Origin of the sequence: Bryocella elongata (assembly GCF_900108185.1) — a bacterium.
In the GTDB taxonomy this organism is placed as follows: Bacteria; Acidobacteriota; Terriglobia; order Terriglobales; family Acidobacteriaceae; genus Granulicella; species Granulicella elongata.
In genome coordinates, this window is sequence record NZ_FNVA01000004.1 from 230433 (window position 1) to 287721 (window position 57289).

Consider the following 57289-nt stretch of genomic DNA (forward strand, 5'->3'; position numbering starts at 1 on the left):
GTATCGGTTCGGCGAGGCGCACATTTGCGTGTGCCTCGCTGCGATTTGGCGATGAAGCTGTTTCAACGTAAAATGAAGAGCGAGCGGAGAGTTGGCAGAGCCCGGTTGAATGCACCTGACTCGAAATCAGACATAGTCGCAAGGCTATCGGGGGTTCGAATCCCTCACTCTCCGCCAGATATTGTCCGGATCCTGTCCGGAAGGCGAAACGACGAAGATCCCCACCATCGAGGTGGGGATTTTTCTTTTGCGTGATGGTGCTTTCAGCTGGGCTTGGGGGACGGGGATGGCCACGGTGCGCCGGTGACTACCTGGTGGAAGGCCTGGCCGGCACGGGTCAACTTGCGGTCTTTGAGGGAGATCAGTGCTAGGTCTCGAGGCAGAGAGACGCCGGTGATGGGCAGGGCGACGAGGAGCCCGGTGCGGACTTCGTCTGCAACGTTGATGCGAGGGAGAAAGCCCACCCCCAGCTCGGCGATGATGAGCTTCTTGAGTAGCTCGGTTGAGTCCAACTCCATGACAGAGCGAACGGGCAGTGAGTGTTCGGCGAAGATCTTGTCGAGCGTGTCGCGGCGGCGGCCCTGCTTGGGCAGCAGTAGCGGCTGCTGAGTGATCTCCTCCAGGGATACGGAGGCGTTTGTTGCGAGCGGGTTTCTGGGCGAGACGACGAGCTGCAGCTCGTCCTTGTGGATGACCTCGATGCGCAGGCGCGGGTCTTTGACGGGGAGGGAAACGACGCCGAAGTCGGCCTCGCGCCGGAGGACAGACTCAATGGATTGCGTGCGCTCGGCGCGCACGATGCCCAGCGAGACGCGCGGAAAGAGTTTGCGAAAGCGGCTGAAGAAGCTGGGGAGCACGTGCAGGGCGGTGGACTCGTTTGCGCTGACGGTGAGCGTGCCGCGCGGGGAGAGCTGCAGATCGGTGATGGCGAGGCGGATGTGCTGCAGCTTGCCGAGGCAGTCCTGTGCAAAGGGCTCGAAGACCTTGCCGGCGGCGGTGAGTGTCACCTTACCGCCGCCGCGATCGAAGAGGCGCTCGCCGAGCTCGGTCTCGAGGGAACGGATCTGCGCGGAGATGGCGGGCTGCGTCATCTGCAGCTTCTCGGCGGCGCGGGAGAAGCTCCTGCGCTCGGCAACTTCGAGGAACGTGCGTAGGTAGTTGAAGTCCATCGGGAGCGGGGTGTTGGTCCCGGGGGGGTGGCGAACCAAACCAGTTCAACGTACCACGCGGGGGCAGGCCGCCGACAATTCAGAAGTGGGCGACAGGCCCCGGCCATTGCTCGGCGAGAGCGCGATAGCGGGCCCAGGCGGCGTCAAGCTGTTGAAGCTCAGCGGGCGTGGAGCGTGGGGCCGGAGCGGCGAGGTACTGCTCGACGCGGTGTGCGCCCTGGGTGTAGGCGAGGCCGTAGCTGCGGTATTCGTTGAGGTAGAGGAGCGTCTGTTCGGCGTGGGCCATGAGCATCTCGTCGGCGAAGGCATCTTCGGCGCGGACGAACTCGAGTTCGCCGTCGAGGTAGGCTTTGGCGATGGCTGGCTGCGCCGTGTCGAGACGGCGGACGAGGTTGTTGATGTGCACGTGGGCCGCAGCGTTGGCGGAGGGAAGGCCGGCGGCAGGAAAGAGGACGTCGCGTTCGACGGCGATGCGCTGGTCTTCGCTCATCGCGAGCCGAGGCGCGGCTGCGGCTGCGGCTTCGGACCAGAAGCCCTGCGGAGAGAAGGTGAGCTGGAGCTCGGCTTCGGCGCGATGGTCGTGCTGCACGAGCGCCTGGTCGCGCAGGAGATTGAAGACATGATGGCCGGGGTAGCCTTCGTGGCAGCCGAGCTCAAGGGCGTCATCGACGGTGAGCGCGAGGTCCATGTTGAGGAAGAGCGTGCTGTGCCCGTTGCCCAGGTACTGGCTGAAGGCTGCCCAGGGCTTGTCGCGCACGGGCGTGATGGTGATAGTCTCGCCTGCTGGCAGAGAGATGTGCTGCAACGTTGCGGTGCGGCAGACGTCGAGTGCCTTTTGCAGCACGGCGATGGTGCGGTCGCGTGGGATGAGGAAGCGCTCGTTCCATGCGTCGTAACGCTGGGCGAGAGTGCCTTTGCGTGGTGCTTCCGGGAGACGTGCGAGCTGGTCTGCGATCTCGTGCCGAAGTGCGACGCGTTCTTCTGCGGAGGTATCTGACTGGCGGGTCACACCAAAGAGCGCGACGGCCTCCTGGTCGAAGGGAAGGACGTGGCCGCGAAGCATGGCGGTGCGGGCGCGGATGGAGTTAATTTGCTGGCGAAGGGCTGTTGCGCTATCGGGGTTGAGGTTCTTCGCTCGCGCGAGCCTTTCGAGTGCTGCGGTGGTGCCTTGATCGATGGCGTCGTAGGAGATGTAGTCGCGATGGCCCCGTTCGATCCATGCGATGGGCGCGGCTGAGAAGTCCAGTGAGTCGGGGTCGCGTTCGCCGAGTGCCAGGGCGAGGTGGACGTAGTTGTCCGGTACTGATTCATGAGAGAGCTTGCCGCAGCCCAGAAGGCCGAAGGCGATGAGGACTAGCGAGAGACTGCGCGGCATACGGCGAGGTGCGGCTTTGTATCGAGGGGCTGCGCGCATGGGTCCATTGTTCACTACGTGGGGTTCGCGGCTGAAATGGTCCAGCTCATTGCCGGGACTGGTAGGGTGCCAGGTCCTTCGACTTCGCAGATCACAGCCTTGCTGTAATCTGCTTCGCTCAGGATGACGGATTGTGGGAATGGCTCCTGCTTCGCGTGCTTACTCGTAGCGCAGCGAGGTCATGGGGCTTACGCGGGAGGCCTGTTGTGCGGGGTAGTAGCCGAAGGCGATGCCGATGGCTGCGGAGACCGTGAAGGCGAGGATCACGGAGAGCAGCGAGACGTTGACGGACCAGCCGCTGTAGCGCGCGGTGGCGAAGGATGCGACGACTCCGACGGCGACACCGAGGATGCCACCGCTGAGGCTGAGGTAGAGGGCTTCGAAGAGGAACTGGCGCATGACGTCGGAGCTTTCAGCACCCACCGCGCGGCGGATGCCGATTTCTCTTGTGCGCTCGGTGACGGCGAGCAGCATGACGTTCATAATGCCGATGCCACCGACGATCAGTGAGACGGTGGCGATGGAGGCGAGCAGCACCGCCATGGTGCGGCTGGCGTGTTCGAGGGTCTTGCTGAGCTGCTCCAGCGTGACGTGATCGAGGTTGGCGGCGTTGCCCATCATGGCGCGGGAGATGTCCGTGCGCATGCCGCCGTGCGCGATGGCGTGGCGCGCCTGGCTGACGACGGTGAAGTCGTCGGGCACGCTGGCGGCGAGATGGTGTCGCGTGCGCAGCAACGCGGTGACGTCTTTGGTGACGCGGACGACGTCGCCCGCGGACTCGGTGGAGAGCGTGATGCTGTCGAGGTTGCTGCGGCCCATGAGCTGCTGCATGGTCTTGACGGGGATGTAGGCTGCGTCGAACTGGCCGTCACCGGACGCTGAAGGAACCATCCAGCTACCGCTGGCGACGACGCCGATGACCTTGAAGGAAACATCGTGCAGCGTGACCATCTGGCCGACGGGATCCTTCGTGCCGAAGATGTGTTCCGCTGCCACGCTGCCGAGGACGATGACGCGATCGGCGCGCGAGTTCTCCGCGTCGGTGAAGAAGCGGCCGTGGGTCAGGATCCAGGCACGGCGGATCCTGATCAGCGAGACCTCTTCGCCACGCAGCAGGGTGAGCCAGCTGCTGTCGCCGAATGCGATGTTGGCGTTGTCATGCATGCCGCCGGAGACGGTCTGCACGCCGTGCACGGCGGCGACGGCGGCTGCATCGTCGAGGGTCAGCGTGGTGGCGCCACCGAGGCCGCCCCGGCTGTCAGGACCGGTCTCTAGGGACTGGATGGGATTGTCCTGCGGCTTGGACTGAATGCGGCGGGACGTGATCGGCGTGCCGGGGTGGAAGACACCGTCGTGGAGTTGTGGATGTTGTGTCTGCGGTGACCAGGCGGCGGGCTCTTCGGCCTCGCCCTGGCTGGTCCACTGCTGCGGCATCTTGTAGTTGCCACTGTTGACCTGGATGACGTTCATGCCCGCAGCACGGACCTGCGCGCGGATGGAGCTCTGTGCGCCGCTGCCGACTGCGATCATCACCACGACCGTGCCGACGCCGATCATCATGCCGACGGTGGTGAGGATGGTCTGCAGGCGATTGCGCCGCAGCGAGCGGATGGCGATGGCAGAGCTCTTGCGCAGCGACACGATCGGCTCTCTACTCGAAGCGCAGGGCGTCGATGGGGTTGAGCTTCGAGGCGCGGCGGGCGGGATAGAAGCCGAAGAAGACTCCGGTGGCCGCAGCTACACCGAACGACAGCGCGACCGCGTTCAGCGAGACATCCGCGGGCCACTGCATCACCTTGGTGACGAGGAGCGAGACGAGGAAGCCGAGCAGAATCCCGCAGGCTCCGCCCACGATGCCGAGTGTGACGGCTTCGACGAGGAACTGCATGAGGACGTCGCGCGACCTCGCTCCCACGGCGCGGCGGATGCCGATCTCGCGGGTGCGCTCGGTGACGCTCATCAGCATGATGTTCATAATGCCGATGCCGCCGACGATGAGCGAGATGGTGGCGATGGCCGCGAGGAGTGCGGTCATGGTCTGGCCGGCGCGGCTGAGGGTGCCGGACATCTCCTGCAGGTTGACCTGGTCCATCTGGGGCATGTTGGCGAGGATGAAGGCGGCGACGGAGGTATTGAGGCCCTTGGTGAGGGCTTCGGATGCCTGGGTCTTGACGGTGAAGTCGTCGGGGACGCCGCCGCCTGCTCCGGAGCCTTGCAGACCGCCGAGGCCGAGGCTTCCGGCGGCGGAGGTCTGTTGGTGGGTATGGCTATGGCGCTCGCGCAGCAACGGCACGATGTCGAGGGCGATCTGCGAGGCGTCGCCGGCCTGGGCGGCAGCGACGGTGACCTGGTTGAGCGATTCGACGTTGAGAAGCTTCTGCAGCGCGGTGTAAGGGACGACGACCATGGCGGCCTGGTCTTCATCGTTGGAGGAGAAGAAGCCCTTCACGGTGAAGGTGGTTCCGTGGATCTCGATCTGCTTGCCGACGGGATTCTCGTCGGGGAAGAGCTGATCGCGGAGCGCGGAGCCGATGACCGCTACGTTCTCCGCATTGTCGACGGCGGAGCTCTTGAAGAAGCGGCCCTTCTCCATGTCCCAGTCGTACATCTTGTAGTAGTCGGCGTCGACGCCGTAGACCTGGGTGAACTGCTTGTCGGAGCTGGTGTTGACCCAGGTGCGGGCGCGAACCAGCGGCGAAGCGTAGGCGACGCCAGGCATGGCGCGGATGGCGTCGGCGTCGCCGGGTGTGAGTGTGTTGGCCGAGCCAAGGCCACTGGCGATCTTCAGCTCTTCGCCGCCACGGGTGTAATTGCCGGCGCGCACGAAGAGCAGCGTGGTGCCGGCGGAGCGAACCTCATTGGAGACGTTGCCCTGGGCCCCGGTGCCCAGCGCGAACATGGTGAGCACGGCGGCGACGCCGATCATCATGCCGAGCATGGCGAGGCCGGTGCGCAGCTTGTTCTTTCGGAGGGAAGCGATTGCGATCTTGAGACTCTTGCGCAGCATCTACTCGTACCTCAGCGAAGCCAGGGGCGGCACGCGGGAAGCCTCGCGTGCGGGGTAGTAGCCAAAGAAGATGCCGACAGCGGTCGAGATGCCGAAGGCGATGGCGATGGCGGCGAAGGGAACGTCCGCGGACCAGTGTGCGAGATGCGAGATGACGAGCGCGGCCGCGACGCCGATGAAGACGCCGAGGAGGCCACCGGCGATGGAAAGCACGACCGACTCCATGAGGAACTGGGCCATGACCTCGCGCTCTTCGGCGCCCACGGCGCGGCGGATGCCGATCTCGCGGGTGCGCTCGGTGACAGAGAGCAGCATGATGTTCATGATGCCGATGCCGCCGACGATGAGCGAGACGGTGGCGATGCAGACGAGGAGCATGGTCATGGTGCGGCTGGAGCGATCGAGCGACTTGCCGAGTTGATCAAGCGTGACCTTCTCGAGGCCGGCGATGTTGCCGGTGACGGCGTGTGCGACCTCAGGCCGCATGCTGCCCTTGGTGAGCGCCTTGCTGGCCTGCGTGGAGACAGTGAAGTCGTCCGGTGAGTTGCCGCCGATGTTGTGCCGCTGGCGCAGCAGTGTGGTGACGATCTTCGAGACGCGCGTCACGTCGCCGGTGGAGACGGTGGTGACGGTGATGTCGTTCAGCTTGGAGAGGTTGAGCATCGACTGCATCGTCGTAACGGGGATGTAGACGGCGTCGAACTGATCGTCGCCGGCGTCGGGCGTCTGCAGCCAGCTGGAGCTGCCGATGACGCCGACGACCTTAAAGGGCTGCTTCCAGATGGTGATGGTCTTCCCGACGGGGTTTGCGTCACCGAAGAGTTGCTGAGCGACGATGACGCCGAGGACGACGACCTGCTCATGCTTGCGCTCTTCGCTGGCAGAGAAGTAGCGGCCGTGCGGGAAGGTCCAGGCGCGGCGGATCTCGGGGGTGACGGTGTCATCGCCATGAACGCGGGTGAACCAGCGCTTGTTGTCGGAGTTCATGACATGCACGTTCTCGTGGATGCCTTCGGAGACGTACTGCACGCCGGATATCTTGCGGATCTCGTTTGCGTCAGCGATGGTGAGCGTGGCTGCGGCGCCGAGGCCGGCTTCGGAGTCACCCAGCCGCTGGCGCGCGGTGGGATGATCGTGCACGGCGAAGGGATCGTCTTCGGGATGGAAGAGGACGGTGTGCAGGCGCGATGCCGTTGGCATCGCATAGTGGATGCGCGGCAGGCTGAAGTCGTCGCCGAGTGTCGGCTGCGGCGATTGCAATTTGCCCATCTCGATGGCGTCCGGTGGTGGGGCTTCGCGCTGGGCCTGGTAGTTGCCGGCGGTGATGATGAGCATGTTCATGCCGGCGGCGCGGACCTGGTCCTGGATGGCGCGTTGCGCGCCGGTGCCGAGGGCCATCATGGCGAGCACCGTCGCCACGCCGATGGCCATGCCGGTCATGGTCAGCGCAGACTGCAGCTTGTTGCGTCGGAGCGAGCGGCTGGCGATGTGCCAGGTCTTGTTTATTTGGCTCACGCGGGCGAGGCGGCTCACGAGAGTTCCTCGACCACGACCGTGACCTCGGTCTCGACCGTGTAGGTGGCTTTCTGGGTGTTCTGCACATCGGAGACGATGAGGCCGTCCTTGAAGCTGACGATGCGCGAGCCGTACTCGGCGACGTCCATCTCATGCGTGATGAGGACGATGGTGATGCCGCGCTCGCGCTGGAGCTTCTGGAAGATGTCCATGACCTCGAGGCTGGTCTTGCTGTCGAGGTTGCCGGTGGGTTCGTCGGCGAGGAGGATGGAGGGGTTATTGAGCAGGGCGCGGGCGATGGCGACGCGCTGCTGCTGGCCACCGGAGAGTTGGTTGGTGTGGTGCTCCCAGCGGCTCTCGAGTCCGACGGCGGCGAGGGCATCCATGGCGCGCTTGCGGCGCTCGGAGGCGGAGAGATTTTCCTTGCCGTAGAGCAGAGGCAGTTCGACGTTCTCGAGCGCCGAGGTGCGGGTGAGGAGGTTGAAGCCCTGGAAGACGAAGCCGATCTGCTTGTTGCGCACGGCGGAGAGTTCGTCGTCGCTGAGCTTGGAGACTTCCTTGCCGTCGAGGAGATACTGGCCGCTGGTGGGTGCGTCGAGGCAGCCGAGGATGTGCATCAGCGTGCTCTTGCCGGAGCCTGAAGGACCGATGACCGAGACGAACTCACCCTTGTGCACATCCAGCGAGACGGAACGAAGGGCCTGCACCTGGTGCTCGCCGAGCTGATAGGTCTTGACGAGATTGCGAACTGAGATGACCGGTTCCATCCAACGTTTCTCCAGAGAACGACGACTAGTGGGTACGACTGCTAGAGGGTTTTGGGGAGACTCGCAGCGGAGCCTTGTAGTGTTCTGACGAGGCAGCCGCGGCGCGAGGTTTCACGCCGCGGCAGCTTCGGTTTACTTCGCGTGCGTCTTGGGCTTGGGAGCCGTGGTGGTGGTCTGCGAGTACTCGTAGATGGCTGCAGCGACGAGCTTCTCCGCACCGGCCATGCCGTTATCCCAGCGTGAGCCTTCAACGGCGAAGTACTCGTTGGCTGCGTGAGCGCGACCGCCCTGTCCGCCACGAGCGCCCATGCCCATGGGGATGGACACCGAGCCGACCTTCTGGCCCACTTCGCCATCGGAGAAGAGGTAGCTCGGCCAGTAGCCGCCGGTGGCTTCCGCCTGTGCGACGCCCAGGGGAGCGAGCTCGCCGCCGAGCTTCTCGAAGTACTCGGAGGAGTTGTCAGCCGCCATGAAGGGGTTGTCGCCGCTGGCCTTGAGGCCAAGCAGTTCGGCCGCCTTGCGATGAGCGACGGAGATATCCGCTGTGGGCGAGGATCCGCGCGACCAGGGCACGTCGCCGATCAGCTTGATGTCGACGTCCTTGTAGCCGTTCTTGTCGAGCTGCGCGCGCAGCTTGCGGATGAGGTCCGGGCCGTCCATCTTGGGCACGTAGCGGAAGTTGTGCTTCGAGGTGATCTTGTTGGGGAGGATCGCGCCTGCTCCACCGGCGTACATGTTGCCGCCCCAGATGCCGTCGAGGTTGAAGCTGGTGCCGAAGCGGCCATCCTTGAGGACCTCGACCGGGTCGTCGGACATGTAGCGTGCGACGCCCTGGTTCTTCGCCATCTTGACGAGGTCGGTCTTGGCGGCGCGATCCTTGAGCTGCTGCATCTGCTCGGGGGTGGGGTACTCGCGGTTGTCGTTGAAGCCATCGATGAGGGGCGTATTGCCGTCGGGCGAGGTCAACGAGGCGAGCATGTGGATGTGACGCCATGCCGGGCTGTCGGTGGTGCGCTTCATCACGCCATGGACGTCGGAGACGGTCGGGCCGCGTCCCCACTTGAGGCCGCTGGTGGTGAGCTCGACGTAGACGCAACCTTCAGACGGGCCACCGGCGTAGAGCGCGTCGGCTTCGGAAAGGAGGTCGGAGTGGTCCTTGATGAACTTGCGCAGGCCAATGTCCATGCGCTCTTCGTCGCCTTCGGCGACGAAGATGAGGTTTACGGGGAGCTTGCCGTTGACGGCCTTGTAGGCCATGAGGGCGTTGAGCTGCGCCATCTCCGGTCCCTTGGAGTTGACGGCGCCGCGACCCACGAGAACGCGTGGGATGTCGGGTACGCCGGCAGCTGCGCCGGGAATGATGTTGCCCTCGAACGGAGGCTGGACCCAGGCGTCGGGCTGCGTGACGGGCATCGTGTCGTACTGCCAGTAGATGGCGACGGTCTTGGGCGCGCCTTCATCGCACTTGGCGTAGACGACGGGATTGCCGGGGGAACCATACTCGGTGATGCCGACGTCGTAGACGCGGGTGGTCTGGCAGCCGAGCTTGTCGAAGAAGCCCTTGACCATCTCGGCGGACTCGGGAATGCCTTCGCCGCTGTTGGAGATGCTGGGCTGCTGGATCCACTTCTGGAGGTTCTCGACGTGATCGTCGATATGGGCGTCGATGTAGTCGAAGACCTTCTTGAGTTCGGGAGGAGCGGAGCTCTCGACCGGTGCGACGCCATTGGTGCCGTTCGGATTGATGTGAAGCGCCGGCTTGGTCTTCTTAGCCTGGCTGCTGGCTGCCTTGTCACCGCTCTTGCAACCCAGCGGAAGCAGGATAAGCCCTGTCATGAAACATGCTGCCCAACGTGCGTGCATCGTAACCTTCCGTCGCTTGATGTTGTGGCAAGACAGCACGCCCCGACGGCGGGGACCCTGCGGTGGAGGGCTTCCTCTGGCGTTGGCGTCGCTGCGATTGCGCAGCACGCGACGGCGTCAGGACCGCATGGAAGGTCAGGGGCGTTGTCTTACGGTGTGAGAAAACGTATATCACTCCTGATACATCAGGTGCCGAAAAATCAATTCTCTTTATGGGCCGGATCACCAGTTTCTATCGGCTGGACCTCATAAATAATTTTTATGGGCTCGATTCGCCGCTGCGTCCCAAGCTGGCGAATAGGCGACGTGGACTCTATGCTGGTGATATCCCAAAGCTGTGGAGTGCTATGCGTCTGGCTGGACTTGTCGTGCTGCTGTTGCTTGCCGTCCCCGCAATTCTTGCTCAGGGTCAGGAGATTCACGGTGTCTTTGCCCTGCAGGGGCAGAAGCCGATGACGGACGCTCACCTGCGGGCGACGCCCGTCGCCGGGCAGCCGTTGGGGCGCAGGCTGGATTTCTGGATGACGGAGCCGGGTAAGAGCGACGCGATCCGGACGTATCAGACCGAGATGACGAAGAAGCTGCACGTCGTCATGGTGAGCTCGGACTTCAAGACCTTTCTGCATGAGCATCCGACGCTTGGGCCGGACGGGCATCTTCGGATGACCGAGGCGTTTCCCCATCCCGGCACCTGGTATGTGTATGCGGATGGCCTGCCGAAGGACCTCAATCACCAGGTGTTTCGCTTCGATCTTGAGGTAGGCAGCCCGGGATCGATGCAGCGGGTGCTGCCGAAGACCGGCATGGGCGTTCAGGTGGGGCCGTACGAGGTCGACCTGAGTTCGGTGCGATTGCACTCCGGCATGATGAGCATGCTGGACGTCTCAATCCTGAAGGACGGCAAGCCGGCGACGGATCTGCATCCGTACCTGGGATCGCCGGCGCATGCGGTGTTTCTCAACGCGAGCGATCTTTCCTACGTGCACGTTCATCCGATGTCGATGGATCAGATGTCGATGGACATGAGCAAGGACCCGCCACCGATGCCGGAGAACGGGCCATCGCCTTCGGACATGATGCTGCACATCGCTCTTCGCGAGGCGGGTACCTACAAGCTCTGGTTGCAGTTCCGCGGGGGCACGCAGCTGTACGTTGCGGAGTTCACCATCACCGCGATCTAGTCCTGGATGTTCACGTCTGACCTACGAATTTCACGAAGGAAATCGCATGCAACTGAAAGCTCTTCGATTCTCCGCGATACGTTTTTCTGCCGCGCTGCTGCTCGCGCTTAGCTCGACCGCTGCGCTTGCACACTCCAAGCCCAAGATCATGCTGCCTGCACCGGACTCCACCGGGCCTGCGCCTGCGGAGCTGTCGGTGATCTTCTCCGAGCCTCTGATGGCGAAGTTCAGCAAGCTGGAGCTGACGGACGAAAAGGGCAAGGTCCTCAGCAAGGAGTCCTCGGTGCTCGATCCGAAGGACAGCAAGCACCTGACGCTGAAGCTGCCGAAGCTAGCGCCGGGGACGTACTACGTGCATTGGGTTTCGGCGGCGGCGGACGGCCACCACATGGATGGCGACTACTCGTTCAACGTGAAGTAGTTCTTCGAGCAGCGTGGACAACGTTCTTCTCCTCCGGGTGACAACCGTCGCCGCGACCGACGTCGCGATGGCGGTCGGAGTGGGTTGCGTGCTGACGGGCCGTTGGGTCGAGCTCTCGTCCTCGAGCCATTCCGAGCGGCTGCGGCAGCGGCTTGCCGTGCTCCGCATCTTTGCCGCGGTGCTGCTGGTGGTTGGAACGGCTGGGGCCCTGCTGGCGTTGGTGGCGGCATTCAGCGGGGCTGCGTCACTACGCGAGTTGCGGGTAGCGCTCCCGGACGTGCTGGCTACGGCTCCGGGCAGGGATGCTGCGGCGGTTCTGGCGGTGTCTTGCTTGGTGATGCTTTGTGCCGTAGCGGTCCGTGGCGGCGCGGGTTCGCGGTGGCTCTTGGCGGCGCTGTGGCTCGGGGTGATCGGGCTGCGCGCGGCGTCGGGACACGCGGTCGAGGAAGGCCCGATGACCGCGGCCGTGGCCTGGCAGGGAATCCACCTGTTGGGGATCACCGCGTGGAGCGGTGCGGTGCTGGTGTCAGGGTGTGTCCTATCGCTCGTGACGGCCCCTCAGGAGGCACGTGGGCTCGTGGCACGCCTCTCACGGGACGCCACGGCTGGGTTGCTGCTGGTGGTCGTCTCCGGGACGGTAAAGACGTACACCACCCTCGCCCCGACCCACCATGTTTTGCCGCTGGATCCGTGGACGCGCGTGCTTGCCTTCAAGCTGGTGGCCGTCGCGGTTGCACTCGTTTGCGGGGCCAGCAGCAGAGCGCAGCTGCGGGCGCCGGTATGGGGGGACGCCGAGAGTGGACGGATCAGGATCTATCTCGTGCTGGAAAGCTTTGCGATGCTGCTGATCCTGGTGCTGTCGGCGTGGCTCGGGAGTACGGAGCTGCCGGGCGGTTGAGCTGGATTTGAAAGCTGACCGGCTTGCCTAACGTGCTGCATGGAGGGCGGTTCTATCGTGCGGCGCTCGGACCATCGCTTGATACGCGAGCATTATCTTTCGGTTGAGGGGTATCGTCAGGCCACGGGATGTGGCAGCCTGTCATCCAAGTAAGAGATGCCGGTTCGGTGACGGCGCGGAAGGTGGTGGATTGGATGGCCGAGCGTACCCGGAGCGAAGTGAAGCGGACCCAGGTATTGCGCCCAATGGTGGACCCCGGTCCTGCCCGTCCGATCACGTACGTGTTTGTGGCTCTGTTGACGGCGAGTTTCCTCGCGGTCGGACTGAGCATGGTGCGTCATCACTTTCTTACGTGCGAGGGGACCAACTATTACAGCGAGTATGTGTCGACGCCATGGCACTTTGAAGCGTCCATCTCGCCATTCCACTAGGACGAAGCGAAGGTTGAGGAGCCTACCGGTTTGCAGGCTGGCGGCCGGTCTGCAAGGATGGTGCGCATGATCGATTCGCATCGCGCCTTGCAGCACCTTGATGAGCTGAGAGCTCTGACCGCAGACGACATGGGAGCCCAGCGCGTGGCGTGGACGCCGACGTGGCTGAAGGCCCGCGACTGGTTTCAGACAAAGATTGACGGTCTGCGGGCCGATTGGGCCCCCGCTCTCGAAGACCATTACGACGCTGCCGGGAATCACTGGGTCACGTTGCCGGGTGAGTCGTCCAGAGCGCTTGTCCTGGGATCACACCTGGACTCCGTGCCCAATGGTGGCTGGCTGGATGGCTGCCTGGGCGTGATTGCTGGCTTCGAGGCGCTGACGGCCATCGCAAAGCAGTACAACGGTAGACCGCCCGTTACGGTGAAGCTGGTGGACTGGGCTGATGAAGAGGGGGCGCGCTTCGGGCGTAGTCTCTTTGGTTCGTCGGCGTTTGCCGGGACTCATAGCATTGCAGCCGACCGTGTGCGAACGGATCGCGATGGCGTGACCTACGAGGCGGCGCTGAAATCGTGCGGCGTAGACGTTGAGAAGATCGGCGACGCGGCGAGCGAGCAGAAGGAGCTCGCGGCGTATTTTGAACTGCACATCGAGCAGGGGCCGATCCTGGAGCGTTTGGGAAAGCCGCTGGGCGTGGTACAGGGCACCAAGGGCGTGGAGCGCTGGGCGATTACGTTCCACGGGCAGGAGGCGCACTCGGGCTCGACGCCGATGGAGGCGCGGCGAGATGCGCTGGCCGCCGCTGCGAAGCTCGCGCTGGAGATCCGGCCCATCGCGCGCAAACATCCCCAGAGCGTAGCGACGATGGGCAGCGTGAAGACCTTTCCCGGCATCGTGACGGCGGTGGTTGGCCGATGCGAGTGCACGCTGGACATGCGTGACCTTGATGCGACGGTGCTGGCATCGATGCTGGGCGATGCGCGGGAGGCCAGCGAGCGCTTCGCGGTGGAAGAGGGGTGCACGGTGGAGTGGGCGAAGATATGGTCGATCGAGCCGATTCCGTTCGATCCGCACCTGATCGCGCTGTGCGATGAGGCGATCGTCGAGGTTGCCGGCACGAGTGAGCATCTGCCTTCCGGTCCTCTGCACGATGCAGCGGAGGTGGCGCGCGTGGGTATACCGACGGTGATGATGTTCGTTCAATCGCTGAATGGGCTGAGCCACAATCGAGCGGAGGACACGAAGCGGGAGCATCTCGAGCAGGCGATCGAGGCCTTCCATGGCCTCGCTGAGAAGGTGATTGCCTGGATGGCGGCGAGTTGATATCGCAGCGGGTGGAGGGTGACGTTGCAGGTTCGTCACACCGCTCGCTGCAAAAATGTTGCATAATCGATCCTTCCGCAAACGACGGCGGAGCTCCACGGCAACGCGGCGCATAGAGCGCACGCGGGGCCTTCTGTTTTTGGACACCCGAATTTGTCCTTGAACGCTTGAGTTACGGTGCGGCGGTTCTCAGTTGGAGAGCCCATCGCACGACGGCAGGAGACGTGAGAACACGATGAGTGGAATGACGAACAGTCACGGGCGCTTTCAAGCGCAGTCGCCGGGATCGCCTGAGATCGCGGCACGGTTTCCGGATCTGCATCCGGCCTTCGATCCAACCGCCGCCGTGGTGGAAGCGAACCGTTGCCTCTACTGCTTCGACGCCCCTTGCGCGCAGGCCTGTCCGACGCACATCGATGTGCCGAAGTTCATCAAGAAGATTGCCAGCGACAATCTCGAGGGCTCGGCGCGGACGATTCTGGAGGCCAACATCCTCGGCGCGAGTTGCTCGCGTGCGTGCCCGGTGGAGGTGCTTTGCGAAGGCGCCTGCGTGCTGCACCGGTACAACAAGCAGCCGATTGAGATCGCAAAGCTGCAGCGCTTCGCGATGGACACTCTTTATGCGAGCGGCACGCCGCATCCATTTACGCCGGGCGCTGATGCGGGCAAGAGTGTTGCGCTCATTGGCGGTGGTCCTGCATCGCTGGCTTGCGCTGCGGAGCTTCGTCGCCACGGTATTCGCGCGCAGATTTACGATGCGCGACCGCTGCCGGGTGGCCTGAATACCTATGGCATTGCGGAGTACAAGCTGCCGCTGGCGGAGAGCCTGCGGGAGATCGATATGCTGACGCAGCTGGGCGTGGAGTTCCACTTCAACTCGTGGATCGATGCTGAGGGGCTGGCGAAGCTTGAAGCTGAGAACGATGCTGTCTTCCTCGGTATGGGGCTCGGCGCGATCCACAAGCTGGGCATCGCGGGGGAGGAGAAGAGCGGCGTAACGAACGCGCTCGACTTCATCGCCGGCTATAAGAGCGGGAGCATCGACAGTGTGCCTCCGAAGGTTGCCGTGATTGGTGCGGGCAACACAGCGATCGATGCGGCTAACGCCGCTGTGCGGCTCGGCGCGACCGAGGTGCACATGATCTATCGCCGCGGGCCGGAGCAGATGTCGGCGTTCGCATTTGAGTATGAACATGCGAAACAGGAGGGCGTTCGCTTCCTGTGGCACGTTGCACCGAAGGGGCTTGTTGGAGAGGACCTCGTTGAAGCGATGGAGTTGATGCGGTTGGTCCCCAGCGAGGATGGTTCGCTGGTGCCGAGGCCGGAGGAAGACTTCACCCTGGATCTCGACCTGGTGATCCTTGCAATCGGTCAATCGACACACACGGAGTTTCTCAAGGGTGGAAGCGTGAAGCTGGAACGCGGGCGCGTGGTGATCGATCGCGCAACGGGACAGACGACGAACGCGAAATACTTTGCCGGCGGCGACTGTGCGAATGGTGGCCGCGAGGTGGTGGACGCGGTTGCGGATGGCAAACGCGCGGGCGTGGGAATCGCAGCATGGCTCGCAGAAAAGAAGGAGGCTTAATGCCGACACTTGAGACGACATTCGCGGGCATCAAGTGCCTGAACCCCTTCTGGCTGGCGAGTGCGCCGCCTACGAACTGCGGTGAGCAGATTATGCGGGCGTTCGATGCGGGCTGGGGTGGCGCGGTGTGGAAGACGATCGGTGCACCGGTACGCAACGTGAGCTCGCGCTACAGCGCGATGGATCTGAACGGGCAGAAGATGGTGGGCTTTAACAACATCGAGCTCATCAGCGACCGGCCGACGGAGTTGAACCTGCGTGAGATCGCGGAGGTGAAGCGGCGTTATCCGAAGCACGTGGTGATCGCGTCGCTCATGGTGGAGTCGAACCGCGAGGCGTGGCATGACATCGTGAAGCGCGCCGAAGATGCAGGAGCGGATGGGCTGGAGCTGAACTTCGGTTGTCCGCATGGCATGAGCGAGCGCGGTATGGGCTCGGCTGTGGGGCAGGTGCCGGAGTATTGTGCGCAGATCACGAGTTGGGTAAAGGAAGCCGCGCGCACGCCGGTGATTGTGAAGCTGACGCCCAACATCTCGGATATCCGCATGCCTGCTCGCGCGGCGAAAAAGGGCGGCGCGGATGCGGTGAGTGCGATCAACACGATCAACTCGATTACGGGTATTGATCTCGACACGCTGGAGCCGAGGCCCAAGGTCGATGGCAAGAGCTCGCATGGTGGCTACTGTGGGCCTGCGGTGAAGCCCATCGCGCTGAACATGGTGCAGCAGGTGATGAGCGATCCTGAAGTCGGGTTACCGCTCTCGGGTATCGGTGGCATCGGTACATGGCAGGACGCGGCAGAGTTCATCCTGCTGGGTGCGGGTAATGTGCAGGTGTGCACTGCGGCGATGCATTACGGCTATCGCATCGTGGAAGACATGAAGGATGGGCTGCTCTCGTGGATGAAGCGCAAGGGCTACGAGACCATTGATGACTTCCGCGGACTCAGCCTGCCGCGTGTGACGGAGTGGAAGCACCTGAACCTGAACTACAACGTCGTCGCGCGCATCCATGAGAGCAAGTGCATTGGGTGCCAGCTCTGTTACACCGCGTGTTGGGACGGAGCGCACCAGTGCATCCATCTTGATCGCGCGGAGGCGACGCAGGATGTAAACACCTCGCCTCAGCAGATTGCAGCGGCGGCACCGAAGAGCATTACTGTCACTCCGATTCCGAAGCTCGACATGAGCGGCCTGGGAGAGACAGGACCGTACGCTACCCCGCTGGCGCGTATCCCTCGCGTGGATGAACATCATTGCGTGGGCTGCAACCTGTGCTCGCTGGTGTGCCCGGTGCCGGGATGCATCACGATGGAGCAGGTGCCGAACGATCTGCCTATGGAGACGTGGGCGGGGAAGACTGCGGCAGGGTATGTGCCGGAGGGCATTACGGGGCCGAAGGATTTGTTTTGAGCGAATTCGCAGAGGTCAATTTGAGCTCAGGATCAGTTTGGACGAGAATTGGGCGTTGGGTTCCGCGTCCGGTGTGGGCTGCTGTTCTGGCCATATCCTTCACGGCCTTGTGCGGATGGGGCTATCTTCACTTTAGCCCTGCGTTCACAATTCTGGGAGCTCCTGGAGTTCTGGCGTATCTCGCGATCAGTCAGACGGATTCAGAGGACGGAGTAGCTAAGCTGATGCTGGAGGCGCTGTATGTCCTCGTGAATAGCCTCTTCTACTATTTTGTCATCCGCTTTATTCAAAGGCGGCTACTTCGAAAAGCGCTGCGATAGGACGGACATGGGAACTCTGATCAAGAACGGAACGGTTGTTAATGCAGATGGCTCGGCGAAGCTGGATGTGCTCATCGACGGCGAGAAGATCGCTGCAGTCGGCCTGGGGCTGAGCGAAGACGGGCATGAGGTCGTTGATGCGACCGGACTGCTGGTGATGCCGGGTGGCATCGATGTGCATACGCATCTCGATATGCCGTTTGGTGGTACGACCTCGGCCGATGACTACACGAGCGGCACGCAGGCTGCGGCCATTGGCGGGACGACGACCGTCATTGATTTTGCACTGCAGAACCAAGCGAGCACGCTGAAGGATGCGCTTGCGACGTGGCTGAAGAAGTCCGATGGCAAGGCGTGCGTGGACTTCTCGCTGCACATGGCGGTGACGAATCTGCATGGCAAAGATGGTGAAGAGACGTTGGCAGAGATGGAGGAGATGGTGCGGTTCGGCATCACCAGCTTCAAGCTCTTCATGGCGTATCCGAACGTGCTGATGATCAATGACGAGCTGATGTTTCGCGTGATGCAGAAGGCCGCGGCGCTGAACTCGCTGTGCCTGATTCACGCCGAGAATGGGAGTGCGATCGATGTGGTGGTCTCCCAGATGATCGCGGAGGGCAAGACGGAGCCGCACTATCACGCGCTCTCGCGCTCACCGAAGGCGGAGGCCGAGGCGACGCACCGCTCGATTGCACTGGCTGATATGGCCGGTGCTGCGGTGTATATCGTGCATCTCTCGAACGAAGATGCGTTGGCCGCCTTCAAGTTCATGCAGGGCCGTGGCGCAAAGTGTCTGGCAGAGACGTGCATTCAGTACCTCGTGCTTTCGATCGAGGACCAGATGCCGGGTAGGAGCTGGGACGAAGCGAAGTTTGTCTTCACTCCGCCACTGCGGGAGAAGCGCAACCAGGCTCCGCTGTGGGAAGCACTTGCCGATAACACGCTTGCGGTCGTCTCCACCGATCATTGCCCGTTCACGATGGAGCAGAAGGCGCTGGGCAAGGGGGACTTTCGCAAGATACCGAATGGTGGCCCAGGGATCGAGAACCGCTTGCAGATCCTGTGGCACTTCGGCGTGAACACCGGTCGCATCACTCCGGAGAAGTTTGTCGAGTTGGCTGCGACGGCTCCTGCGAAGATCTTTGGCATGGAGGCGCACAAGGGAGTGATTCGTGTTGGTGTGGACGGCGACATTCTGTTGTGGGACCCGAAGGCGGAGTACACGATCAGTGCGAAGACGCAGCGCATGGCGACCGATTACTCGATGTTTGAAGGCTGGACGGTGAAGGGGAATGCGGCGAAGGTCTTCTCGCGCGGGGAGCTTGTGGTGGATAACACGACGCGGCCCGGTGAGTTTCTTGGAGCAACAGGCCGAGGCCGGTTTGTGAGGCGCGAAGCGAATGCCGGAGGATTTGCTTGATCTCTTACGACTCGGTACTTACTTCCGATCCCGGCGCACCGCACCGAAGTGAAGGCGCGGCGGTGGCGCCGGACGCGCGCTTGTACAACGCGGACCTTGCGCCGACCGAGAAGTCGCAGCGAACGTGGACGACGTATAACTACATCGCGCTGTGGTTTTCGATGTCGATGGAGGTGACGACGTACATGCTGGCGGCGAGTTTGATCGCTGGCGGCATGAACTGGAAGCAGGCAGTGTTTACGATCCTGCTTGGCAACCTGATCGTGCTGGTCCCGATGTTGCTGAACGCGCATGCGGGCGCGAAGTACGGCATACCGTTTCCCGTGTTTGTGCGCGCGAGCTTTGGTCCACTGGGCGCGAATGTGCCGGCGCTGCTGCGTGCGGTTGTGGCGTGCGGTTGGTTCGGGATTCAGTCGTGGATCGGCGGCACCGCGATCGCGCAGATGGTGAATGTGCTTGCACCGTCTACCGTTGGGCAGCCTTGGGTGGTGTGGCTGTGCTTCCTGGGCTTCTGGCTGTTGAACATGCTGGTGGTGTGGAACGGCGTCGAGTCGATCCGATTCCTACAGAGTTACTCCGTGCCAGTGATGTTTGTGCTCTCGGCGTTGCTGCTGTTCTTCATGCTGCGGAAGGCTGGAGGGTTCGGACCGATGCTGGCGGCACCGGATCACTTTGCCACGAGCGGCGCGTTCTGGAAGTTCTTCTTTCCTTCGCTGACGGCGATGGTGGGGTACTGGGCGACGTTGTCGCTGAATATCCCTGACTTCACGCGCTACGCGAAGAACCAGGAGGCGCAGATCGTCGGACAGGCATTCGGGCTGCCTGTTGCGATGGTGACGTACTCATTTCTTGGCATCGCTGTGACGTCCGCTTCGACGGTCGTGTTTGGACGCCCGATCTGGAGTCCCGTTGAGCTGTTGGGCATGTTCCATCAGCCGCTGCTTGCGTTTGTCGGGCTGATCGCTTTGCTCATTGCGACGCTGAACGTGAACATCGGGGCCAACGTGGTGGGGCCGTCGAATGACTTCTCCAACCTCGCGCCGAAGTACATCAGCTTCCGCACGGGAGGCCTGATTACGGGCTTTCTCGGGCTGCTGATGTGTCCCTGGTACTGGCTATCCACGTTCGGGAACTACATCTTTGGCTGGCTGGTGGGTTACTCGGGATTACTTGGGCCAGTGGCCGGTATCATGGTCGCAGATTACTTCCTGATTCGTCGTACGAAGCTGGATACGTACTCGTTGTATCGACGCGGTGGGCCCTACGAATACAGCCAAGGGATCAATCCACGCGCGATGATCGCGCTGGTGATCGGAGTCCTGGTGATCTTCGGGGGCCTGCTTCTGAAACATCTGGGAATGGACCCAACGGTTGGCGGGCAGCGCCTGCTTCCAACGCTGCTAGCTTTCTACGACTACGCCTGGTTTATCGGCTTCTTTCTCTCCGGAGCCATCTATCTTTTGCTTATGTGGGGACGACGCGAGACGATCGCCCCTGCTCCCGTCACCGAATAACGAAAGGCATGCAGTTATGAGTTCCACCGACACGACGACCCCATCTGAGACCAAGCTGACCTCTGCCGAGGTGGTGCAGATCACGAAGGATACGAACTATGGTACCTGGCGGTACCAGAAGGGCTGGAACCCGCTCCACATCGTTGATGCGGAGGGTTGCTACATCACGGATGGCAACGGGAAGAAGTACCTCGACTTCTCGTCGCAGCTGATGTGCATGAACCTCGGCCACAAGAATCCTGCGGTGATCGCGTCGATTGCGAAGCAGGCCGAGGAGCTTGCGTATGCGATGCCGGGGTATGCGACGACGACGCGTGCGGAGCTTTCGAAGCTGCTGCTCGAGGTGCTGCCGAAGGGGCTGAACAAGTTCTTCTTCACCACCAGCGGTACGGATGCGAACGAGGCGGCCTTCAAGATCGCGCGCATGTACACGGGCAAGACGAAGATCATCGCGCGCTATCGCTCGTACCATGGCTCGACTTCGGGATCGATTGCGGCGACGGGCGATCCGCGCCGGTGGGCGATGGAGCCTCGCGGCAAGGGGCCGGGCATCATCTTCGCGCCGGAGGTGAACTGCTACAAGTGCCCGATCAAGCACACGTATCCGACGTGCGGTATCGCCTGCGTGGACTACCTCGAGCACATGATCCGCAACGAGAGCGATGTGGCTGCGGTGATCGTGGAGCCTATCGTCGGCACGAATGGCATCCTTGTGCCTCCGTCCGAGTACATGCCGCGGCTGCGCAAGATCTGCGATGAGTATGGCGTGCTGATGATTGCCGACGAGGTGATGGCCGGTTGGGGACGTTGCGGCACCTGGTTCGCGATGGACCTGTGGGGCGTGACGCCGGACATCCTGACGACCGCGAAGGGCATTACCTCGGCCTATGTGCCGCTGGGCCTTTGCGCCACGACGGAGAAGATCGGCGACTTCTTCCAGGATCACTACTTCTCGCATGGGCACACGTATGAAGCGCATCCGATGACGCTGGCGCCTGCGGTGGCGACGATCAAGGAGATGCAGCGGCTAGGGCTGGTGGAGCGTGCAAAGGAGCTGGAGCCGTTCGTCGAGGAAAAGCTGCAGGCGCTGAAGGCGAAGCACAGGTCGATTGGCGATGTGCGCGGCAAGGGCCTGTTCTGGGCGGTGGATCTGGTGAAGAACCGCGAGACCAAGGAGCCGTTCAACACGTATGTCGACAAGGTCAGCGGCAAGCCGCTGGTCGTCGACCAGATCGCGGGCAAGTTGGCGGCGGATGGGGTGATGATCCAGGCGTGGGTGTCGCACATTGTGATCGCGCCACCGTTGATTGTGACGAAGGAAGAGCTCGAGAAGGGGATTGATGCGCTTGACCGGCATTTGAGCATCGCGGATGAGCTGTGTGTGTGAGGCAGCGGGGGTTGCCCGTTAGCGGCGCTTCGCGCGGGTAGCGGCTTCGCCGTTGGCGCTTCGCGTTAGCCGGTGACCCGGCTTGGTGATGCATAAACAAAAAGTGCAGCGAATGGGCGCGGCCGCACAGGCTGCGCCCATTCGCTTAACATGGGAAGAGTGACCTCGATCACGCGAGCCGTTCCACGCACAGACGGAAGCTAGAGGCAGGCACTTCAAAGACAGGGAAGACAAACGAATGGCGAAGAACGGTCCGGTGATTCTGACCATCCTTGACGGATGGGGCTATCGTGCGGAGACGCGCGGCAATGCAATCGCGCTGGCGCGCAAGCCTACGTATGACCGGTTGCTGGCCGAGTATCCGAATACGCTGATTCGCGCCAGCGAGCACTTCGTCGGTCTCCCGGACGGACAGATGGGCAACTCCGAGGTGGGGCATCTGAACCTGGGCGCGGGGCGCATTGTGCGGATGGATATGACGCGCATCGACAGCGCGATCATGACGGGCGAGTTCTTTGAAGATGCGACGCTGCTGAAGGCGATCCATCGGGCGGGTGAGGATAACCATTCACTGCACCTGGTGGGGCTGGTCAGCGATGGTGGTGTGCACTCGCATCAGCGGCATCTGTATGCGTTGTTGAAGCTGGCCGCGATGCACAAGATCGAGCGTGTGTATGTGCATGCGTTCATGGATGGCCGGGATACGATGCCGACCTCCGGACTGGGGTACCTGGAGGAGTTGCAGCAGAAGTTTGCGGAGATTGGCGTAGGCAAGCTCGCGAGTGTGAGCGGTCGCTACTACGCGATGGATCGCGATCTGAAGTGGGACCGCGAGAAGAAGGCCTTCCGCGCAATGGTGACGGGTGATCCGGAAGGTGGTCGCTATGTGGATGCGCTGGCGCGGGTGCGTGAGTCGTATCACAATGGCGTCAACGATGAGTTCATCGAGCCGTTTGTCTGTGTGGATGAGGCTGGCCAGCCGGTGGGGTTGATTCAGGACAATGATGCGGTGATCTGCTTCAACTATCGCGCGGATCGTGTGCGGCAGATTTCGCGAGTGCTGGCGCGGCGTTCGGGGATTACGCCCTCTGGTGGCATGGAACTGCCAAAGGCGGAGGAGTTGAACGCCGAGATTCCAATGCATACCGTGCCTGAGAATCTTGCGTACATCACGATGACGCAGTATGACCCCAAGTACAAGCTGCCGATGGTGATTCCGCCAGAGAGCATGGACAACCTGCTGGCGAACGTGATGGCGAAGTATGAGCTTCGCAATCTGCGCGTAGCCGAGACGGAGAAGTACGCGCATGTGACGTATTTCTTCAACGGCGGCATTGAGAAGCCGTTTCCGGGCGAGGACCGCGAGCTGGTGCAGTCGAAGAAAGTGGCCACTTATGATCTTGCGCCGGAGATGTCGGCGGAGGGCATTGGCGATATCGTGGTGCGGTCGATTACGGACACCGCGTTCGACATCATCATCGTGAACTTTGCGAATGCGGACATGGTCGGCCACTCGGGCATGATTGAGCCGACGGTGAAGGCGGTGGAGGCTGTGGATGCGCAGCTTGGTCGCATCTACCAGGCGGTGAAGCAGCATGGCGCCAACTGGATCATCACGGCCGACCATGGCAATGCGGAGCTGCTGATCGATCCGGTAACTGGTGGACCGCACACGGCGCATACGACGAACCCTGTACCGTTCATCCTAGTGACGGACCAAGGTAAGAAGATTGGCGTGCGCAATGATGGATCACTGCGGGATATCTCGCCGACGATTCTTGGGCTGTGCGATCTGGAGCTTCCGAAGGAGATGACCGGGGGCGATATGCGCGTGGTGCCGGGCGCGGCTGTCTGACTAATAAGAAACTCGAAGCTGACGCGGCCACCACTCTCCAAGTAGAGTGGTGGCCGTGGCTTTTTTCAGGGGAGAGATCGATGAAGCAGAGCGGGATTTCACGGCGTGAGTTTGCGGGGATGTTAGGTGGAGCAGCGGCTGCTGTGGCGACGCGCAGCGCGTGGGCCGAAGGAGCGCGGCTTACCTATGGCGTGCAGATGTTTGAGCTGCGGGAGATGGCGAAGACGGATCTTCCGAAGGTCTTTCGCACCATTCGTGATGCGGGCTTCGAGCAGGTGGAGCTGTATCCGATTGCGTATCGCGTGCCGGCGAAGGAGCTGCGGGCGATGGTGAAGGACGCCGGGCTGGAGTGCGTCTCCGGGCACTTTGACTACGATGGCCTGGAGGGCAAGGTTGCGTATGCGAAGGAACTCGGGCTGGGCTACATGGTGTGCCCGATGTTGCCCAAGGCGCAGCAGACGAACCTTACGGGATTTCGGGCAGCGGCGGAACTCTTCAACAAGGTGGGCAAGTTGGCGCAGCAGCAGGAGATGCAGTTCGCTTTCCATAACCATTGTTACGAGTTCGCTCCGATGGATGGCACCACAGGCTTTGCGACGCTGATGAAGGACACGGATCCGGGGCTGGTGAAGCTGGAGGTGGATTGCTACTGGCTGACGCAGGCGGGGCAGGATCCGGTCACTTTCCTTAAAGCCCATGCCGACCGGGCTGTGCTGCTGCACATGAAGGATCGGGTTGCGGGAGCGCCGACGGGGTATGACATGGACTCCGGCGGCGAGCACATGGCGGAGTTGGGGAAGGGGGCGATCGCGTGGCCGGCGATTCTGGCTGAGGGGCGAAGCCTGGGGATCCAATATGCGTTTGTGGACCAGGACTTTACGAGGATGCCGATTCCGGAGAGCCTGAAGGGCGCGCGGGCTTACCTGCGTGGCATTCGGTACTAGAGCGCGGCGAGCTACAGAAGGGGCTTTTCACACGGCGCGGACGGTGCTACGCTCTCGATCCAAAGTCGGAGGGCTGACGCGATGGATCGTGAAATCCCTATTTGTCCTGCATGTAATCATGCGATGTGCCAGGACGCTAACTGCACGCGGGCGCAGTTGGTGTTGCCTGATGGCCGGTGCTTCAACTGCGGCAACATCGAGTGCGTGATGTTTGTGCTGCCGCCTTGCGCGGATCATCGCAAGGCCGTGCCGTGGGTGTTGTGATCTGTCCCCTCAGGGGCTAAAGCCCCTTTATAGGCGAGGCGGGAAGGCGGGGCTGAAGCCCCGCCCTGACAAAGCTGTGTGTGGCTGCTTCGGCCTTTACCATTAGAGGATTGTGATCTTGCCGCCAGCGGACTTCGAGAAGGCGTGGACGACGGCGCCGGTTTCATCGATGTGGCGGAAGGTGAGGGCGTCGGGCGTGGCTTCGAGATGGGTGAAGCCGTGGACCTTCATGGCGTAGGGGCCCCGCTGGTGCTCATCGATCTTGATGTCGTAGAGGTCCGCGCCGCCGGCACCGGAGCAGACGAAGCTGGTCGGGTGGTCGGCGAATTCGAGGTGCTGCAGGTCGTGGTCGTGGCCGGCGAGGTAGGCGGAGACCTTGTGCTGGCGGATCATCGGCTCCCAGTCGGCGATGAGGCGGGCGTGGTCGCCGTGCGGGCCGTTGGAGTAGATGGGGTGGTGCCCGAGGACGATGGTGAAGGGCGCGGTGGTGGGCCTGGCCAGCTCGGCCGCGAGCCACTGGGTCTGCTCGTGCCAGTCGTCTTCGCTGAGCGTGAAGTTGACCTTGTCGGTGGGCTTAATGGCGTGCGGCGCGTTCGTGTCGGTAGCGATGACGTGCAGCAGGGGCTTGTGATCCGGCGTAGCGACGTCGAAGGTGTACCAGCGTGCGGGCATGGTCCAGCGGGACTTGCCGGTTTTCGCATACTCGAGCTCGGCGTGCAGCTTGTTCACCGTCGCCGGCATGTGCTGATAGTCGTGGTTGCCAGCGATGGTGTAGGCCGGGCCAGGGAAGGCCGAGGCGGGATAGAGCTTCTCAAACTGGGTGTTCCAGCGCTGCGAGGCCGCGCCGCCGTCGAGGTCGCCGTACCAGGTGTCGCCGAGCATGAAGAGACTCTGCGGCTTGAGCGCGTTCCTCTGCGCGTAGCTGACCATGGAGGCCGCAACCTGCTGCTGGCCGCGTGTCATGTCCTCCGCGCCCCAATCGCCGATCATGAGGATGTGCTGCGCCCTGGGATCGACGGGCTGGGCCAGTGCGCGCGAAAGAGAACCGGTGGCGGCAGCGGCGCTGAAGGCGAAGGTCTGGCGGAGGAATTGGCGGCGGGTGGTCTGCGACGACATGCCGACAGGGTATCGCGTCGGTATGAAGATTGTGAAAAACCGAGAGAAGCGGCAGCCTCAGCGCATGCTGTTGAGAATCGCTCGGACCTCTCTCACCTGTTGCGGTCCCGCCATGGTGCTGACGATCAAGCTGGAGTCGGGGATCTGGCATGTTAGAGATTCGCCCAATCCTCCAATGTCATCCCGCAGGCAGAGATAGGTCAGATGCTGCCCGTGAATGTCCTCGCGCACTTGGCTCCATGGATGGCGAGCTCGAAGGCGGATGCCATCTAGAACGGCCGTCTGGCGTTGCGCGATCTCCTGCGCACTCTTGACTTGTCCCTTCGTGTCGAGACCAATATGCAGAATCATTCCATCGTGGAAGAGAGGTCTTGGCCCCACGATCTCGAGTTCCGTGCTCCGGTCGTCCTGCTCAGGACTCATCATGAGTGGAAGGTCGAGTTGGTGCCCCGCGAAGCTGACAGTCTTGCCGTGACGCGCATGCCACCAGAGCGGGCGGACGTAATCGGGCCCGATTAGCCAAGTTATCCCGACGATCATTAGCGTGGCGCAGACGATAACGAAGAGCGCTAGAAGGCGAAGAAGCCTCTTGATGAGGGGGCGCGGTGTGCTCGGCATGGTGGGATGCAGCGAGTGTACCGCAGCGCTAGAGGACGCGGCGATTTTCGAGGGCGCGGGTCATGGTGACCTCGTCGGCGTACTCGATGTCCGAGCCTGCAGGCACTCCGGTGGCGATGCGCGTGATGCGGACGGTGGGGACGCGTTTGTGGGCCTCATCGGCGATGTAGCGGGCGGTGGCTTCGCCTTCGACGGTGGGGGACGTGGCAAGGATCAGTTCCGCTGCGGGCTGGGAGTCGTCGCTCGCGCTCGCGACAAGTGCGGTGAGCCGTGGCCACAGGTTCCCGAGCCTGAGCTGGTCCGGGCCGATGCCGTTGACCGGTGAGAGGGTGCCGTGGAGCACGTGGTAGACGCCGTTGTAGCTGCGGGTCTTCTCGATGGCCGCGATGTTGGTGGGCTCTTCGAGCACGCAGATGAGGCGCTGGTCGCGGGTGGGTGAGGTGCAGTAGCTGCAGGGATCGACGTCGGTGATGTTGTTGCAGACGGAGCAGAGGTGCAGTGCGGCCTTGAGGGCACGGATGGCGTCGGACAGCGCCTCGGCATCGGTATCCGCCGAGCGCAGGATGTGAAACGCGTAGCGCTGCGCAGTCTTGGTGCCCACGCCGGGAAGCTTGCGAAGCTCTTCGATGAGGCGCGTGAGCGGAGGAGCGAAGCGTGTGGTCATCTTTGCGGGGCAGCTCTCTACAGGCCGGGAAGGCCCAGGTCGGTGAGCATGTTGTGGCTCGCAGCTTCGGTGGCTTCGCCGACCTTGCGGCCTGCCGCGTTGATTGCAGCGACGATGAGGTCTTCGAGCATGGTGATGTCGCTGCCGGCGGCCGCCAGCGCCGAGGGCGCGAGTGTGAGCTTGAGAACCTGCTTGTGACCGTTCATGCGAACCTGCGCCAGGCCGCCGCCGGACTCGGCTTCGACGACGATCTTGTCCAGCGACGCGAGCATCTCATCGCGCTTCGACATCGCAGAGCTGAAGAGACTGCCAAGCTGACTCATGTCCATGGGATTAGTCCTTGCGGAGATCGTCGACGCGGATGATCTCCGCCGAGAAGAGCTCTCGCGCCTTCTGCACAATGGGATGCTTTGCGGCGAGATCTTCGACGCTGCCTGCCGCTGCGGCGCGGGCCTTCTTGGGCTTCCCGGCAGCGGCGGGGGTTCCGGGCAGCAGCTTGAACTTCAGCGCAGCGTGCCCCTGCTCGCGCATGGCCGACTTCAACAGCTTGTCGGCTTCGGCATTGAACAGCAGCGGAAGCATGGCCTTGGAGACGCCTGTCTGGATCTCGACGGTATCGCCGTTGAGGGTGAAGGTGGCGTCCTCGATCTGATGCGAGGCGGACTCCTGCCCCTTGCCCGCCGCGAGCGCGGCACCCATGGCATGTTGTAGCGCCTCGAGGTCGATGCCCCCTGTCGAGGCTGCGGGAGCGGCGGTGATGGGTTCCGCTTCGATTGCCGTTGCGACGATGGGCTCGGCCACGATTGCGGTTGCAGAGAACGGCGATGCCGCTACGGGGCTTGCAGCGAAGGAGGGTGCGGCTATCGGAGCTGCAACGATTGGCGTGGCCGCCATGGTCTCAACCGGGGCTGACGCGGAAGGGATGGGCGGCGCGAATGTTGGCGAGGGTGTTTCAAGAGGCGTGACTGCGGCTGGCGCGACAACGGCCGCACGTGCGGGCTCCGGCGGTGCGGGAGGCGTGGCGACAAGATGAGGGCGCGAGGACGGAGAGTCGTTTGCGACGGGATCCTGTTTCCCGGCCAGCGCGAGCGAGCCTGCGGTCGAGGTTCCGGCGATGGGCGAGCTGGATGCAGCGGCGGATGCCGATGGCACCTTGCGCGAGCGGTCGCTATCGAAGGGTGAAGGAGCAGCGGAGCGTGCGGGTGTCGAAGAGGCTGACGCTGTAGGCGCAGACGGTCGTGGAGCTGCGCTCACGGCGGCTGTGACTGCGGAGCTCGCGGCACGGCCTGTGGACGGCGTTGGTGTGACGCCCGACGGGGCAGGCGCGCCGAGTTGAGCGAGCAGGTCTTCGACCGGGATGAGGCGCTGGACGTGGACCATCTTCAGCAGGCCGAGCTCGAGGTGGAAGCGTTGTTCCTGGCGGAAGCCCAGCTCGTCAAAGGTGCGGAGCATGATGCCGAGGAAGCGCGAGAGGTCTTCTTCGCTGAACAGGGAGGCGGAGCGGGCGCAGCGGGAGCGCTCTTCGCTGGATATCTGCAGCAGGTCGGCGGCGGCGCCGGTGACTTCGGCTCCGGGCGTGAGGCCGGTGATCTTGGCGACGACGCAGTTGCGCAGGAAGCGCACGAACTGGCGGGCGATCTGCGAGGCGCCGTTGCCGGCGTCGAGCAGGCGGGCGACGATGGCGATGACGTCGGCAGAGCTGTTGTCGCGGATGGCCTCGAGGACCTGCTCGTAGACGACGTTGGAGACCGAGCCCATGAGCTCGCGGACCTGCTCGACCTCTAGGACGGGGCGGCCGTCGTGCATGGGGGCCGAGGCGATGGCCTGGTCCATGATGGAGAGCGCGTCACGCATAGACCCGTCGCCGGCTTCGGCGAGGAGGGCGAGCGTGGCGTCGGAGGCGTCGATGTTCTCGGCGGTGGAGATGCCGCGGAGCTGGCCGACGATGTCGTCGAGCTTGACGGCGTGAAAGCTGAAGTGCTGGCAGCGCGAGCGGATGGTCTGCGGGATGTTCTCCGGCTCGGTGGTGGCCATCATGAAGACGATGTGGTCGGGTGGTTCCTCGAGGGTCTTGAGGAGCGCGTTGAAGGCGGCATCGGTGATCTGGTGCGCCTCGTCGAGGATGATGATCTTGAAGCGGTCGCGCGAGGGCTGGTAGCGGGCGGCGTCGCGCAGCTCGCGGATCTCGTCGATGCCACGGTTTGTGGCGGCGTCGATCTCGATGACGTCGACGGCGTTGCCCTGGCGGATCTCGAGGCAGCTCTCGCAGGCGAGGCAGGGCTCGGGCGTGGGGCGGATGGTGCTGCCGATTTCGTTGCGGCAGTTAAGCGCGGAGGCGAGGATGCGCGCGATGGTCGTCTTGCCGATGCCGCGATGGCCGGAGAAGATGTAGCCGTGCGCGATGCGGTTCTGCGAGAGCGCATTGAGGAGCGTGCGCGTGACGTGGTCCTGACCGACGACGTCGGAGAAGCGCAGCGGGCGATATTTGCGAGCGAGAACCTGATATCCAGCCATCGACAAGGTTCATTCTAGCGCCCGGACGCGTGGAGAAGAGGCGTGGGGTACCCCCCTCCCCCCATTTGGGTCAAAGTCTTCGAAGTAGGGACTTTAACGGGGGACATCCTCAGGCGGGGATCGGATTTCGACTCGCGGGACGGCATTCTTAAAATCAAAAGCCCGGCGTGGGCCGGGCTGGTCTTCATCTGTCTTTATCGTATACGCGGTGTCAAGAGCCATGGAGTCCATGGAGGCGTGGAGCACTGCGCTCTGTTGGCGGAACGGCGCTCTTTGGAGAGCAAAGGCGGCGGAAATTGTATGGAGACGCGGAGGCGGAAGGTAGGCGCGTGGTTATACTGGCGGCATGAACCTCCGCGCGATGGGTGTTTGTTGTCAGAGCTGGCAAGCGTGCCACAGCTCTCGACGACCTGCGCGATGTTAGCGATGTAAGACCAGGTTTTGAGGAGAACGGCCCGCTTCAGGGAGAACTTGAAGCGGGCCGTTTTGTCGTTGGGATGATCTTTCAAGAGGCGCAGGCAGGGAGATGACGATGATTTCAGGGAACAGGGTGCGACGAGGGCTCGGGATGCGGGTGGCGGCGCTGGCCGCAGTGCTCGCGGTGGCGGGGAGTTCGGCCAGTGCTGCCGGACCGGATGACAAGGCGAGCTACAACGCCTCGCAGGAGCAGTGGCGCGCCAATCGCGCGAAGTCGCTGCAGGCGCCGGAGGGTTGGTTATCGCTGGTGGGGTTGGAATGGCTGAAGGCGGGGAGCAACGCGGTGGGCTCGGCACCGGAGAGCACGGCACATCTGCCCGCCGGCGCCCCTGCTCACCTGGCCGTGATTGAGCAGACCGAGAAGGTCCCGGGCGCTTCGCTGAAGATCGATGCGCCGAAGGGCGGCTTCCCAGCGGGGTTCACGATCGACGGCAAGCCGGCCGTTGCGGGGCCGCTATCGCTGGACTCGAAGCTGCAGTTCGGCAGCTTTGTGGTGACGATCATTCCGCGCGGCGAGCTGCTGGGGCTGCGCATCAAGGATGCGAATGCGCCCGAGCGGGTGAACTTCCGCGGACTGAACTGGTACGCTCCCAACGTGGCGTATCGCGTGCAGGCGAAGTGGATTCCGTATCAGCGTGCGCACGAGGTGGCGATTGCCACGGTGATTGGGACGACGCTGCATGAGAAGGTCCCCGGGGCAGCGGAGTTTCAGCTGAATGGCAAGACGCTGCGGCTGGAACCGGTCGTGGAAGGGAAGAAGCTGTTCTTCATCCTGCGCGACCTGACCAGCCGCACGACGACGTATGGAGCCTCGCGGTTCCTCTACACCGACTTCCCAACGCAGGGCCTGGACAAGGCGGGAGCGGTGACGCTGGACTTCAACCAGTTGCAGAATCCGCCGTGCGCGTACACGAACTTTGCGACTTGCCCACTGCCTCCGCAGCAGAACAAGCTGCAGGTGGCGATTCCGGTGGGAGAGAAGCGTTTCCACGACGAGTAAGAGATTGTCTTTGCAGCATCAGCGGGATGGCGGCGCGGTTGCGATCCGAGTCTGGCAGAGATTCCGAAGGAGGTGAAGCTGCTCCTCGGTTAGGACACGTTTGGGCAGGAAGCAGTATTTTCCATGTCTACCAAGGATGATGGTGCGCGGCCCTTCTTTCCAGCCGGAGAATGATGCCCAAGTCATGCGGCACTCGGTGAGGCCTTCTCGCTGGCTATAGTAACCAGACTCATCGATGCGTACGAATACGTCCTGCTGGCGATCGGGATCGCGATCGAAGAGCCAACGCATGATCCTGGGCCTCCGCCACTTCGACACGATTAGATCGATGACGAGAATGGCCATGACGAGAAACCCTGGCCAGTGAGGCGGAATCACCATCATGATGCCTGCGCCCCATGGAAGCGATAGCTTCACCACGTGGTGAAGCCTGGCCTGTGGGGATTTGCTCAGTGCGTTCCTGCACCACAGCGTTTGCCCCTCTGACCACTCTTCGAAGGTGGAGCGAAACGTTGTCTCGATCATGCTTTGGCTTTCTTGCTGGTCCTCTTCTTCCGAGCAGCCGCGCGAGCCCGGCGAGCGAGTTCCCAGTCCGAGAACATTGTTCCCCGGCACTGGGGTGCGCCGCAGTAGCAGTCTGCGTCGTCGTCTTCGGAGTCGTAGAGGTTGTACTCGTAGAGCAGCTCTTCTCCGGCAGCGATGTCGCGGACGGCCTTGATGAAGATGCGGCCCTTGACCTCGTCGGTCTCGCAGTTGGGGTCGCAGGAGTGGTTGACGAACATGGCCGTGCCGAAGCCATCGATGACTTCGTTGGTGCCCGCGACACCGAAGAGGTACGTCACGACGCGGTCGGCGTAGCGCTCGTCGGCGAGGCGTTTGGAGATGCGCGGGCCGGTGTACTCCAGGACGAGGCTGCCCTTGCTGATGGGGTCGAGCGTGTAGCAACCAGCGGCGTGGATCTTCGAAGAGCGCACGATCAGCCTAGGAGCGGCGAGTCTTGGAGCGGCGAGGCGTGGGGCAGTGGCAGTCTGGCGCGGCATGGGGGACAGTATAGCGGGGAGCAGCGCTTCGCGTTAGCACTTCGTGGGAGCGCTTCGCGTCAGCACTTCATGTGAGCTCGCCTGCGGCGGGTAGCGCTGCGCGTTAGCGGGTGAGTGCGGGGGAGAGGCTGCGCTGGCGACGTACGGCTGCGGCGATGATCGTGAGGGCGCGGTCGATGTCTTCGCTGGTGGTGTAGCGCGAGAGCGAGAAGCGCAGGCTGCTGCGGGCTTCGGCGTCGGTGAGGCCCATGGCGAGCAGCACGTGCGAGGGCTCGGTCGCGCCGGACTGGCAGGCCGCACCGAAGCTGGCGTTGATGCCGGCGAGGTCGAGCGCGATGAGTAGTGATTCTGCGTCGACGCCCGGGAACTGCAGATTTGTGGTGTTGGCTACACGCGGAGCGCTGGCCGCGTTGACAATGGTTCCCGGCAGCGCGGCGAGCACGCCTTGTTCGAGGCGATTGCGGAGAGATTCGAGATGCGAGATGCGAGATACGTCTGAGAGCCATTCTGCTGCGAGCTCCGCGGCCTTGCCGAGGCCAACGATGCCTGCGACGTTCTCGGTGCCAGCACGGCGCTGGCGCTCGTGCGGTCCACCGTGGAAGAGCGGGGCGAGGTGCAGGCCTTCGCGCGCGAAGAGCACGCCTGTGCCCTGGGGACCGTAGAGTTTATGGCCGGAGAGAGAGAGCAGGTCGACGTTCTTGAACTCGCCGGACATGTCGAGCGGGAGCTTACCCGCGGCCTGCACGGCGTCGGTGTGAACGAGGATGGCGGGGTTGTACTGCTTGGCGATGCGGGCCAGCTTGCCGACGGGTTGGATGGCTCCCGTCTCGTTGTTGGCGAGCATGATGGAGACGAGCACGGTCTTCGGCGTGAGCGCGGCCTCGAAGGCTGTGGGGTCGATGACGCCATCGCGCGTGGGGGCGACGCAGGTGAGGCCAATGCGGCGGCGATGCAGGGCCTCGGCTGCGTAGAGCACGGCGTGATGCTCGATCTGGGTGGTGACGAGATGCGCGTCGAGGCGGCGATCGAGGAACGGCTCCAACACTCCACGCAGGGCGAGATTGTCGGACTCGGTGCCGCCGGAGGTGAAGATGATCTCCTTGGTCACGCAGTGCAGGAGCTTCGCGACTTGCTGACGGGCACGATCCACGGCAGCGCGCGTGCGCTGTCCTGCCGCATGCGCGCTGCTGGGGTTGCCGTGTGCCTGGAGAAAGTAGGGGCGCATCGCCTCGAAGACCTCGGGGGCAACCGGGGTCGTCGCGTTGGCGTCGAGGTCGATGCGATCCATGGGTGTCTCGTTCTTGCTGTCGTCAGGATGGGTGGGATCCCATGTCTCAGAAGCGAGACATGGGGCACCCGGGGTCGATGCGGTCCTTCATGTTGGCTAGTCGAGTGTGTACATGGCGAGGCCGGAGAGCAGCTTGGGGTAGAAGTCGGTGGACTTCTGCGGCATGACCTCGAGGTTGAGGGAGATGTCGCGCATCTGCGAGAGGCTGACGGGCTTGATGAGGAACGCGACGTTGGCCTTGCCGGTGCGCACCTGCTCGATGGCTTCGCTGGCTTCGCGGAGGTAACGCACGTTGTCTCCGGCGCGGACGGCGGTTTCATCGAGGCCAAGGAGCTTCTCGAGCACGACCTTGTGCAGCTGCGTGACGTCGAGTTGCTGCTGGCGCTTTGACAGGCCCTCAAGCAGCGGCGCTACCGTCTCTGTCTTGGGCTTGAGCAGCGCGGAGCCGTCCTTCGTCACCGCAACGAAGGCAACGCCATCGCAGGTGCGCAGCTTTTCGAGCAGCACAGCCTCTTCGCTGGGCCCTTTTGACGAGGGGTTCTGGATGGGCGTGACGGTGAAGTACTCGTGGGCCTGTGCGAAGAAATGTTCGGCGTCGAATCCCTTGAGGCCGAAGACGACGCGATGCGTGGGCAGGATCGTGATGCCGGGCGCGGCCATGTTGACGAAGGTCATCATCATCGCCTGCTCGGGGAAGGCGGGTGCAGGCAGGCCGCTGTCGGTCTTCGGGGCGGCCTTCTCGTCGATGCCGAGTTCCTTGGCGCGCTCGTGCATGTAGCCGACGGAGGTCTCGTAGCGATGGTGGCCGTCGGCGATGATGAGCTGTTTGTCTTCCATCGCGGCGAGCACCTTGGCGATGAGTGCCGGATCGGTGAGCTTCCACACGCGGTGGTGCACGCCGTACTCATCCTTGATCTCGAGGTCGGCCTTGCGGACGTGCCCGTCCTTGTCGTCGAAGATGGCTTTTTCCGCAGTGAAGGTGGGGTCGGAGTAGAGCATGTAGATCTGCTCGCAATAGGCGCGGGTGGCCTTGAAGAGTGCGAGGCGATCGGACTTGTGCTTGGGGAAGGTCTGCTCGTGGCGATAGACGACCTTCTCCTCGTAGTCATGGAGTTGCGCGAGGGCGATAAAGCCGCGACGCTCGCGTGTCTCACCGGGGCGGCCGGGGACGTCGTAGGTCTGGGCGTAGCCGTAGAGCGCAGGCTCGCTCTCCTGTTTCAGGACGCCCTCGTTGCGCCACTGCTTGAGTGTGGCTGCAGCGCGGGTGTAGACGTTCTCTCCCTCCTCGGTGTCGGTCTCGAACTTGCGGCCGAGGATAACGCGGATGAGGTTGTAGGGGCTGGCCGCGTAGTAGCGGTCCTGCATCTCGGGCGAGATCTTGTCATAGGGCTGGGTGACGACGTCAGCCATATGGGGAATGCGATTGGAGTCGTACCGGAGTGCGCGAAACGGGAAGAGCCTTGCCATGCTTCGATTGTAGAAGACCGTAGGTGCATTGACCCTGACTTTGGCGGCATCGTTCGATGCTTTCGGCAATGGATTGGGGCATGTTGGATATACTTCGCGGATGGAACTGGTTGCCGCTGAGGAAAAGGATTTTGCCGAGGTCGTTGACCTGGCCAATATCGCTTTTCGCAAGACTGGAGATGGGGCGAGCTGGAACGTCGAGAGCGCCATCGCGGGCGACCGGCTCAGCGCTTCGATGTTGCGTGAGGACCTGTCGAGCAAGCCGGGAAGCGTATTGCTGCTGCTCAGGGATGAACCTGAGGGGCCTCTCCTCGGAACGGTGTGGCTGGAGCCGAAGAGCGAGGATACCTGGTACCTCGGGCTGCTGACGGTGCGGCCGGATCAGCAGACGCGCCAGCTGGGGCGAAGCATCCTGGCGGCGGGTGAAGCGTATGCTCGCGAGCGTGGCGCGAAGGTGATGCGCATGACGGTACTAAATGTGCGCGAGGCACTGCTTGCGTGGTATCTCCGCCGGGGCTATTCGCTCACCGGCGAGACGCAGCCGTTTCCCTACGGTGACGATCGATTCGGTACGCCGCTGCGCGATGACCTGGAGTTCGTGGTGCTTTCGCGGACGTTGTAGATCGCGATACCTCGGCCCTGCGAGTGACACAACCTTTGCTCATCGTGAGTGTCTAATCGGGCACAGGGGGAGCTATGTTTCGTATCCGGGTTCGCGATCTTGTTGCTGTTGTGTCCTTTGCGTTGGCGGCCCATGCCGCAGGCGCGCAGACCGACCTCGCAGGCAGCCTCTATGGAGCTTTCAGCGGGACCACCAACGGGAATGGCGTGCAGCAAAGTCCGGCGAACGCGGCCGGTGTGCTGGTCGAGCTGCGCCACATCCGCAACCCGTTGATTGGCTACGAAGTGACGTATGCCTTCAATCACAACAACCAGACGTATACGCAGGCGGCGGCGGTGTGCGGCCTTACCTGCAGCACCGTGGTGTCTTCAAAGTACGTACCGGCGAATGCACACCAGATCACGGCGGACTACATCGTCTCGGTGCCGATCCTGGGCTTCAGACCGTTTGTGCTGGCAGGCGGTGGGCTGGAGTTGAATGTTCCGTCGGGTTCGACGGGGCAGACCTCGACGTCGACGCAGGCGGTGTTTGTGTACGGCGCGGGACTGGACTACACGATCCTCCCGCACATCGGGATTCGCGGGCAATATCGCGGCAGCGTGTACAAGGCACCGCAACTGGCGACGGCATTCAGTTCCACCGGAGCGTTTACCAAGACGGCTGAGCCGATGGTGGGAGCGTATCTGCGGTTCTAGCAGGCTTTCCGTGCAATAGAAATCGCCGCCACGCAGCTTCGTGGCGGCGATTTCTATTGCGTTGGCTGAGATCTACGCGCTGGGCTTGGTCTCGAGGGCGTGGGCGCTGGAGGTGCGCTGCTCGATGGGTGTGTACGGCGCAGGCCACTTGGGGCCGGTGTAGTCGGCGCGCGGGCGGATGAGGCGGTTGTCGTCGTGCTGCTCGATGACGTGGGCGCACCAGCCCGCGATGCGGCTGATGGCGAAGATCGGCGTGAAGAGGTCGATGTCGATGCCGAGGGTTGTGTAGGTCGAGGCGGAGTAGAAGTCAACGTTGGCGTTGAGCTTCTTCTCTTCCTTGACGAAGAGCTCGATGGCCCGGGACATCTCGTACCACTTGGGATTGGCGTCCTTGCCCAGGTCCTCGGACATCCTGCGGAGATGGGTCGCGCGCGGGTCTTCGGTGGTGTAGACACGGTGGCCGAAGCCGGAGATCTTCTGCTTCTCGGCGAGCATCTTGCGGACGTGCTCGACGGGATCTTCGCCGGCCTTGTCGATCTCATAGAGGAGATGCATCACGGCTTCATTGGCACCGCCGTGGAGCGGTCCCTTGAGTGCGCCGATGGCTCCGGTGATGGCCGAGTGCATATCGCTCAGCGTTGCAGCGATGACGCGTGCGGCAAAGGTCGAAGCGTTCAGCTCATGGTCGGCGTGGAGGACGAGTGCGACGTCGAGTGCCTTGGTCGCGGTCTCGGAGGGTTTCTCGCCGTTGAGCATCCACAGGAAGTTTCCGGCGTGCGAGAGCGAGGTGTCAGGCTTGATGAGCGGCTTGCCCTTACGGATGCGGTCGAACATCGCAACGATCATCGCGATCTTCGCGGTGAGGCGGAAGCTCTTGCGGATGTTGGCGGTGTGTGCGTTGGACTTCTCGTCGGGATCGTAGATGCCGAGAAGCGAGACGGTGGTGCGAAGCACCTCCATGGGCGAAGCGGTCTTGGGAACGCTCTGCAGGAAGGTGATCACGTCGTCGGGGATGTGACGAGCCGCGGCCAGCTGGTGCGAGAAGTCGTTCAGCTCGGCCGCGGTGGGAAGAGCACCGTTCCAGAGCAGGTAGGTGATCTCTTCGAAGGATGATTTCTGCGCGAGTTCGTGAATGTCGATGCCGCGATAAGAGAGGACGCCTGCCGCTCCATCGATGAAGCAGATCGACGACTCGTTCGCGACCACGTCCTGAAGGCCTTTGGGAGCCCCTGTCGTACCAGCCATATGCGCACTCCGTGCGGTGAACCGCAGCAGAGCAAATTATCGGCTGCGGTTTGCGCGACTGTCATCCGTGTCGCGCGAATATCGGTGGGTTTGTGCGGTGGTGCTCAGGCGCGAGCTCCAGGCGGTGGAATTGGCTGGGAAAAGCGGTTTGGCGAGAAGGCCGAAAGATCGATGGCGGGCTGTTTTTGTTCGACAAGGTCAGCGAGGATCATCGCGGTCGCGGGGGCAAGCTGAATGCCGTTGCGGCCGTGGCCCATGGCGAAGAAGACGCCGGGACGAGACGACGCCGCGAGGATAGGAAGGCCATCGGCGGTCATGGGGCGGATGCCTGCCCAGAACTCGAGCACGGGGGACGCGGCTTCATCGGCGAAGGCGGGGACGAGCTCGGCGATCCGGCTCCGCACGGTGGCAAGTCCTTCTTCGTCGACGGTGTCGTCAAAGCCGGTGGCTTCGACGGTGGTGCCGAGGATGACGGTTCCGGCGTAGGGACCTTTGGTGCGCGGCACGGCGTAGCAGGCGCCGCGGCGATGCACCTCCTTGAGCCCGGCGAGAGAGGGAGGAACAGCGACGCGCAGCATCTGTCCCTTGAGCGGAGTGACGGCGCCGGCGGCGATGAGGCCTTCGCGGGCGCGGAGCGACTCAGGCAGAGCCCAGGCGCCTGTGGCGAAGACGAAGTTCTTTGCATGGATGCGCTCGCCGGAGCGGAGCACAGCGAATGTGCCATCTTCACGGTCTTCGAGGTCTGCGAGCTCGGCGCCTTCACGCAGTACGATGGAGGTGGCGCGTACGGCGGCGATCATGACGTCGCTGAGATGCTGCGGGTCGACGGACCACTCGTGGAGGCGCTCCACGCCACCCTCGTCGAGATAGTGCACGGTGGTCTCCGTCTGGAACGGGACCTCCTCGCCGGAGAGCGAGCTCACGCGATCAAGAAAAGCAGGGTAGAGGCTTTCGCTATAGCGGGAGAGGGGATGGAGCGGGGGAGGGTTGTGCACATCGACGACGGCGAGCATGCCGACGGCGCAACCGCTGGCCTGGCGGAACGCCTGATCGCGCTCGAGAACAAGCACTTGAGCACCGCGAGCGTGGAGCTCCAGCGCGACGGAGAGCCCAATGAGGCCCCCCCCGATGACGATAGTGTCGAAGGATAGACCGTGTTCCGTTTCCATTACGCTAGACCATTTTCGGTGTTGATGGGTATCCCAAAGGAGGCGTGCCGTAGCGTTTTCCTTGGGGAAAACGCTCGTTGAGCTCGGATCCCCGCGCTCCTCTGCAGGGAAAATACTTTAGCCATCCTAATCCTTCGAATTCACGTCTAATGTGACGTGGTGTGCTGCGTCTTCGATCAGGATGAGTCATAGGGCCGGCAACCCGTAAGGAGAGCACATGAGCGAAACCGATCACGAGTACGTTGTGCAATCGAAGGCGCCGGGTTGGCTTATTGGCGTATCTGCGGCGGCACTGATCGCGGCCCTGGGTTCGCTAGCCTGGGCATTTGGGCTACAGAACCATCTGACGCAGGCTGAGAAGAATCTGGCAGCGGCCAATCAGCAGAATACGGCGTTGGCGGACAAGATTGAGGACACCAACGAACGCCTGAAGGCGCAGGGAGAGGCTCTTGGGCAGAGCGTCGGTTTGACGCAGAAGCAGCTCGAGGAGCGTTCTGCGGAGTTGGTGGCGGCACAGAGGACTGCGACCCGCACTGCCGCTGAGACTGCGGCCCTCCGCAAGGAAGAGGCCGCCACCGCCAAGCAGGTTGGAGATGTGCAGACCGACGTTGCCAGCGTAAAGACGGATGTGGGCGGCGTGAAGACGGACGTTGCAAGCACGCAGGCGGACCTGGCTGCGACCAAGACGCAGCTGACCAGCGTACGCGGCGACATGGGCATGATGAGTGGCCTGATCGCCACGAACCATGACGAGCTGTCGGAGCTGAAGCGCCGCGGCGAGCGGAACTACTACGAGTTCACGCTGCACAAGGGGCAGGCTGCGGCGAACGTCGGCACGATCAAGGTTGCGTTGAAGAAGGTCGATCCCAAGCGATCCAAGTTCACGCTGGCGTTGAGCGCCGACGACAAGGAGATCGAGAAGAAGGACAAGAACCTTGACGAGCCGATCCAGTTTTACTCGGGCAAGTCTCCGGCCCTGTTCGAGATCGTGGTGAACAACGTGAGCAAGAACGAAGTTTCCGGCTACCTGAGCACTCCGAAGAATGTTCCGGGTCCGATCCAGGTACCTTAAGGGCAGCGGAACAGCGGATAGCAGAACAGCAGAACAGCGAGAAGAAAGAGCCACGCGGCCTATGCGTGGCTCTTTCTTTTTGGACTCCATCGTGCTCGGGCTCTTCCGTGGTCAAGCGGGCTAGAGCTACTACAGCGGGATCGTCTGCGCGGGCTGCTCCGAGAGGCGGATCGTGATGGTGGCGGACTTCTTCGACTTCCAGTCTTTCTCGGCGATACCGGAGAAAAGGAAGACGAGTGTGCCTTCGCGTGCTTCGCCGGGCTGGAACGGGTCCAGTGACAAAGGCTTCCCGGTCAATGGCGCGAGGTTGGGGAAGATCTGTGTGAGTCGTGGGAGGTCACGCAACGCGACGAGAGTGCCGTCGACGCTTTCGTTCTCCGGCGTGATCAACGTCGCGGACCCGCCCATGGGGTCGAGAGGGATGCGCAGCGTGTCTTTGAAGCGCACGGTAGCGATCAGGTAGAGGTTGTCTTCGGCGAATTCGGTCTCGCCGATGACGTGCATGCCGCCGCTGCGAATGCCGGAGGTCTTGCTCACCGTGTGGGGAGCGAAGACTTCTGTGCGCTCGATGGAGATCTCGGAGATGTGGTGGGGATTGAACCACACCACGGCAGCGACGATCACGGCGATAACGATGATGGCGGAGACGAAGTACTTGGCGCGGCTGGGCTGTTCCGGCGGCCCGAGGTTGAGGTCACTCATTGCTGTCAGGATAGACGTTTCGCGGGTGGTCCCGGCTGCAAGGATCTAGAGTGCGCAATCGAGGGCTTCCATCACCAGCTGGGGATCAGGCCGGACGCGATGGTCGGCGTGGGACTCTGAGAAGACGACCTCTCCGCTGCGCGAGATGATCACCGTCGCAGGTGCGGGCAGCCGCCAGCTCTCATCGCCGTTGAGGAAGGGAACGTTGACCAGGATGGAGCGGTAGTGGCGCTGCATCTCGACCGGGACGGTGTAGGCGACGCCGTAGGCAGTGGCTACGGCTGCTCCGGGGTCGGAGAGCAGAGGGAAGGTGAGGCTGTGGCGATCCAGCGTGAAGGCGTTCTGGCGCGGCACCTGTGGCGAGATGCCGACGAGGAGTGCGTTGCGGGCGCGCAGAGCGGGGTAGAGCTGCTCCCAGGCGACGAGCTCGGTCATGCAGTACGGACACCAGCGGCCACGGAAGAACTTGATGACCAGGGGACCGAGGGCGAGGAGATCGTCGCTGCGGACCAGGCGCTCACGGGTGTCCTTCAGCGCGAAGGACGGAGCCGCAGCTCCGGGGGCCAGCACGCGGTCTTCGATGCCGGAGGCGAAGAGGTCCGCGACGGCCTGATCGGTGATGGCGAGACGCTCGGGCTGCACGAGTCCGCGGGTGTTGGCGGTGATCTCGTCGAGACGCTCCTGCAGGGTCGAGGCGGGCTGGGAAGACTGCATCAGGCTTCCAGTGTATCGCTGCACTGTTGGAGGTCTTGTGCGTGGACGCACGTTCGCACCGCGACCAGGGCTGCGGAGGGCCGGATATCGCTTGTCTGGGGGCGGTGCTTAGTCCGGCGCGCGCATCTGGAAGACATCGCGTGCGTCGAGCTGGCGGGCTGCGAGGATCGCGTCGGAGAGCTCGCGCACGGCGCCGCTGCCACCGGGTTTGGTGGAGGTGAAGCCTCGCTCGCTGACGTACTCCAGTACCTGGGTCGCGGCCGTCGAGGGGCAGGCGCAGAGGCCGCAGACCTCCATCGCGAAGAGGTCGTTGATGTCGTCGCCGAAGAAGCAGATGTTTTCGAGCGGAATGTGGAACTGGACGCCGAGCTGGCGTACGGCGGCCGCCTTGTCGCGCGTGCCTTTGACGATGAAGGGGATGCGCATCTTCTGGGCGTAGCGGTCGATGTGCGGAGAGTCTTCTCCGCTGATGAGTGCGAGCTTGAGGCCGATGCGGCGGAGCAGGCTGATGCCCATGATGTCGGCGAAGCAGAAGGTCTTGTACTCATCGCCGGAGGGCGACCACATGAGCGTGCCGTCGGTGAGGACACCATCGACGTCGAAGGCGACGGCCTGAAGGGTCTGGAGGTTTTCACGAAGACGGCGGGCGGCGCGGATCTGAGTCGGGGTGGGAGCCATGATGTCGAGCCCCAGTGTACGTCCGGCCTGCGGTCGAAGGCGTAGCTCGAAAGATGCACACGCAGACGAACATGGGTAACGGCCCACGGGGAACACGAACAAGAGGCGCCCCGAAGGGCGCCTCTTGTCTTATTACCCCCGGTGTTTCTGGGAAGATCTTACACGTGTGCGCCGACGCGGCGGAGCTTCTTCATGACGGGAATCTCTTCCGCATAGACGCGCTTGATGCCGTCGCCCATGGACTGCTCGCAGAGGCGGATATCGCGCACCAGGCGGCTGATGCCGTTGGGCTCAAGGGAGGCAGCCTGGTCCGAGCCCCACATGGCGCGATCCATCGTGATGTGACGCTCTACGCAGCAGGCGCCGAGGACCGAAGCTGCGACTGAGGTCGGGATGCCTGTCTCATGGCCTGAGTAGCCAACCGGGACGCCGTAGCGCTCGATCATGGAGGGGATGGCCTTGAGGTTGAGCTGCTCGTACTTGGCCGGGTAGGTCGAGGTGGTGTGCATCAGGATGAGATCTTCCTTGCCAAGGACTTCGACGGCGTGGTCGATCTCCTCGTAGGTGCTCATGCCGGTGGACGCGATGACGGGCTTGCCGGTCTTGCGGATGTGGCGCAGCAGGTTGTCATCGGTGAGCGAGGCAGAGGCGACCTTGTAGACCGGGGGATTGAACATCTGAATGAAGTCCACAGAAGCCTCATCCCAGGGGGAGACGAACCAATCGATCTTGAGCTGCTTGCAGAAGGAGTCGATCTCGGCGAAGTCTTCCTCGTGGAACTCGAGGCCGCGCTTGAGGTCGCCGTTGGTTTCGCCGAAGGGGTTGGGACGAGGTGTGGCGAGCTCGGCGGCGGTGTAGACGACGTCCACGGTGCGCTTCTGGAACTTGACCGCGTCGCAGCCGGCCGCTACGGCGACGGAGATGAGCCGCTTGGCCAGGTCGATGTCGCCGTTGTGGTTGATGCCGATCTCGGCGATCACATAGCAGGGCTGGCCGTTACCAAGCAGCCGGTTGCCGATCTTGACTGTGCTCATAAAGCGCTCCAGTGGGCCTCGGTCATATCGAAAGGCCGGGGCCGGGGTTGTTCGCGGGAAGAATTTGAGACGGCACAGGGCCGCCAGGCCGGTCGACGTGCCTTCATTGTGACAGCATTCGGTTAGAGCCGACCATCACTCTGAGACGGGAATGTAGCGCATCTTGGTACACGTCAGTCCGTTTTGATGCCTATTTCCGGCAACGCGTTACGACGTACCGGAAGCTCTTTGCCTGCCGCGGGATCTAGCGCAGGTAGCTGTCGTCCCTGTTGATCCAGTCCTGGCGGGGCGGAGCGAAGATGTCGTAGTCGATGGTGTCTTCGAGGGCCTCGGCGGAGTGGGGCAGTCCGCCGGGAATGACGAGGATCTCGCCGGCGCGGACGACGTGCTCGGCTGCGTTGGCTTCGTCGCCGAGGAGGAATTTGAGCGCGCCGGACTCGATCCAGGACATCTGCTCGTTGGGGTGGGAGTGCCGCGGGACGAGGCAGCCCTTCTTGAGCTCCAGCCGCGAGAGCATGCCCTGGGCGCCGGTGACGAACTGGCGGGTGAGGAGGGGATTGAGGGTTTCAACCGGGACGTCGGACCAGCGGGTGTGTTGGAGTTCTTCGGCCATGGGGATGAGGGTATCGCAGGTGGGAGATCGGGCGGCTACGACATGGTTTCACTGGTGAGGGAGGCAATGAGCCTGCAATCCGCGCTCGACCGCTTTCCGTTACAGGAGGAGCCGATACGACGGAGCTCAGCAGCCAGGCGTTTCAGGTCGGTGATCTTAGACTCCACCTCTTTGAGGTGATCGGCGGCGACATTGCAGACATCGGCACAGGTGGGCGACTGCGCTGCAGAGAGTAGCAGAAGGTTCCTGATCTGCTCCAGGGAGAAGCCAAGTTCGCGGCATCGACGCACAAAGTTCAAACGTTGCAGGTGTTCCTGGGCGTACACGCGATAGTTGGCGGCCGTTCGTTCGCAAACTGGAAGCAAACCGGCTTGTTCGTAATAGCGGATGGTGACGACTCTCACGCCTGTCTGCTTTGCCAGATCGCCGATGCGAAAGGTTGCGCTCATCTTGACCCTATAGAGACTATAGGCTTTAGCCTCGTTGCATGAGAAGGCTCAATCTCTTGCTGGCATTGGCGCTGGCGTCAACTTCATTCGCTCAAGCGATAGGACAAGGCGCACCTCCGCTTGACGATGATCCGAGCGTCATCCTTGAGCTTGGGGCTGCAACGAGCTGGAACACCACGGGGGGAGCGGCGAGCTTCGCGCCCAATCTGGCTGCCGAAACCACTCCGATTGAGGACTGGCTGGAGATCGAGGCGGGCGTCTCACCCTTCTTCACGGGGAACTCGACCGAATGGGACACAGATTTCCTCTTCAAGAAGCCTTGGACGCTGTCTTCCAAGGCCGAGTTCATGTTGGGAGTCGGACCGGAGTGGGTCTACCTGCGGCAGCATGGAACAACGTCCAACTCCATCTCGGGTGAGGTCGCCGGGGATTTCATGTTCTGGCCCAACGGCAAACACCGCTTTGGCTGGTTCCTGGAACCGGCCTACGACTACAACTTCAAGGCCGGTCACCAGCAGTCCATTGGGATGAGCGCAGGCCTTCTGATCGGTATGAGACGACGACATCATTGATGGTGGCCTGTCGTTTTTTGATCTGGCGTTCGATTCGTCCTGCAAACCCTCTTTCGTCCGCGGCGAATTCTGTCCACAGGTTTGAGAGGGCTGGCGACGGCCCTATGAGGGCGCGATCTTCGGCAAGCCGGGAAAGCGTGTGGCAAGGTCGCCGCGGGGCCTGTTGGGGCAGGGCGGATGTTGATGTACAGTAAACGCAACTGGTTGACATCGAGAGGAACGTTCTGGACCGCATCTGGCGGTGCCGGGAGAGCTCCACACAATTTCAGCGTGTGCCCCACGAGGCGCAGGTGCGGACGTGACTCTTTTGTTGTTGTCACTTGTTTGTTGACTGGAATCGCGAAGGGGATTGGAACGATGCGCAGGATGGGGACGTTGGGTATGACGGGCTGGGCGAAGTGTATGGCGCTCGGCTTTGCGGGATGGGCTGTGACGGGAACGGCGCTGGGACAGGCCCCGGCACACCTGACAATCGACCCTGCCAGCGCGATTTCGAACGGCGATAACGCGTGGATGCTGGTCTCGGCGGCCCTTGTGCTGATGATGAGCGGCCCGGGCCTGGCGCTGTTCTACGGCGGCCTGGTCCGCAAGAAGAACATCCTCGGCACGATGATGCAGACCTTCGCGATGATGGCTGTGATCACGATTCTGTGGGCGGTAGTCACCTACTCGCTGTCGTTCGGCGAGGGCAACGCGTTCATCGGGAGCTTCAAGTACATGTTCCTGCACGGCGTGCCGCTGACGCCGATCCACGACTACGCTCCGACGATACCGGGCCAGACCTTCATGGTCTACCAGATGATGTTCGCGATCATCACCCCGGCGCTGATCACGGGTGCGTTCGCGGAACGCATGAAGTTCTCGGCGATGCTGGTGTTCCTCATCCTGTGGTCGATCATCGTGTACGCTCCGATGGCGCACATGGTGTGGGGCTTCGGCGGGTTGCTGAACGCCTCGCTGGGCGGCAAGATTCCCTGCCTGGATTTTGCGGGCGGCACCGTGGTGCATGTCACCTCGGGTGTGAGCGCTCTGGTGACGGCGCTGTATATCGGCAAGCGTGTGGGCTATCCGAAGAAGCCGATGCCGCCTCACTCGGTCGTGCTGAGCTTTATCGGCGCGTGCCTTCTGTGGGTGGGCTGGTTCGGCTTCAACGCCGGGTCGGCGCTGTCGGCGGGTTCTCTGGCTACCTCGGCGTTTGTGGCGACGCACATGGGCGCGGCAGCGGCGGCGATCGGCTGGCTGGCGGCGGAGTGGATTCGTAACGGCAAGCCCTCGGCTCTGGGTGGCATCTCTGGCGCGGTGGCTGGCCTGGTGGCGATCACCCCGGCATCGGGATTTGTCACGCCGATGGGAGCGATCTGGATCGGCCTGGCTGCCGGAATCTTCTGCTTCTTCATGGTCGTGAAGGTGAAGAACATCTTCGGCTATGACGATTCGCTGGACGCATTCGGCGTACATGGCGCGGGTGGAACGCTGGGCGCGATCCTCACAGGGTTGTTCGCCAACTCGGGGATCAACCCGATCCTGGGCGCGGGGAAGGCGACGGGATTCTTCGAGGGCAATCATGGGCAGGTGGTGAACCAGTTGATCGGTGTGGCACTGGCCTGGGGGATCTCTATCGTCGGTACACTCGTTATCCTCTTCGTTGTTGATAAGCTGATCGGGCTGCGCGTGAGCGAAGACGATGAGCGCGAAGGTCTTGACCTGACTCAGCATGGCGAGGAAGGCTATGACTTCGACGCTGCTTAGGAACAGGGATTCGGGAACAGGGCTCAGGGATTAGAGAAGCGAGAGTGCTATGACGAAGATTGAGGCGATTGTTCAGCCATCGAAGATGGAAGCGGTCAAAGATGCTCTGGTCGAGGCCGGTGTTGCCGGCATGACCATCTTTGAGGCCCGCGGCCACGGCCGTCAGAAGGGTCACACGGAGTTCTACCGCGGACGTGAGTACGCAGTGGACCTTCTGCCCAAGGTGAAGTTCGAACTGGTGGTGTCGGACGAGATGAAGGACAAGGTGATCGACGCGATCATTAATGCGGCCCGCACGGGGCGCATCGGCGATGGCAAGATCTTTGTCTCGAAGGTCGACGAAGCCATCCGGATCCGCAACGACGAGCGCGGCGAGATCGCGCTGTAATGACTCCAGACTGACGGGGGTGGCGCTGCTGCTCCCGGAAGCACAAGCGAAGCGCACCGCGATGCGGTGCTTCAGCAACCGACCGGGAGGGTACGGCGACGGACTTGGAAGCTAACCGGGATCGCGATCCTCAAGCCAACGCTGCCGAAAGTCTGCGCGCCGAGTACGACCGGCGAATGGGCGAGATCCAGCGCCGCTTCGAGGCAAGCGGGGATGGTCTGGCCTGCACCGTCGCACGTACCAGCCTTGTCGATGAGATCGTGCTGCGGCTGTGGGCTGCGGAGGTCAGGGCAGAACCTCAGCTTGCGCGGGGCGTCGCCCTGTTTGCCACCGGTGGCTACGGTCGTGGCAATCTTTATCCTTACTCGGATATCGACCTGCTGATCTGCGTCGAGAAGGGGCAACTCAAGCTCGCACAGGACCCGATTCGACGCGTCTCGCAGGGCCTTTGGGATTGCGGCCTGGAGGCGGCGCTGGCCACGCGGCAGCCCGGCGATTGCGAGAAGTTTGAAGCCACGAATCCTGAGTTCACGTTGTCACTGCTGGATCTGCGGACCCTGGGTGGAGACCCTGCGGTCATCGAGAAGCTCGAACAGCGGACGGATGCGCGGCGTTGGATGAAGGAAGCGAAGACGATCGGTGCTGAGCTGATGGCGCTGACTCGGGAACGCCACGCCAAGTTCGGCAACACGCTGTTTCATCTCGAACCCAACATCAAGGACTGCCTGGGCGGTCTTCGCGATGCCAACGTCTGCCATTGGCTGGTGAAGCTGCGTGCCGGCGCTGGAGGGAACGGCGGCGAAAGCGACGAACTGATGGAAGGCGTGACCTTCCTCGCAGCGGTCCGCTGCTTTTTGCATTACCGGCGGCGGCGCGACGACAACGTGCTGGATTGGCGGTCTCAGGATGCGGCGGCCGAGGTGGGGGTGGGCCTGGGCCGGCCGCGGTCCGTCGACACGGCGTACTGGATGCGAGCGTACTTCCGCCATGCCCGACTGATTCAGCGACGGCTGGAGCGCGAGATTGAGGCTTCCGGCCTGCGCCTGGAAGAGAAGCCGGCCAAAAAGATCAAGCCCAAAGGCGGTGAGGGTTTCCGCGTGGGCACGGGGCAGATCGAGCTAGAGAAGGCCACCGCCGACAGCGATCCGGCAGCGCGACCTGCCGTGGTGTTGGCAGCGTTTGGCGCCGTTGCGGCCAGCGGTATGCGTCTGAGCTGGGCGAGCGAAGAACGCATCAGTGATGCGATTCCGGTGCTGTCCATGGAGCTTGAGGAAGGCCCGGATCTGTGGAAACGGCTGAACGCGATCCTGGTGGGGCGGTATGCCGGGGAAGCTCTGCGAGCGATGCACGCTCTCGGTGTACTGGAGCTGATTCTGCCCGAGTTTCACGGTATCGACGCCCTGGTGATTCGCGATGCGTACCACCGCTACACCGTGGATGAACACACCTTCGTTCTGATCGACACGCTGCATGCGCTGGCGGACGACCCGGGGCCGGGCGCACCGGACTGGCGGGTGAAGTTCCGGCAGATGCTGCGTGAGCTGCACACGCCGGGAGTACTCTATCTCGCAGCGTTGATGCACGACACGGGCAAGGGGCGTGCCGGAGATAATCACGCGGCTGAGAGTGCACGGATGACCGAGGGGGTGCTGCAGCGGCTCGCGCTGGACACCCACGATGCAGGGCAGGTGCGGCGCATCATCGAGGTGCATCTCGAGATGTCTGCGGCGCTGCGACGGGACATCTTCGATGCCGAGACCGTGCGCACCTTTGCCGCCAAGGTGCAGACGCATGAGTTGCTGCGGATGCTGACGCTGTTCACGTATGCCGACATCTCCGCCGTGCATCCGGACGCGATTACGCCATGGAAGGCCGAGAACCTGTGGCGGCTGGAGATGCGGGCTGCGAACCAGCTTGATCGTGCTGTCGATGAAGTTCGCGTGCATACGGCGGGCGGTGCGATGTGGAAGACGAGCGAGGATCGCGTGACTGCGGTGCTGGCGCTAGCCAAGCAGAACCGTCCCGCGGTGGAGGCGTATCTCGATGGCTTTCCGGAACGGTATCTGCAGACGCGCACGCCGGGTGAGATCATCCGGCACTTTGCGCTTACGCAGCACTTCGACAAGGAACCGCTGCCGCTGGAGTTTCATCATGGAGACCCGATCAGCGAGATCACGCTGGTGACGCGGGACCGTCCGCGACTCTTCGCCGGTATCGCAGCGGCGCTCGCAGCGTCGGGCATGAACGTGGTTACGGCGGACGCCTTTGCGAACGCGGCGGGTGTGGTTGTGGACAGCTTCCGCTTTACGGACAGCTTTCGCACGCTGGCGTTGAATCCGGGAGAGCGCGAGCGCTTCGTGGACAACCTGCGCAAGCTGATTGATGATCCGGTGGCGCGCGAGACGATGTTGCGGAGCCGCGGCCGGGGCCGACGTCCTGCGCCGAGAGTGCGGGTGGAGACGGTGGTCGAGTTCCACGATGCCAATCCTTCGCAAAGCACGCTGATGCAGGTCATCGCGCAGGATGTGCCGGGGCTGCTGCGTGCGATCAGCCAGACCTTCAGCGATCTCGGATATAACGTGGAGGTCGCACTGATCGATACCGAAGGCGAGATGGCGATTGACGTTTTCTACCTCACCCGGAGCGGAGCTCCGCTGACCGACGACGCGAAGCAGACCCTTCGCGAGGCCCTGGTGGCCGCCATCGCCAGCAACGCGGAAGGGACGGCATAGGTTGATGCGGACCAGCAAAGCCCGGTTTACGACATGGCTGATGTTGTCTGTGGGGGCAGTTCTGCCGGCATCGAGCGCGACGCCACCCTCGGTGAAGGCAGGAGCGGGCGCCTGCTCTCAGGTGCGCGTGGAGGCGCAGGTTACCGCAGGGCACAGCTTCGAACAGGTCTTTGCGCAGGGGCAGGGCGGGGGGCTCAAACTGGTAGTGCAGGCGCTGGCGTCGGGCTGGATCGTTCGCGTCGTTCCATCGAGTGGACCTTGGGGCGAACATGACCGCGCCGAACTGGCGACGCCGCCGTACCTCTCGCCGAATCCGTTGCTGATTACGACGGACTTTGCCTTTCGTGCGCAGGATGCGGTCGCGTGGAACCCGCGCCACTTCCGCTATGCGGCTTCGGACGGGGACTATCGGAAGATGCTTGAGCTGTATCCGCGGGTGATGTCAAACGATGCTGCTGCGATGAGCGAGCTTGCGAAGCTGAGTACAGATCAACCTGAGGGTGAGGTGCGGATCCTGGATGCCATGCTCGCGCCAGGCACGGCAGACCAATGGAGAATGGCCGCTGCCGTGGCGTCGCACCTGGAATCGACGCCCCACGAGGTGGCTCAGGGGGCCGCTTCGTCGAAGCTGGGAAGTCTTGTATCCGCCCATCTAAGGATAACTATGGAGGTACCCCGAGGCCTGACAGTGTCCAAAGGGTTGGCTACGATAAAAATTCCGTGTGTGTCTCAACCAACCGGGTGAAATGCTCTTGCATCGGATGAAACATGCGCGGTTGATGTAGGAAGGGCGTCCGGAGAAGGAAACGCCCGTTCCGGAGGATTTGCTACGGAGATCGAACGATCGCTCCGTATACTTGATGGCATGAGCACCGATTTCGAACAGACGACAACGAACGGACGGCCTTCGCCGCTCAAGGACCGGTACCTCTTCGGCAATCTCGAGAGCTTCGGGATGAACCGCGAGAAGGTCCAGGAGGTCAACTGGGGCTCCGAACAGCCCGAAGGCGTGGTTCTCGCCTCAGTCGATGCAGCTATCAACTGGGTTCGCAAGAACTCGATCTGGCCAATGACTTTCGGCCTTGCCTGTTGCGCGATCGAGATGATGTCGATGGGCGGTTCGCGGTATGACATCGCGCGCTTCGGAGCGGAGGTGTTTCGCCCGAGCCCGCGCCAGAGCGATCTGATGATCGTTGCGGGGCGCGTCTCGCAGAAGATGGCACCAGTGATTCGCCGGCTCTACGAGCAGATGCCGGAGCCGAAGTGGGTGATCTCGATGGGCGCGTGTGCGACGTCGGGTGGTGTGTTTAATAACTACGCGTTGCTGCAGGGAGTGAACCAGGTCATACCGGTGGATGTGTATGTTCCCGGATGTCCGCCACGTCCCGAGCAACTGTTGTACGCAATTACGCTTCTACAAGAGAAGATCCAGGCCAGTCGAGGAACGATTCGCGAGACGCTGAACCTCTCCTGATGAAGCTGCCGGTGATGCCACAGTGGCTTGATCCGGTGACAATGAAGTTCGCTGCGTTTGAGGGCGAAAAGCCGTAAGAACGCAGCGTTGAAGGATCAAGATTGTTGCGCATGGCTGCAATTTTGTTCCACATACTTGAAACAACTGCTGTACACTTTTGTGGAAATCAACCGAACAATAGCGGGACCGACGTAAAGGGAACCCGCAGAACCATTTACAGGAATTCGTTTTACTCAGTGGAGGATTGTCGAATGTCTCAACGCCATCTTCGCAGTATCGGCTGGCAGGCGCTGGCCGTATGTGCGGTCAGCTTGGGGGCTGCTAGCCTGAGCGCGCAGACCGCGCCGTCCGCAACCGGTACGAATCCTTCGCGGATCGATATCTTTGCGGGCTACTCGTACTACGGTGCGCACGGCTCCGTGAAGCCGGCCAACATCAACTACTCGTCGGTCGACGAGGGTGCATACCTGAGCGGTGCCTACTACTTCAATAAGTATGTTGGCGCTGAGATCTCGGGTGCGGCTCACCCGAACGGCCAGAACGATGCGGTTTACGGCTACCAGGCCGGTCCCATCTTCCGCGCTCCGATGCAGAATTTCACGCTCTTCGCGCATGCTCTCGCTGGTGCGGCCTATGTGAACGGCCCGAACAGCGACAACCCTGCGACCTTCGAGCATGAGCCCTTCCGCTGGGGCCCGACCCTCGTGGTCGGCGGCGGTATGGACTATGACCTGCCGTTCTTCAATCACCGCTTCGGTCTGCGGCTCTTCCAGGCAGACTACCGGTACTTCCATGAGGACTTCGGCCCGACGGCCTCGATCCCTGTGTCGGGTACGCCCTGGCTCGGTGGTCGTGCGAACGTCGGCGCGGCGGAGCTCTCGACGGGTCTCCTGGTTCACTTCGGCCACATCATCCCCCCGCCGCCCGTGCAGTATGCCTGCTCGGTGACCGCTCCGACGGGCACCATCTACCCCGGCGACGTGGTGACGGTGACTGGTACGGCGACCGCTCTGGATCCGAAGAAGACCCCGGCGTACAGCTGGTCGGGTGATGCAGGCGCGGTTTCGAGCACCTCGAACGTTGCCAGCATCGACACGAAGACCCTGTCAGCCGGTACCTACAAGGTGATGGGCCACGTCTCCGAAGGCAAGAAGCCTGGTGAGATGGCGGACTGCTCGACCAGCTTTACTGTGACGGCCTTCCAGCCTCCCACTGTGAGCTGCTCGGCGAGCCCCTCGACCGTGATGCCGGGTGATCCCTCGACCGTCACTGCGAGCGGCATGAGCCCGCAGAACCGTCCGCTGACCTACAGCTACTCCTCGACGTCCGGTTCGATCAATGGCAGCACGTCGACGGCAACCCTGGCGACCACCGGCGTTGCGCCTGGCACCATCACGGTGACCTGCAACGTAGTGGACGACAAGGGCCAGACGGCCTCGGCTCAGACCTCGGTCATGGTCCAGGCTCCTCCGCCACCTGCACCTGTTGCGGCGAAGAACCTCTGCACGATCTCGTTCGATCGCGATAAGAAGCGTCCGGCGCGCGTTGACAACGAGGCGAAGGCTTGCCTCGATGACATCGCCCTGGCTTCCCAGCAGGACTCGAGCTCGAAGCTTGCGATCGTGGGCAGCAGCGCTGCTGCCCCTGAGGAGCATGGCCACGGCAAGGCTGCGGAACGCCATCACGAGATGGAAGTGAAGCGGGTTGAGCATGAAGCCGCTGAACGTGCCGTCAACGAAAAGGAATACCTGGTCACCGATAAGGGCCTCGATGCTTCGCGCATCTCGGTCTACACCGGCACGGCTGGAACCAACAGCGCTGCGACGACCCTGATCCCTGCAGGTGCCACCTTCGATACCACCGGCCTTACCCCGGTGGATGAGATGGCGGTCAAGGCCGTTCCTCGCACAGCACCGATGAAGCACCACCACAAGAAGTAGTCCTCCACGGACAGGCAACAGCCGGCGGATCTTCCGCCGGCTGTTGCCGTTTTTATTGCAGCACGCGTCGATTCCTCGGTTTTGCCAGATGCAAACGCTTTTCCCTGCATCCAAGTGGAAGATACCGACGTTCTCCAAACTGAGTGGTGAGCGCGTTTCCCGCGCGAACTGCATCTGACTGGAAACAAAGCTAGAAGGGACGACTGGACCTAAACTCAGCACGCGTGGCCCCGATCAAGGTAACCTTGTGCTTGAGATGTTCAGCAAAATAGAGCAAATGTCAGGAATTGGGTGGCGCCCATTCGGCGCGGCAGTGTGTTTGTGGGGAGCATTTTTCGCTGCGGCGGCGCATGCTTCACCATGGTTTCCGCTTGGACCGTTTGGTGGCGATGCGCGGAGCCTGGTCTCCGACCCGGCGAACCCGAAGCGGCTGTACATGGGCACGGATACCGGGTGGATCTATCGTTCCGATAATGGTGGTGGTGCGTGGACGCGCGTCGCCCACATTGCCAAGCGCGACGACCTGGTGATCGATGAGATCCTCATCGATGCGCGCGATGCGAACCGCATCCTCGTCGCTGCGTACAGCAAGGACACGGCGGATGGCGGCCTATTTATCAGCGAGGACAGTGGACGCTCCTGGTATGAGCAGGCAGAGTTGAGCGGCCAGTCGGTGCGGTCTCTCGGGCGATCGCTTTCGAGCCCGGAGGAGCTTGTCGCGGGGACGTTGAAGGGTGTCTATCGCTCGGGCGATGGTGGCAAGCACTGGACCCTCATCAGCCCCGCCGGATCGACGGAGATCCACGAGGTGGAGTCGGTCGCGGTGGATCCGAACGATCCCAACATCATCTATGCGGGCACATGGCACCTTCCGTGGAAGACGACGGATGGCGGAGCTCACTGGGTCAACATCAAGGAAGGCATCATCGACGACTCGGATGTGTTCTCGATCATCGTCGACCCGAAGGATCCGCAGGTGGTCTATGCCAGCGCTTGTTCGGGAATTTACAAGAGCACGACCGGAGCTGAGCCTAACTCGCGCGAATCGGGGAAGCGCTTCAGCAAGGTGCAGGGCATTCCTTCGACGGCACGCCGCACGCGCAAGCTAGGGCAGGACCCTCACAACCGCGACACAGTCTTTGCGGGTACGACGGAGGGGTTGTACCGAACGATCGATGCAGGACAACACTGGGATCGGATGACAGGCGGGGACGTGATCGTTAACGACGTCTGGATCGACCCTACGGATTCGAATCACGTGCTTCTTGCCACTGACCGAGGTGGAGTGCTGTCGAGTTTCGATGGCGGCGTGAGCTTCTCTCCGTCCAATCGGGGTTTCAGCAATCGCCAGGTGGTGACGCTCGCGTCGAACCTCACCGGGGCAAATGTCTATATTGGCCTGCTCAACGATAAGAGCGAGGGTGGCGTTTTCAAGAGCACGGACGGCGGCGTGACGTGGCTGCAGGAGTCCAGCGGCCTAGCCGGGCGAGATGTCTTCAGCCTGGCGGCATCCGCCGATGGGACGATGCTGGCTGGCACGGCGCACGGAATTTATCGGTTGACGGATAATTCCTGGGCAGATGCAAATATCGTGGCTGCTCCGGCGAGCCCTTCGACGGCCGATGCCGCTCCGCTTGTGAGGAAGGTTACCCCGGCGCGGAGTGCGCGTTCCAGGCCGGCCGCCGCGCGAAAGCCCGCGGCGCGATCATCGGCTCCTGCCCAGCGTGTGGACACCGCGTTCTACTCGCTCGTATCTACGGATCACTCGATCCTGGCGGGTACGAGCGATGGCGTGATGATGGCGGACGCGATGGGGCGAGACTGGAAGATCGTAAGGTCGCTGACGATGCCCGACGCGCGGTTTGTCGCGGTACACCAGAAGATGGTGCTGGCCGCGAGCCTGAAGCGCATGGCGTTGTCGCTGGACGATGGGGATACGTGGGATCCGGTGGCTCTGCCTGCAGAGCTGACGATGGTCGCCGCGGTGGCGGTCGACGAGAAGGGCAACCTGTGGGTTGGCGGCCGCGAGGGCGTCTATTACTCGACAGACTACGGTGGAACCTGGAAGACCGTACCGAACCTGTTCGTCACGCAGGTCGACAACATCTATGCGGACGACGCGGGGCATCGCGTGCTGGTGACGGCGGCGAACTCGCACTTCGTCTTCTCTGCGGGGCTGCCGAACTATCACGTGACCTTCTGGGATACGGGCTGGCCGATGCGATTCGTACGGCCGGTGGGGGACCACCTTGTGGGAGCATCGCTGTATGACGGGGTGGTGGTGCAGCCAAAGATGGTGGAGTCAAAGTTTGCCGACCCGACTCCATCCGGAGCAGTGAGCCACTAGCCGCGGGCAAGCGTAGGGCTTCGAGGAGGTCTAAAATAGGCTCATGGCACTCGCTGCGATCTCCTCGAAGCCACGGCATTCCTTTCAGACGGACGACAAGGCACTTGAACCCATTGCGGCGAAGGTGCAGGCAGGCGAACGCCTGAGCTATGAGGACGGCCTCGCGCTGTATCGCACGGGCGACATCCTCGCGCTGGGCTGGATGGCAAACCTGGTGCGCGAGCGCCTGCACGGCGATGTGACGTACTTCAACGTCAATCGCCACATCAACCCCACCAACGTCTGCGTGGCAAGCTGCCGCCTCTGTGCCTTTGGGCGCAAGAAGGGCGAGGCTGATACCTACACAATGGCTCTGGAAGAGGCGTGGCAGACCGCAGGCGAAGGCCTGACCGAGGCTGTGACCGAGTTCCACATCGTAGGTGGCCTGCATCCTGACCTGCCGTTCGAATACTTCATGGACCTGGTCGCTGGCTTGAAGCAGCGCTATCCGCAGGTGCACGTGAAGGCGTTCACGATGGTGGAGATCGCGTTCCTGGCGAAGATTGCCAAGCTCTCGATTGCGGAGACCATTGACCGCATGAAGGCTGCGGGGGTGGATTCCTGTCCAGGTGGTGGCGCGGAGATCTTTGCGGATCGCGTGCGGCACATCATCTGCGACCACAAGATCGATGGATCGGAGTGGCTGGAGACCGCGCGGCTGGTGCACAAGGCCGGTCTGCGCTCCAATGCGACGATGCTGTACGGACACATCGAGAACGAAGAAGACCGCGTGGATCACATGCTGAAGCTGCGCGCGATTCAGGACGAGACGGGCGGCTTCCAGACCTTCATCCCGCTGAGCTTCCATCCGGACCATACCGCGCTCCAGCATCTACCGAAGTCGACGGGCATGCTGGACATTCGCCAGATCGCTGTGGGACGTCTGCTGCTGGATAACTTCGCGCACATCAAGAGCTACTGGCAGATGGTGACGCCGAAGATGGCGCAGATCGCGCTGCGCTTCGGTGCGGACGATATCGATGGCACGGTGATCGAGGAGAAGATCTACCACGACGCCGGTGCGAGCACACCGCAGGGGCTACGCCGGCGCGACCTGGAACGCCTCATCACTGAAGCGGGCCGCGTGCCGTTCGAGCGCGACACGCTGTATCGGCAGGTGACGCGCAGCGAGACGACGTTTACGGTGGCGGTATAAAGCATTTTCTCTATTGCTGGGTATCCCGAGAGGAGCGTGCTGCTGCCTTTTCATTGGGGAAAACACCCATCAAGATCAAGCCTACCCTGCACACCCCTAGGGAAAATGCTCTAGCCGCGCCGCGTGTCGTCGAACGCATGGCACGTGGCGCTAGGAGCGCTTGCGTAGATACTCAAAGACAAGATAGCCGACGATTGCGGACAGGATCGCGATCTCGAAGTTGCGCGCGGTGAAGATGTCGCGCATCGCAAATGCTAGCGATTTTCCCTGTCCGGTGCTGCGCGTAAATTCCCCCATCAGCAAGTTTGAGTAGAAGAGAAAGACGATGAAGGCCACTTCGATGAGCGCACGCAGCACGGCATGGTGGGGCTTCCGCAGGGCGTTGGGTTCTTGCATGCCCTCATGGTATCCGACAGCGTGACGAAGCAGGACCAGGTGACGTTGCGGGGCTTTTGCGCGCAGGACCTCGATGCGATCCATGCGCTGGACGTGGTGTGCTTCGAGGAGCCGTTTCGGTTCTCGAAGGCGATGGTGAAGGACTCCGTCGAAGCCTCGGGCGCGAGCGTCGTCGTTGCGGAACACAAGGGGAGGATCATCGGCTTTGCGGTGCTGCAGGTGGAGCGGCTGAACCGGACGAAGGTGGGCTATGTCGTCACGCTGGATGTGGAGCCGGCGCTGCGACGGCATGGGATCGCTAGGCGGATGATGCTGCGGCTTGAGGAAGAGGCCATGGCGGCGCACTGCGCGGCGATGCTGCTGCATGTGTATGTGGGCAACGAAGGCGCGATCGGCTTTTACGAGAGCCTTGGGTTCTCGCGCGTGGATGTGGCGCGAAGCTTTTACTCGAGCGGACTGGATGCCTGGATCTATCGGAAGCAGCTGGATCAGTTACCGGGGTAACGCAGGCGTCTGTGGCTGGACTGGAGAAAAGGCTTGATCGAGTTTCGAGTCACCAGTTTCCAGTTGCGAGTCTTTTCGTGGGATGCGTGAGGGGCTGATGGAGCGCGTCGGGGCGGAGCTTG

The 57289-nt window shown here is 62.6% G+C and carries 52 protein-coding genes and 1 tRNA gene (1 of these 53 running past the window's edge); 27 read left to right on the plus strand and 26 right to left on the minus strand.

Annotated elements, in window-relative coordinates; all coding sequences use genetic code 11:
* Window positions 1–85: 85 nt before the first annotated feature.
* Window positions 86–177: transfer RNA gene (locus tag C4S68_RS12935), tRNA-Ser, on the plus strand.
* 86 nt (window positions 178–263) lie between these two features.
* On the opposite strand, the gene C4S68_RS12940 is transcribed toward C4S68_RS12935, so the two are convergent.
* The 7 genes from C4S68_RS12940 to C4S68_RS12970 form a co-directional block, all read right to left on the minus strand.
* Entirely contained in the window at window positions 264–1208 is a 945-nt protein-coding gene (locus tag C4S68_RS12940; RefSeq protein ID WP_235011574.1) for a LysR family transcriptional regulator, read from the minus strand.
* Between the two features lie 40 nt (window positions 1209–1248).
* Entirely contained in the window at window positions 1249–2544 is a 1296-nt protein-coding gene (locus tag C4S68_RS12945) for a hypothetical protein (protein WP_103933501.1), read from the minus strand.
* Window positions 2545–2742: 198 nt separating this feature from the next.
* Complete coding sequence (locus C4S68_RS12950) at window positions 2743–4224, minus strand: ABC transporter permease (protein ID WP_103933502.1); 1482 nt, start codon at window positions 4222–4224, stop codon at window positions 2743–2745.
* A gap of 10 nt (window positions 4225–4234) precedes the next feature.
* Window positions 4235–5590: an ABC transporter permease gene (locus tag C4S68_RS23395; RefSeq protein ID WP_200821545.1), complete on the minus strand. Its 1356-nt coding sequence runs from the start codon at window positions 5588–5590 to the stop codon at window positions 4235–4237.
* Complete coding sequence (locus C4S68_RS12960) at window positions 5591–7123, minus strand: ABC transporter permease (protein WP_103933503.1); 1533 nt, start codon at window positions 7121–7123, stop codon at window positions 5591–5593. It lies immediately after the preceding gene.
* Window positions 7120–7872 (minus strand): ABC transporter ATP-binding protein, encoded by a 753-nt coding sequence (locus C4S68_RS12965; protein WP_103933504.1) that lies wholly within the window; start codon window positions 7870–7872, stop codon window positions 7120–7122. Before C4S68_RS12965 ends, C4S68_RS12960 begins: the two co-directional genes overlap by 4 nt.
* A 132-nt stretch (window positions 7873–8004) precedes the next feature.
* Window positions 8005–9708 (minus strand): M20/M25/M40 family metallo-hydrolase, encoded by a 1704-nt coding sequence (locus C4S68_RS12970; protein ID WP_160115139.1) that lies wholly within the window; start codon window positions 9706–9708, stop codon window positions 8005–8007.
* 374 nt (window positions 9709–10082) lie between these two features.
* Here C4S68_RS12970 and C4S68_RS12975 point away from each other — a divergent pair, with 374 nt between their 5' ends.
* The 12 genes from C4S68_RS12975 to C4S68_RS13035 all read left to right on the plus strand — a co-directional run bounded on the left by C4S68_RS12975 (window position 10083) and on the right by C4S68_RS13035 (window position 24429).
* Window positions 10083–10916 carry a hypothetical protein gene (locus C4S68_RS12975; protein WP_103933506.1) on the plus strand — a complete coding sequence of 278 codons (834 nt, stop codon included), beginning with the start codon at window positions 10083–10085 and terminating at the stop codon, window positions 10914–10916.
* Between the two features lie 46 nt (window positions 10917–10962).
* Complete coding sequence (locus C4S68_RS12980) at window positions 10963–11337, plus strand: copper resistance protein CopC (RefSeq protein WP_103933507.1); 375 nt, start codon at window positions 10963–10965, stop codon at window positions 11335–11337.
* 13 nt (window positions 11338–11350) lie between these two features.
* Window positions 11351–12235 carry a hypothetical protein gene (locus C4S68_RS12985; protein WP_103933508.1) on the plus strand — a complete coding sequence of 295 codons (885 nt, stop codon included), beginning with the start codon at window positions 11351–11353 and terminating at the stop codon, window positions 12233–12235.
* 194 nt (window positions 12236–12429) lie between these two features.
* Complete coding sequence (locus tag C4S68_RS12990; protein WP_146072140.1) at window positions 12430–12666, plus strand: hypothetical protein; 237 nt, start codon at window positions 12430–12432, stop codon at window positions 12664–12666.
* A 66-nt stretch (window positions 12667–12732) separates the two neighbouring features.
* Window positions 12733–13989: a Zn-dependent hydrolase gene (locus tag C4S68_RS12995; protein WP_103933728.1), complete on the plus strand. Its 1257-nt coding sequence runs from the start codon at window positions 12733–12735 to the stop codon at window positions 13987–13989.
* 244 nt (window positions 13990–14233) lie between these two features.
* Window positions 14234–15577 (plus strand): NAD(P)-dependent oxidoreductase, encoded by a 1344-nt coding sequence (locus C4S68_RS13000; protein WP_235011575.1) that lies wholly within the window; start codon window positions 14234–14236, stop codon window positions 15575–15577.
* A complete protein-coding gene (preA, locus tag C4S68_RS13005) occupies window positions 15577–16989 on the plus strand; it encodes an NAD-dependent dihydropyrimidine dehydrogenase subunit PreA (protein WP_103933511.1) in 1413 nt (470 codons plus the stop codon). Before C4S68_RS13000 ends, preA begins: the two co-directional genes overlap by 1 nt.
* A 327-nt stretch (window positions 16990–17316) precedes the next feature.
* On the plus strand, window positions 17317–18729 hold the full coding sequence (hydA, locus tag C4S68_RS13015) for a dihydropyrimidinase (protein WP_103933513.1): 1413 nt from the start codon (window positions 17317–17319) through the stop codon (window positions 18727–18729).
* A complete protein-coding gene (locus tag C4S68_RS13020; protein WP_235011576.1) occupies window positions 18726–20243 on the plus strand; it encodes an NCS1 family nucleobase:cation symporter-1 in 1518 nt (505 codons plus the stop codon). The genes hydA and C4S68_RS13020 overlap by 4 nt, the downstream gene beginning before the upstream one ends.
* Window positions 20244–20259: 16 nt before the next feature.
* A complete protein-coding gene (locus tag C4S68_RS13025) occupies window positions 20260–21630 on the plus strand; it encodes an aminotransferase family protein (RefSeq protein WP_103933514.1) in 1371 nt (456 codons plus the stop codon).
* Window positions 21631–21868: 238 nt separating this feature from the next.
* Window positions 21869–23485, plus strand: a complete 1617-nt coding sequence (gene gpmI / locus C4S68_RS13030) for a 2,3-bisphosphoglycerate-independent phosphoglycerate mutase (protein ID WP_103933515.1) — start codon at window positions 21869–21871, stop codon at window positions 23483–23485.
* A gap of 80 nt (window positions 23486–23565) precedes the next feature.
* Window positions 23566–24429 carry a sugar phosphate isomerase/epimerase family protein gene (locus C4S68_RS13035; protein ID WP_103933516.1) on the plus strand — a complete coding sequence of 288 codons (864 nt, stop codon included), beginning with the start codon at window positions 23566–23568 and terminating at the stop codon, window positions 24427–24429.
* A 366-nt stretch (window positions 24430–24795) separates the two neighbouring features.
* On the opposite strand, the gene C4S68_RS13040 is transcribed toward C4S68_RS13035, so the two are convergent.
* From C4S68_RS13040 to dnaX, 5 genes are read right to left on the minus strand one after another with little or no spacing between them, the layout of a single operon-like run.
* A complete protein-coding gene (locus C4S68_RS13040) occupies window positions 24796–25809 on the minus strand; it encodes a metallophosphoesterase (protein WP_103933517.1) in 1014 nt (337 codons plus the stop codon).
* 57 nt (window positions 25810–25866) lie between these two features.
* Window positions 25867–26427, minus strand: a complete 561-nt coding sequence (locus C4S68_RS13045) for a hypothetical protein (RefSeq protein ID WP_103933518.1) — start codon at window positions 26425–26427, stop codon at window positions 25867–25869.
* Window positions 26428–26455: 28 nt separating this feature from the next.
* Window positions 26456–27091, minus strand: a complete 636-nt coding sequence (gene recR, locus C4S68_RS13050) for a recombination mediator RecR (protein WP_103933519.1) — start codon at window positions 27089–27091, stop codon at window positions 26456–26458.
* 17 nt (window positions 27092–27108) lie between these two features.
* Entirely contained in the window at window positions 27109–27420 is a 312-nt protein-coding gene (locus C4S68_RS13055) for a YbaB/EbfC family nucleoid-associated protein (RefSeq protein WP_103933520.1), read from the minus strand.
* A gap of 4 nt (window positions 27421–27424) precedes the next feature.
* A complete protein-coding gene (gene dnaX / locus C4S68_RS13060) occupies window positions 27425–29605 on the minus strand; it encodes a DNA polymerase III subunit gamma/tau (protein ID WP_103933521.1) in 2181 nt (726 codons plus the stop codon).
* Between the two features lie 532 nt (window positions 29606–30137).
* Here dnaX and C4S68_RS13070 point away from each other — a divergent pair.
* The gene (locus C4S68_RS13070; RefSeq protein ID WP_160115140.1) at window positions 30138–31082 is read left to right on the plus strand and encodes a DUF1684 domain-containing protein; all 945 of its coding nucleotides are present in this window, start codon (window positions 30138–30140) and stop codon (window positions 31080–31082) included.
* A gap of 18 nt (window positions 31083–31100) precedes the next feature.
* Here C4S68_RS13070 and C4S68_RS13075 read toward each other — a convergent pair whose 3' ends face one another.
* The 4 genes from C4S68_RS13075 to C4S68_RS13090 all read right to left on the minus strand — a co-directional run bounded on the left by C4S68_RS13075 (window position 31101) and on the right by C4S68_RS13090 (window position 34877).
* Complete coding sequence (locus C4S68_RS13075; protein ID WP_103933524.1) at window positions 31101–31607, minus strand: YcxB family protein; 507 nt, start codon at window positions 31605–31607, stop codon at window positions 31101–31103.
* A complete protein-coding gene (locus tag C4S68_RS13080) occupies window positions 31604–32122 on the minus strand; it encodes an SET domain-containing protein (RefSeq protein WP_103933525.1) in 519 nt (172 codons plus the stop codon). Before C4S68_RS13080 ends, C4S68_RS13075 begins: the two co-directional genes overlap by 4 nt.
* Before the next feature lie 103 nt (window positions 32123–32225).
* Window positions 32226–33410, minus strand: coding sequence for a cysteine desulfurase family protein (locus tag C4S68_RS13085; RefSeq protein WP_103933526.1), 1185 nt, complete (start codon window positions 33408–33410; stop codon window positions 32226–32228).
* Between the two features lie 96 nt (window positions 33411–33506).
* A complete protein-coding gene (locus C4S68_RS13090) occupies window positions 33507–34877 on the minus strand; it encodes a DUF1015 domain-containing protein (RefSeq protein ID WP_103933527.1) in 1371 nt (456 codons plus the stop codon).
* A 100-nt stretch (window positions 34878–34977) separates the two neighbouring features.
* Here C4S68_RS13090 and C4S68_RS13095 point away from each other — a divergent pair, with 100 nt between their 5' ends.
* Window positions 34978–35499, plus strand: a complete 522-nt coding sequence (locus C4S68_RS13095; RefSeq protein ID WP_103933528.1) for a GNAT family N-acetyltransferase — start codon at window positions 34978–34980, stop codon at window positions 35497–35499.
* Between the two features lie 74 nt (window positions 35500–35573).
* The gene (locus C4S68_RS13100) at window positions 35574–36194 is read left to right on the plus strand and encodes an outer membrane beta-barrel protein (protein WP_103933529.1); all 621 of its coding nucleotides are present in this window, start codon (window positions 35574–35576) and stop codon (window positions 36192–36194) included.
* Between the two features lie 72 nt (window positions 36195–36266).
* On the opposite strand, the gene C4S68_RS13105 is transcribed toward C4S68_RS13100, so the two are convergent.
* Entirely contained in the window at window positions 36267–37439 is a 1173-nt protein-coding gene (locus C4S68_RS13105) for a citrate synthase (protein WP_103933530.1), read from the minus strand.
* A gap of 104 nt (window positions 37440–37543) precedes the next feature.
* On the minus strand, window positions 37544–38608 hold the full coding sequence (locus C4S68_RS13110) for an NAD(P)/FAD-dependent oxidoreductase (protein WP_103933531.1): 1065 nt from the start codon (window positions 38606–38608) through the stop codon (window positions 37544–37546).
* Window positions 38609–38825: 217 nt separating this feature from the next.
* Here C4S68_RS13110 and C4S68_RS13115 point away from each other — a divergent pair, with 217 nt between their 5' ends.
* The gene (locus C4S68_RS13115; protein WP_103933532.1) at window positions 38826–39680 is read left to right on the plus strand and encodes a coiled-coil domain-containing protein; all 855 of its coding nucleotides are present in this window, start codon (window positions 38826–38828) and stop codon (window positions 39678–39680) included.
* A 129-nt stretch (window positions 39681–39809) separates the two neighbouring features.
* On the opposite strand, the gene C4S68_RS13120 is transcribed toward C4S68_RS13115, so the two are convergent.
* The 6 genes from C4S68_RS13120 to C4S68_RS13145 form a co-directional block, all read right to left on the minus strand.
* The gene (locus C4S68_RS13120; protein WP_103933533.1) at window positions 39810–40382 is read right to left on the minus strand and encodes a hypothetical protein; all 573 of its coding nucleotides are present in this window, start codon (window positions 40380–40382) and stop codon (window positions 39810–39812) included.
* A 45-nt stretch (window positions 40383–40427) separates the two neighbouring features.
* Window positions 40428–41096: a peroxiredoxin-like family protein gene (locus C4S68_RS13125; RefSeq protein WP_103933534.1), complete on the minus strand. Its 669-nt coding sequence runs from the start codon at window positions 41094–41096 to the stop codon at window positions 40428–40430.
* Between the two features lie 108 nt (window positions 41097–41204).
* On the minus strand, window positions 41205–41774 hold the full coding sequence (locus tag C4S68_RS13130) for a KdsC family phosphatase (protein WP_103933535.1): 570 nt from the start codon (window positions 41772–41774) through the stop codon (window positions 41205–41207).
* 158 nt (window positions 41775–41932) lie between these two features.
* Window positions 41933–42808 (minus strand): N-acetylneuraminate synthase family protein, encoded by an 876-nt coding sequence (locus C4S68_RS13135; RefSeq protein ID WP_103933536.1) that lies wholly within the window; start codon window positions 42806–42808, stop codon window positions 41933–41935.
* A gap of 244 nt (window positions 42809–43052) precedes the next feature.
* Window positions 43053–43421, minus strand: a complete 369-nt coding sequence (locus C4S68_RS13140; RefSeq protein WP_103933537.1) for a cupin domain-containing protein — start codon at window positions 43419–43421, stop codon at window positions 43053–43055.
* Window positions 43422–43456: 35 nt separating this feature from the next.
* Complete coding sequence (locus C4S68_RS13145; RefSeq protein ID WP_103933538.1) at window positions 43457–43870, minus strand: MerR family transcriptional regulator; 414 nt, start codon at window positions 43868–43870, stop codon at window positions 43457–43459.
* Between the two features lie 38 nt (window positions 43871–43908).
* Between C4S68_RS13145 and C4S68_RS13150 the strand changes: the two genes are divergently transcribed.
* The 9 genes from C4S68_RS13150 to mqnE all read left to right on the plus strand — a co-directional run bounded on the left by C4S68_RS13150 (window position 43909) and on the right by mqnE (window position 56267).
* On the plus strand, window positions 43909–44442 hold the full coding sequence (locus C4S68_RS13150; protein ID WP_146072141.1) for a hypothetical protein: 534 nt from the start codon (window positions 43909–43911) through the stop codon (window positions 44440–44442).
* Between the two features lie 366 nt (window positions 44443–44808).
* Complete coding sequence (locus tag C4S68_RS13155) at window positions 44809–46191, plus strand: ammonium transporter (RefSeq protein WP_327333624.1); 1383 nt, start codon at window positions 44809–44811, stop codon at window positions 46189–46191.
* 49 nt (window positions 46192–46240) lie between these two features.
* Entirely contained in the window at window positions 46241–46579 is a 339-nt protein-coding gene (locus C4S68_RS13160; protein ID WP_103933541.1) for a P-II family nitrogen regulator, read from the plus strand.
* A gap of 104 nt (window positions 46580–46683) precedes the next feature.
* On the plus strand, window positions 46684–49311 hold the full coding sequence (locus C4S68_RS13165; protein WP_235011577.1) for a [protein-PII] uridylyltransferase family protein: 2628 nt from the start codon (window positions 46684–46686) through the stop codon (window positions 49309–49311).
* 4 nt (window positions 49312–49315) lie between these two features.
* A complete protein-coding gene (locus tag C4S68_RS13170; RefSeq protein WP_146072142.1) occupies window positions 49316–50056 on the plus strand; it encodes a hypothetical protein in 741 nt (246 codons plus the stop codon).
* Between the two features lie 120 nt (window positions 50057–50176).
* Window positions 50177–50785, plus strand: a complete 609-nt coding sequence (locus tag C4S68_RS13175) for an NADH-quinone oxidoreductase subunit B (protein WP_103933544.1) — start codon at window positions 50177–50179, stop codon at window positions 50783–50785.
* A 251-nt stretch (window positions 50786–51036) separates the two neighbouring features.
* Complete coding sequence (locus tag C4S68_RS13180) at window positions 51037–52725, plus strand: hypothetical protein (RefSeq protein ID WP_103933545.1); 1689 nt, start codon at window positions 51037–51039, stop codon at window positions 52723–52725.
* A gap of 313 nt (window positions 52726–53038) precedes the next feature.
* Complete coding sequence (locus C4S68_RS13185) at window positions 53039–55072, plus strand: WD40/YVTN/BNR-like repeat-containing protein (RefSeq protein WP_407641109.1); 2034 nt, start codon at window positions 53039–53041, stop codon at window positions 55070–55072.
* Window positions 55073–55115: 43 nt separating this feature from the next.
* Window positions 55116–56267: an aminofutalosine synthase MqnE gene (mqnE, locus tag C4S68_RS13190; RefSeq protein WP_103933547.1), complete on the plus strand. Its 1152-nt coding sequence runs from the start codon at window positions 55116–55118 to the stop codon at window positions 56265–56267.
* Between the two features lie 150 nt (window positions 56268–56417).
* On the opposite strand, the gene C4S68_RS13195 is transcribed toward mqnE, so the two are convergent.
* Window positions 56418–56663: a hypothetical protein gene (locus tag C4S68_RS13195; protein WP_160115141.1), complete on the minus strand. Its 246-nt coding sequence runs from the start codon at window positions 56661–56663 to the stop codon at window positions 56418–56420.
* A gap of 6 nt (window positions 56664–56669) precedes the next feature.
* Here C4S68_RS13195 and C4S68_RS13200 point away from each other — a divergent pair, with 6 nt between their 5' ends.
* Window positions 56670–57167: a GNAT family N-acetyltransferase gene (locus C4S68_RS13200; RefSeq protein ID WP_160115142.1), complete on the plus strand. Its 498-nt coding sequence runs from the start codon at window positions 56670–56672 to the stop codon at window positions 57165–57167.
* Window positions 57168–57216: 49 nt separating this feature from the next.
* On the opposite strand, the gene C4S68_RS13205 is transcribed toward C4S68_RS13200, so the two are convergent.
* Window positions 57217–57289 carry the 3' end of a WD40/YVTN/BNR-like repeat-containing protein gene (locus C4S68_RS13205; protein WP_103933550.1) on the minus strand. Its footprint extends 1049 nt past the window's final position, so the window shows 73 of its 1122 coding nt (coding positions 1050–1122); its start codon lies beyond the right edge, outside the window; it ends in the stop codon at window positions 57217–57219.

What these genes read in the sequence shown, in the direction of transcription:
- C4S68_RS12945 (WP_103933501.1), bottom strand. Translation starts at nt 2,544, where the DNA reads ATGCCGCGCAGTCTCTCGCTAGTCCTCATCGCCTTCGGCCTTCTGGGC.
- C4S68_RS23395 (WP_200821545.1), bottom strand. Translation starts at nt 5,590, where the DNA reads ATGCTGCGCAAGAGTCTCAAGATCGCAATCGCTTCCCTCCGAAAGAAC.
- C4S68_RS12965 (WP_103933504.1), bottom strand. Translation starts at nt 7,872, where the DNA reads ATGGAACCGGTCATCTCAGTTCGCAATCTCGTCAAGACCTATCAGCTC.
- C4S68_RS12970 (WP_160115139.1), bottom strand. Translation starts at nt 9,708, where the DNA reads ATGACAGGGCTTATCCTGCTTCCGCTGGGTTGCAAGAGCGGTGACAAG.
- C4S68_RS12975 (WP_103933506.1), top strand. Translation starts at nt 10,083, where the DNA reads ATGCGTCTGGCTGGACTTGTCGTGCTGCTGTTGCTTGCCGTCCCCGCA.
- C4S68_RS12980 (WP_103933507.1), top strand. Translation starts at nt 10,963, where the DNA reads ATGCAACTGAAAGCTCTTCGATTCTCCGCGATACGTTTTTCTGCCGCG.
- C4S68_RS12990 (WP_146072140.1), top strand. Translation starts at nt 12,430, where the DNA reads ATGGCCGAGCGTACCCGGAGCGAAGTGAAGCGGACCCAGGTATTGCGC.
- C4S68_RS12995 (WP_103933728.1), top strand. Translation starts at nt 12,733, where the DNA reads ATGATCGATTCGCATCGCGCCTTGCAGCACCTTGATGAGCTGAGAGCT.
- C4S68_RS13000 (WP_235011575.1), top strand. Translation starts at nt 14,234, where the DNA reads ATGACGAACAGTCACGGGCGCTTTCAAGCGCAGTCGCCGGGATCGCCT.
- preA (WP_103933511.1), top strand. Translation starts at nt 15,577, where the DNA reads ATGCCGACACTTGAGACGACATTCGCGGGCATCAAGTGCCTGAACCCC.
- hydA (WP_103933513.1), top strand. Translation starts at nt 17,317, where the DNA reads ATGGGAACTCTGATCAAGAACGGAACGGTTGTTAATGCAGATGGCTCG.
- C4S68_RS13025 (WP_103933514.1), top strand. Translation starts at nt 20,260, where the DNA reads ATGAGTTCCACCGACACGACGACCCCATCTGAGACCAAGCTGACCTCT.
- gpmI (WP_103933515.1), top strand. Translation starts at nt 21,869, where the DNA reads ATGGCGAAGAACGGTCCGGTGATTCTGACCATCCTTGACGGATGGGGC.
- C4S68_RS13035 (WP_103933516.1), top strand. Translation starts at nt 23,566, where the DNA reads ATGAAGCAGAGCGGGATTTCACGGCGTGAGTTTGCGGGGATGTTAGGT.
- C4S68_RS13040 (WP_103933517.1), bottom strand. Translation starts at nt 25,809, where the DNA reads ATGTCGTCGCAGACCACCCGCCGCCAATTCCTCCGCCAGACCTTCGCC.
- C4S68_RS13045 (WP_103933518.1), bottom strand. Translation starts at nt 26,427, where the DNA reads ATGCCGAGCACACCGCGCCCCCTCATCAAGAGGCTTCTTCGCCTTCTA.
- recR (WP_103933519.1), bottom strand. Translation starts at nt 27,091, where the DNA reads ATGACCACACGCTTCGCTCCTCCGCTCACGCGCCTCATCGAAGAGCTT.
- C4S68_RS13055 (WP_103933520.1), bottom strand. Translation starts at nt 27,420, where the DNA reads ATGGACATGAGTCAGCTTGGCAGTCTCTTCAGCTCTGCGATGTCGAAG.
- dnaX (WP_103933521.1), bottom strand. Translation starts at nt 29,605, where the DNA reads ATGGCTGGATATCAGGTTCTCGCTCGCAAATATCGCCCGCTGCGCTTC.
- C4S68_RS13070 (WP_160115140.1), top strand. Translation starts at nt 30,138, where the DNA reads ATGATTTCAGGGAACAGGGTGCGACGAGGGCTCGGGATGCGGGTGGCG.
- C4S68_RS13075 (WP_103933524.1), bottom strand. Translation starts at nt 31,607, where the DNA reads ATGATCGAGACAACGTTTCGCTCCACCTTCGAAGAGTGGTCAGAGGGG.
- C4S68_RS13080 (WP_103933525.1), bottom strand. Translation starts at nt 32,122, where the DNA reads ATGCCGCGCCAGACTGCCACTGCCCCACGCCTCGCCGCTCCAAGACTC.
- C4S68_RS13085 (WP_103933526.1), bottom strand. Translation starts at nt 33,410, where the DNA reads ATGGATCGCATCGACCTCGACGCCAACGCGACGACCCCGGTTGCCCCC.
- C4S68_RS13090 (WP_103933527.1), bottom strand. Translation starts at nt 34,877, where the DNA reads ATGGCAAGGCTCTTCCCGTTTCGCGCACTCCGGTACGACTCCAATCGC.
- C4S68_RS13095 (WP_103933528.1), top strand. Translation starts at nt 34,978, where the DNA reads ATGGAACTGGTTGCCGCTGAGGAAAAGGATTTTGCCGAGGTCGTTGAC.
- C4S68_RS13100 (WP_103933529.1), top strand. Translation starts at nt 35,574, where the DNA reads ATGTTTCGTATCCGGGTTCGCGATCTTGTTGCTGTTGTGTCCTTTGCG.
- C4S68_RS13105 (WP_103933530.1), bottom strand. Translation starts at nt 37,439, where the DNA reads ATGGCTGGTACGACAGGGGCTCCCAAAGGCCTTCAGGACGTGGTCGCG.
- C4S68_RS13110 (WP_103933531.1), bottom strand. Translation starts at nt 38,608, where the DNA reads ATGGAAACGGAACACGGTCTATCCTTCGACACTATCGTCATCGGGGGG.
- C4S68_RS13115 (WP_103933532.1), top strand. Translation starts at nt 38,826, where the DNA reads ATGAGCGAAACCGATCACGAGTACGTTGTGCAATCGAAGGCGCCGGGT.
- C4S68_RS13120 (WP_103933533.1), bottom strand. Translation starts at nt 40,382, where the DNA reads ATGAGTGACCTCAACCTCGGGCCGCCGGAACAGCCCAGCCGCGCCAAG.
- C4S68_RS13125 (WP_103933534.1), bottom strand. Translation starts at nt 41,096, where the DNA reads ATGCAGTCTTCCCAGCCCGCCTCGACCCTGCAGGAGCGTCTCGACGAG.
- C4S68_RS13130 (WP_103933535.1), bottom strand. Translation starts at nt 41,774, where the DNA reads ATGGCTCCCACCCCGACTCAGATCCGCGCCGCCCGCCGTCTTCGTGAA.
- C4S68_RS13135 (WP_103933536.1), bottom strand. Translation starts at nt 42,808, where the DNA reads ATGAGCACAGTCAAGATCGGCAACCGGCTGCTTGGTAACGGCCAGCCC.
- C4S68_RS13140 (WP_103933537.1), bottom strand. Translation starts at nt 43,421, where the DNA reads ATGGCCGAAGAACTCCAACACACCCGCTGGTCCGACGTCCCGGTTGAA.
- C4S68_RS13145 (WP_103933538.1), bottom strand. Translation starts at nt 43,870, where the DNA reads ATGAGCGCAACCTTTCGCATCGGCGATCTGGCAAAGCAGACAGGCGTG.
- C4S68_RS13150 (WP_146072141.1), top strand. Translation starts at nt 43,909, where the DNA reads ATGAGAAGGCTCAATCTCTTGCTGGCATTGGCGCTGGCGTCAACTTCA.
- C4S68_RS13155 (WP_327333624.1), top strand. Translation starts at nt 44,809, where the DNA reads ATGGGGACGTTGGGTATGACGGGCTGGGCGAAGTGTATGGCGCTCGGC.
- C4S68_RS13160 (WP_103933541.1), top strand. Translation starts at nt 46,241, where the DNA reads ATGACGAAGATTGAGGCGATTGTTCAGCCATCGAAGATGGAAGCGGTC.
- C4S68_RS13170 (WP_146072142.1), top strand. Translation starts at nt 49,316, where the DNA reads ATGCGGACCAGCAAAGCCCGGTTTACGACATGGCTGATGTTGTCTGTG.
- C4S68_RS13175 (WP_103933544.1), top strand. Translation starts at nt 50,177, where the DNA reads ATGAGCACCGATTTCGAACAGACGACAACGAACGGACGGCCTTCGCCG.
- C4S68_RS13180 (WP_103933545.1), top strand. Translation starts at nt 51,037, where the DNA reads ATGTCTCAACGCCATCTTCGCAGTATCGGCTGGCAGGCGCTGGCCGTA.
- mqnE (WP_103933547.1), top strand. Translation starts at nt 55,116, where the DNA reads ATGGCACTCGCTGCGATCTCCTCGAAGCCACGGCATTCCTTTCAGACG.
- C4S68_RS13195 (WP_160115141.1), bottom strand. Translation starts at nt 56,663, where the DNA reads ATGCAAGAACCCAACGCCCTGCGGAAGCCCCACCATGCCGTGCTGCGT.
- C4S68_RS13200 (WP_160115142.1), top strand. Translation starts at nt 56,670, where the DNA reads ATGGTATCCGACAGCGTGACGAAGCAGGACCAGGTGACGTTGCGGGGC.